The organism is Amycolatopsis sp. NPDC005232 (assembly GCF_040607795.1).
In the GTDB taxonomy this organism is placed as follows: domain Bacteria; phylum Actinomycetota; class Actinomycetes; order Mycobacteriales; family Pseudonocardiaceae; genus Amycolatopsis.
Window position 1 is genome coordinate 1 of sequence record NZ_JBEXHL010000024.1, and the last position, 57,671, is coordinate 57,671.

Consider the following 57,671-nt stretch of genomic DNA (forward strand, 5'->3'; position numbering starts at 1 on the left):
GGATTGGGGCGGTCGGATCGGCCGGGGGCCGATCGCACCGCCCCAATCCGGAAGCCGGCGCGATCTCGCGTCGTGGTCGGGTTCAGGTCGCGAACCACGGTGGGCGAGCTCGCCCACCGTGGTGGCACTGGGGCCTGAGGACCTCGTTGCCGGGCAGCCGAGGCAAACAACTCAGTGGCGCGTCAGGTGGTCCAAGATCCGCGGCAGGATGAACTCTCCGGCCTCTTCGGGTAGCCAGTGGCTGGCGCCCTCGACGACCTCGAACTCGTACTCGCCATCGACATAAGAGCGGGTCAGCTCGGCAGCCGTGCGGCCCAGGTACGGGTCCTCGCTGCCCCACAGGTACAGCGTCGGCACGGAGATGCGGCCGGCGGGGATGTCGAACTCGCTGGCGGCCGGGCCGCGGTACCAGTTCAACGTGGCGGTCAGCGCGCCCGGCTCGGTCAGGCGCGTGATGTTGCGTTCGACCAGCTCGGCGGGCACGCGGTCGCCGTACGCGGCGCGCAGTTCGGCGGCGTCGTCGGCGAGCAGGGAGGCCTCGGCGCGGCCGTCGAGGTGGCGGAAGAAGCGGACGTAGCCGAGGTCACGGAACTGGCGGGTGTCGTCGGTGGCGGCGCGGTGCAGGGCGGCGGGGTGCGGGGTGGTGAGGATGGTCAGGGATCGCAACTGGTCGGGGTGGGCGCTGGCGAACGCCCAGCCGACCATGCCGCCCCAGTCGTGCGCGACGAGGTGGAAGCGGTCCGACCCCAGCGCCGCGGCGAAGGCGATCACGTCGGTGATGAGGTGGCGCACCGAGTACTGGTCGACGTCCAGCGGCCGCGCGCCCGAGGCGTAGCCGCGCTGGTCGACCGCGACGGCGCGGTAGCCGGCCGCGCCCAGCGCCGCGAGTTCCGTGGTCCACGAGTCGGCGAACTCCGCCCATCCGTGCAGCAGCAGGACGAGCTCCCCGGACTCGGGGCCGGCGGCGAGCGCGCTGTGGTGGTGGGTGCCGACGGTGATCGTCAGCTGCTCGGTGCCCGGGACCATGATCACCAGGCTAGGAAGCCGAAGCTTCCGGCCACCACAGGAAAAAGTGCACTCTTGCCGCCTGTTCGTACGTGCCGGCCACCACCGTCCACAGTGTCCACCACGCGCGAAGGCCCCGCCAGCCGAAACGGCGGGCGGGGCCCCGGAAAACGACCTCAGGCAGGCAGGTCCACGAGATCCGCCAGCCGTGCGCGGTGCCGGCCCGGTGTGCCGAACGCGAGCTCGTCGCTCTTGGCGCGCTTGAGGAACAGGTGCGCGGGGTGTTCCCACGTCATGCCGATCCCGCCGTGCAGCTGGATTGCCTCCTCCACGGCGTGCACCGCGATCGGCGCGACGCGCGCCTGCGCCACGGCCACCGCGATCGGCACGTCGAAGCCGCCGGCGAGCGCGTCGGCCGCGTACCGCGCCGTCGCGCGCGCGTTCACCAGGTCCGTGTACAGGTTCGCCAGCCGGTGCTTGAGCGACTGGAATCCGCCGACCGGGCGGCCGAACTGGTAGCGGGCCTTGAGGTAGGTGACGGTGGTCGTCAGCGCCCACTCCGTGAGCCCCGTCTGCTCCGACGCGAGCAGCCCCGCCGCCGTGGTCAGCGCGGTGTCCAGCGCCGCCTCGGCGGCGGCGCCGCTCGCGACGAGGCGCGCCGCGGCGTGGTCCAGCTCGACGTCGGCCACGCGCCGCGTGAGGTCCAGAGACACCAGCTCGGTCACCTGGTCCGCCGAAGCCTCCACCGCGTACAGCCCCGGCCCGTCCGGCCCGGTCGCGGGCACCACGAGCAGCTCGGCCACGGACGCGTCGACGACCGTGCCGGCCCGCCCGCTCAGCGTCCCGTCACCGTTCACGGACACCGTCGCCGGGAAAGCCGCACCCGGCGCGGTCGACAGCGGCACCGCCAGCGCACCCGTCAGCTCGCCCGCGGCGAGCCGGGGGAGCAGCTCGGCCGCGACCGAGCCGCCAGCCGCCAGCAGCGCCGACGTCGCCAGCACCGCACTGCCGAGGAACGGCACCGGCGCCACGCTGCGGCCCAGCTCTTCGAGCACCACGGCCGTCTCGCGCGCCGAAGCGCCGTGCCCGCCGAGCTCCTCGGGCACCATCAGCCCGGCCGCGCCGAGGTCGGCGGCGAGCGTCTTCCACAGCTTCAGGTCGTACGGCTCGGCCGTCTCGACGCGCGCCAGCAGCGCGGCCGGCGAGGCCTGGTCGGTGAGCAGGTCCCGCACCGACGCGCGCAGGTCCTCCTCGACGTCGGAGTACAGCAGGTCCGGGGTGGGCAGCTCGCTCATCGCGGCAGGTCCTTCCAGGCGACGTCCTTGTCCACCCGCGGCTCGGACGGCAGCCCCAGCACGCGTTCGGAGATGATGTTGCGCAGGACCTCCGAGGTCCCGCCCTCGATCGAGTTGCCCTTCGCGCGCAGGTAGCGGTAACCCGCCTCGCGCCCGAGGAAGTCGACCTTCTCCGGCCGCCGCAGCGTCCAGTCGTCGTAGCGCAGGCCTTCTTCGCCGAGCAGCTCGATCTCCAGCCCGGTGAGCTTCTGGTTCAACTCCGAGAAGGCCACCTTCATCGCGGAGCCCTCCGGCCCCGGGGCACCGGCCGTGAGCTGCTGGCGCAGCCGGGAAGCGGCCAGCCGCAGCGACTCGGCCTCCACCCAGTGCTGCACGAGCCGGTCGCGCAGCTCCGGCGTGCGCAGCTCGGGCCGCTCGCGCCAGGTCTTCGCGACCATGCCGATCAGGCCGCCCTCACGCGGCAGAGCGTTGCCGCCGATGGCCACGCGCTCGTTCATCAGCGTGGTCTGCGCGACCTTCCAGCCCTCGCCGACGGCACCGAGCCGCTGCGAGTCCGGGATGCGCACGCCGGTGAGGAACACTTCGTTGAACTCGGCCTCGCCGGTGATCTGGCGCAACGGCCGGACCTCGACGCCCGGCGCGGTCATGTCGCACATGAAGTACGTCATGCCCTGGTGCTTCGGCACGTCCGGGTCGGTGCGGGTGACGAGGATGGCCCACTGCGAGTTGTGCGCGCCCGAGGTCCACACCTTCTGCCCGGTCACGACCCAGTCGTCGCCGTCGCGCACCGCGCGCGTGGCCAGCGCGGCGAGGTCGGAGCCCGCGCCGGGTTCGCTGAACAGCTGGCACCACACCTCCTCGCCCGTCCACAGTGGACGCAGGAAGCGCGTGCGCTGCTCGTCGGTGCCGAAGGCGAGGATCGTCGGCGCGGCCATGCCGAGGCCGATGCCGATGCGGCGCGGGTCGTTGTCCGGCGCGCCGGCCGCGGCGAACGCGCGGTCGACCACCGGCTGCAGCGCGCGCGGCGCGCCCTGGCCGCCCAGGCCCTCGGGGAAGTGCACCCACGCCAGGCCGGCGTCGTAGCGGGCGCGCAAGAACTCCAGTCGTTCGGTGGTCTTCGGGTCGTGCGCGGCCAGGAACCCGGCCACCTGGGCCCGGAGGTCGTCGGGGGTCATCGGCCGGCCTCCGCCCGGTACTTCTTGAGCTCACGACGCGCCAGCGAGCGCTTGTGCACCTCGTCCGGTCCGTCTGCCAGCCGCAGCGTGCGCACGCCCGCCCACAGCTCGGCCAGCGGGAAGTCCTGGCTCACGCCACCGGCGCCGTGGGCCTGCACGGCCTTGTCGAGGATCCACTCCACCGTGATCGGGGTGGAGATCTTGATGGCCTGGATCTCGGTGTGCGCGCCCTGGTTGCCCACGGTGTCCATCAGCCACGCGGTCTTGAGCACCAGCAGCCGCTGCTGCTCGATCTTCACGCGCGACTCGGCGATCCAGTCCTGCACCACGCCCGACTCGGCGATCGGCTTGCCGAACGTCTCGCGCGAGAGCGTGCGGCGGCACATCAGCTCCAGCGCCCGCTCGGCCATGCCGATCGCGCGCATGCAGTGGTGGATGCGGCCGGGGCCCAGGCGGGCCTGGGCGATCGCGAACCCGGCGCCCTCGTTGGCGATGAGGTTCTCGGCCGGCACGCGCACGTCCTCGAACAGCACCTCGGCGTGGCCGCCGTGGTCGCCGTCGGTGTAGCCGAACACGTGCATGCCGCGCTTGATGGTCACGCCCGCGGCGTCGCGCGGCACCAGGATCATGCTCTGCTGCTGGTGCGCGGGCGCGTCCGGATCGGTCTTGCCCATCACGATCATGATCTTGCAGTTCGGGTTCATCGCGCCCGAGATGAACCACTTGCGGCCGTTGACCACGTACTCGTCGCCGTCACGGCGGATGCTGGTGGCGATGTTGTGCGCGTCGGACGAGGCCACGTCGGGCTCGGTCATCGCGAACGCGGAGCGGATCTCGCCGTCGAGCAGCGGCTGCAGCCACTGCTTTTTCTGCTGCTCGCTGCCGAACATGTGCAGCACTTCCATGTTCCCGGTGTCCGGCGCGGCGCAGTTGACCGCGGTCGGCGCGAGCCGGGGGCTGCGGCCGGTGATCTCGGCCAGCGGCGCGTACTGCAGGTTGGTCAGGCCCGCGCCGTCCGCACCGGGCAGGAAGAAGTTCCACAGGCCGCGCTTGCGCGCCTCGGCCTTGAGCTCCTCGACGACCGGCACCGACGACCAGGGGTTCTCGCGCTCGGCGAGCTGCTCTTCGAAGACCGGTTCGGCGGGGTAGACGTGCGAATCCATGAAGTCGAGCAGCTGCCCGCGCAGCTCCTCGGTGCGCGCGTCGAACGCGAAATCCATGACTACTTCTCCTCTTTGAGCGTCTCGTAGCCGTGCGAGACGAGCGGGGCCACGGCGTCGCCGATGCCCTCGAACCCGGACCCGACGGTCTGGCCCTTGCTGTAGCGGAAGTAGATGCCTTCCAGGATCACTGCGAGCTTGAAGAACGCGAAGCTCACGTACCAGTTGAGCGCCGACACGTCACGGCCGGAGCGCTCGGCGTAGCGGGCGACGACCTCGTCGGGGCTCGGGTAGCCCGGCGCCGAGCTGGCATTGGACACCATCTGCAGCGACACCTTGTCGCGCTCGGCGTAAGCCACCATCAGCGCGAGGTCGGTGAGCGGATCGCCGAGCGTGGACATCTCCCAGTCGAGCACCGCGGTGATGCGGTCGTCGCCGTCCACGAGCACGTTGTCGAGCCGGTAGTCGCCGTGCACGATCGTGGCCGGTCCGGAGGTCGGCAGCTTCGCGGCGAGGCTGTCGTGCAGCTCGTCGGCGCCGGGCAGGTCGCGGCTGCGGGAGCCGTCGAGCTGCTTCTTCCAGCGCCGCAGCTGGCGTTCGAGGAAGCCGTCGGGCCGGCCGAAGTCGCCGAGCCCCACCGCTTCCGGGTCCACGGCGTGCAGGTCGACGAGCGTGTCCACGAGCCGGAACCCGATCTCGCGAGTGCGCTCGGTGCCCAGCTTCTCGAGCTCGGAGTCGGTCCGGTACGGAGTGCCGGCCACGAACTCCATCACGTAGAACTGCGCGCCGAGTACGTCGGCGTCCTGGCACAGCACGACGGTGCGCGGCACCGGGACCGCCGTGCCGGCCAGGCCGGAGATCACCGTGAACTCGCGCGCCATGTCGTGCGCCGTCGGCAGCACGTGCCCGAGCGGTGGCCGCCGGACGACCCAGCGGTGCGTGCCGTCGCCCACGATGTAGGTGAGGTTCGAGCGCCCGCCCTGCACCACCTCGGCGGTCAGCTCGCCCGCGACCAGGCCGGGCCGCTGCTCGTCGAGGTAGGCGCGCAGGCGGGCCAGGTCGAGTCCTGGCGGGTCGGACGGGGTCATCGGGCCTCCTCGGGGGTCACCGGGCCACGCTACCGACTAGTCGGTATGTCGTACAGCCGCCGGCCCGGGTGTCCCCGGGCCGGGTGCCTCTCGCGTGGTCAGGCGGGTTGTCGGGCAGTTCCGTCAGGCGGGTCGGGCGGGTCAGGCGATCATGCGGGCGACGAACTCGGCGACGCAGGCCGGCTTGGCCTCGCCGTCGATCTCGACGGTCCACCGCACCACAGCCTGCTTGCCACCGGGCACGTCTGTCACCTCGAGCAGGTCCGCGCTGCCGCGCACCTTCGCCCCGACCTTCACCGGCTGCGGGAACCGCACCTTGTTGAGGCCGTAGTTGATGCCCATCTTCAGGCCGTCGACGCGGTAGACCTGCGAGCCGAAGTGCGGCAGCAGTGACAGCGTGAGGAATCCGTGGGCGATCGTGGTGCCGAACGGTCCCGCCTCGGCCTTCTCGGTGTCGAGGTGGATCCACTGGTGGTCGTCGGTGGCGTCGGCGAACTGCTGCACCCGCTCCTGCGTGACGGTGAGCCACTCGCTCTCGCCGAGGTGCTCGCCCGCCGCGGCGGCGAATTCGTCGACGTTCGTGAACACGCGCATGGCCATCAGTCCTTCGGTCCGCCGGCGACGTAGATGACCTGACCCGAGACGAAGCCCGCGCCTTCGCTCACGAGGAACGAGGTCAGGTGGGCGATGTCGTCGGGCGTGCCCACCCGCTGCACCGGGATCTGCGAGGCGGCCGCCTTCTTGAAGTCCTCGAAGTCCATGCCGAGGCGCTCGGCGGTGGCCGCGGTCATGTCCGTGGCGATGAAGCCGGGCGCGATCGCGTTGGCGGTGACGCCGAACTTGCCCAGTTCGATGGCGAGGGTCTTCGTGAAGCCCTGCATGCCGGCCTTGGCGGCGGAGTAGTTGACCTGGCCGCGGTTGCCCAGCGCCGAAGTGCTGGACAGGTTCACGATCCGGCCCCACTTCTCCTGCGTCTGGTACTTCTGCACCGCGCGCGTCATGAGGAACGAGCCCTTGAGGTGCACGCCGAGCACGGAGTCCCAGTCGTTCTCGGTCATCTTGAACAGCAGGTTGTCACGCGTGATGCCGGCGTTGTTGACCAGCACGGTCGGCGCGCCGAGCTCCTCGGCGACGCGGGTGACGGCGGCCTCGACCTGGTCGGCGTCGCTGACGTCCAACGAGACACCGACGGCCCGGCCACCCTCGGCCACGATCGCCTCGGCGCCCTGGGCCACCGCGGACTCGTCGAGGTCCAGCAGGCCGACGGCGAACCCGTCGGCGGCGAGGCGACGGGCGACAGCGGCACCGATGCCGCGGCCGGCTCCCGTCACGATGGCAACCCGGGCGGGGGAATCGGTCACGAGGACCCTCCTCAACGTTGAGAAACAGCGATCGGGCACGCAGTCTGCGCGCTAAGCATCCGCTTAGGGAACATACCCGGGGGGCTCCCGGCGGGCCACTGTGACCGGCCTCATGTTCGCCCGGACGAGCGCCGGTCGGGCCGAGAAGGCGCCGCGAGCTGCTCGGTCGTCGCTGGATCGTCGGTGAGGAGGTGCGGGTCAGGACCGGAACCGGGTGATCTTCGCAAGGTGGCGTTCGCGGGTCTCGTGGTCCTCGACGCCCTGGTCGGTGCCCGGGGCGAGGCACAGCACGCCGACCTTGCCGTTGTGCTGGTTGGTGTGGACTTCCTGGACCGCCTGGCCGATCCGGTCGAGCGGGTACACCGTGGACAGCGTCGGGTGGATCATGCCCCGGGTGATGAGGCGGTTCGCTTCCCAGGCTTCGCGGTAGTTGGCGAAGTGGGTGCCGACGATGCGCTTGAGGCGCATCCAGAGGTGCCGGTTGTCGTAGACGTGTTCGTAGCCCGAGGTGGAAGCGCAGGTGACGATCGTGCCGCCGCGACGAGCGACGTAGACGCTGGCACCGAAGGTTTCGCGACCGGGGTGCTCGAAGACGATGTCGGGGTCGGTGCCGCGGGTGAGGTCGCGGACCAGGGTGCCGAACCGCTTCCACTCGCGGGGGTCCTGCACGTTTTCCTCCGGCCAGAAGCGGAATCCTTCGGCCTTGCGGTCGATCACCAGCTCGGCACCCATGGCGCGGACGAGCTCCGCCTTGCGGGGGCTGGACACGACGCACACCGGGATGCCGCCGCCGTTGAGCACGAGCTGGGTGGCGTAGGAGCCGAGGCCGCCGGCCGCGCCCCAGATCAGGACGACGTCGCCCTGTTTCATGGTGGCGCCGTTGCGGGAGACGAGCTGCCGGTAGGCCGTCGAGTGCACCAGGCCGGAGGCGGCGGCCTCCTCCCAGGTCAGGTGGCCGGGCTTCGGCATGAGCTGGTTCGCCTTCACCAGCGCGAGTTCGCCGAGGCCACCGTAGTTGGTTTCGAACCCCCAGATGCGCTGCTCCGGGTCGAGCATCGAGTCGTCGTGCCCGTCGGGGTCCGTGAGCTCGACGTTCAGGCAGTGCGCGACGACGCGGTCGCCGGGCTTGACCGAGCGGACCGCCGCCCCGATGCGCAGGACCACGCCGGACAGGTCGGAACCCACGACGTGGAACGGCTGGTCGTGCTTGCCGGCGCCGGGCACGGTCCTGGCGTAGCGCTGGAGGAAACCGAACGTGGGCAACGGCTCGAACAGCGCGGTCCACACCGTGTTGTAGTTGACGCTGCTGGCCATCACAGCCACCAGGACCTCGTCGGGCCCGACCTCGGGGGTGGCGACCTGCTGGACGTGCAGCGCCTTGGCCGGGTCCTTGTCCGCGGTGGCCATGCCCTCGAACATGTCCGACTCCGCGGCGAGAACCACGGCGGCGCGGTAGCTCTCCGGCACGGGCACCGAACCGATCTCGTCGGCGGAAATGTTCTCGGCCGTGACGGCCGCGACGATCTGTTTCACCGTGTTCCTCCGGGTCCTTCGCCGTGGACGATCTGCTCGCGCAGGGCAGCCAGCACCTCGCGCAGCCGCTGGGCGGTCTGGTGGTCGATGAGGTGCCCGCCGCGGTCGAAGCGGTCGTGCGCGGCCGACACGAGCAGTTCCGGCCCGCGCAGCACCCGGTGGCCGTACCCGGCCAGCAGCTGCCGCAGCGCGACCTGCCCTCGTACGGTGCCGAAACCACCGGGTGAAACGCCGATGACGGCGACATCCTTGCAAAGCAGCGGAGCGCTCATCGCCGGACGGACGAGCCAGGCGAGCGCGGTGCGCACGACCTCAGGCACCGCGAACGCGAGTTCCCCGGTCGCGATCAGGAGCCCGTCGGCCTTCGCCACCGCCGCGCGCAGATCGCGCGCGGCCGGCGGAAGCCGGCTCTCGGTGTCCTCGTCGCGGTCGTAGCGCGGCACCTGCGTGAGTCCTTCGTGGATCTCGATCGTGACGCCGGCGGGCGCGAGCTCACGCGCCGCGTGCAGCAGCGCGGTGTTCGGCGAACCGGCCCGCCCGCTGCCCGACATCGCGAGGATGCTGACGTCGTCCTCGGAACCCGTGGTGCTCATCTCGGCAACGCGTCCGAGATCGCCCGGATCAGCTGGGGCGCCCGGTCGTTGAGGTAGAAGTGCCCGCCCGGGTGGGTGGTCACGGTGGTGCCGCCGGTGGTGTGGACCTGCCACGACTCGGCCTCCGCGAACGAGACCTTCGGGTCGGTTTCCCCGACGTGCACGTGGATCGGTGCCGCGATCGGCCCGGTTCCCGCCCAGCGGTAGGTTTCCGCGGCGCGGTAGTCGCTGCGGATGGCCGGGAGGATCATGCGCAGCATCTCCTCGTTGCCGAGGATCTGCGCGTCGGTGCCGCTGAGGCTGCGGATCTCCGCGAGCAGCCCGTCGTCGTCCCGCTGGTGGACGGTTTCGTCGCGGCGGCGCGACGGCGCCCGCCTGCCGCTCGCGAACACCACGATCGGGACCACGTCGCGGGCTTCCAGCCGGCACGCGACCTCGAACGCCACCGACGCACCCATGCTGTGCCCGAAGAAGGCCATGGGCCGGTCACGGTAGCGCAGCAGCGGGGCCACGAGCGCGTCGGCGAGCTCACTCACGCTGTCCAGGCACGGTTCGGAGCGCCGGTCCTGGCGGCCCGGGTACTGCACGGCGATCACGTCGACGCCGGGCGAGAGCGCCTTCGACACGGGGAAGTAGAAGCTCGCCGAACCGCCGGCGTGCGGGAAACAGACCAGTTGAACCGCGGCTTCCGGAGCGGGGTGGTACCTGCGCGTCCAGAGTTCGATGTCCACGTCGGGAGACACGACAGGCTCCTTCGATCCGGCCGGGGCGTCCGCCACCGGGTCCGGAGCCGATCGTCGGACGGCGCCGACAGCCTGGGCAACCCCTATCCGCAGGACGGCCTTTCCGTCCGCCGAGCGGCGGAATCCGGCGCCGCGACTTGGGCAACTGCGGGGCGCGTTAGGGGTGTGCGACGTGGTGGGCCGGGAGCACGCTGGACTCGGGTACCGGTCTGGATGTTCCGAGCGGGCTCGACGCGCGTCGGCGTGATCGACGGCGACCAGGCGACGCAGCCGGCAGGTCGCCTAGACGCGCCGGCGGGAAACCGTCGCGCGCGCCCGTTCGCGGTCGTCGGGTGGAGGGGATGACGCGTGAACGCGTTCAATGCGAATCCGGTGTTCGCCGCAGTGGCGCCTCGTGCGGGCCGGGGGTGGTCGGCACCGCGGTGCCGGGCCCGGCCGGAAGGGCGCGAAGGCCGGACAGGCCGGTCGTGCTGAACCTTCCGGAGTCGGCCTTCGTGTCGGATCTGCCGGTGCGGGCCACGGAGACCTTTCCCGAGGCGTTGCGCCGTCTGCGAAAACGGGCCGGCATGACCCAGCAGGAGCTGGCCGACTTCGCCACGTTGAGCGTGCGCGCCATTCGCAACCTCGAACAGGACCGGGTGCGTCGGCCGCGCGCGGAGACGGTGAAGCTCCTGGCGGACGCGCTGCGGCTGCCGGCGGAGGACCGGCGGCTCCTGGAAACCCTGGCGCGGGGCGGCGATGTCGTGGCCGAGCCGCCGCCGTACCGGCCGTTGCGGCTGGCCGAGCTGCGCCCGCGCGACGGCGAGATCCACTTCCTGGCCCGGTTGCTCGTCGAGGCGCGGCGCCGCAAGCTCGTGTCGACCGAGTGCGGCGGTGCCGAATCCCGCGGCGAGACCGTGATAGCCGCGACGCGGGGCGACGGGACCGACGGCGAGTGGCGGGTGCTGTGGGTGGTCTCCGCCCCGGATCCCGGCCCGGACGACGGCACCGGGACGTCACGATGACGGACGCCGGCGCGGCCGAACTTCCGCGCCTTGTGCCCGCTCAACTGCCGGTCCGGCCGAATCGCCGTCGCTACGTTGAAAACAGCGGCCGATCGCGGGCTGGATCCCTCGGCGCGGCCGACGCGGCAGGAGCCTCGTGTGCCCGGCTGCCGACCAAAGTGGGTCCGCGGGGCCGGATCGGCGCGCGGACGCGCCTGACCACTCGACCTCTGAGGTGTGATCATGGTGGTGCCGACAGCCGGGCTGGCCGACGTCTCGCTCCGAGAGGTCTGGACCAGCATGGCGGTGGTCAGCGAAGCCCAGGAGTTCCGCCGGGTGCCGAAGGTGGGCGAAGGCTTCGCCCGGGCGTTGCGGATCGTGCACGACGCACTGCTCGGACCGAGCGGCGGGGCCGGCCGGCCGGTCCCGTCGGCCGGCGCGATCTTCCCGTACGACGTCCTGGTGCTGACCGACGAGCCGGGTTCCGCTCCGGGTCTTTTCCGCGTTGACGCGGTGCGCCGCGCCTGTGTGCGGCTGCTTCTGCCGGCCCCGGCCCTGCGCGCAGTGGTCCAGGCCATGCCGCGGGCGGCCGGTGTGACCCGTGACGTGTGGGCGATCCTGCTGTCCCGGCCGTGGCTTTCGGTGCGCAAGTACGGGCCGCGCGGGTACCTCTACGCGCAGCTCGACACCGGGCACGCCGCGACCAGCCTGCTGGGCGGCGCACTGGCGACCGGCCCCGCGGAGCTGCACCTCAAACTCGCGCGCCGGCAGATCCAGAAGGCGTTGTGGGGACTGCTGCCGTTTCGCGAGCCGCACTCGGTGCTGGCCATCGGCCCGGCGCCGGTCGAGGCCGGACCCGACCCGCTTCCGGTGGTCGAACCACTGCACGCGGTGCGGACCGACTCCCACGGCGATCTCGAGCGCTTCGGCTGGGCGATGCTGCCGGACGGACTGGCCACCGGTGCCGACACTCGCGGCACCTCGGCGGCGGCCCCGACGTCCGTGGTCCCGGGCGCCGAGCCGGGGATCCCGGCAGGGGACTGGCTGAGGTGGACCCGCGCGAGGCGGTCCTGCAACCAGTTCCGGGCCCGGCCCGTCGCCGGCTCCGCCCTGTCCGACGCGCTCGGCGCGCTCGGCACCAGGCTGGTCACCGACCTCGACGACGCGCCGTCGGAGCTGCGCTTGACCCTCGTGGTCACCACCGACGAGGTCGCCGCCGCGTGTCGCGCGGCCTGGCGCGGAACGGGGGTGGACGTCGTGGTGTCGGCGCCGGCCGACGACCCCGACCACATCCGCCGGCTGTGCATGGGGCAGCGCCACCTCGGTGGCGCGAAGGCGTTCCTGGTGTGCCATGTGGACGGACGAACCACCCTCGGCCTTGGCAGCACCCAGGTTTTCCGCGAAGCGCTCTTCCGCGCCGCCGCGGCGGCGCACCTCGTCTACCTCGGCGCCGCACGGGCCGGGGTGGCGGTGACCTCCGTCGGCGGCTACGACATCGACGGCTGGCGGCTCCTGGCGGGCCTGGGACCGGACGACGAACCGGTGTACCTGATGGCACTCGGCGAGGACGGTGCCGGTCGCATCAAGCAGGACCGCGCCGCGATTGCCTACGCCCACGGTGAATGAGACGAGAGGAGCCGAGGACATGACCGTGCTCGACCAGGTGCTCACCGAGCACTTCGCCCGCCACCGTGACGCCGCCCTGGTCGCGGACACGCGGGGCGTGCTCACCGGGGCCGAGCTGGCCGGCGCTGCCGGGCGCTTCGCGGCGGAAGCCGCCGCCTGGTGGAACGGCACCGGTGCCACCCGCCGTGACGGTAGGGTCCGGGTGCTCGTGTCGGCCGCGAACTCCGCGGCCTACGTCGCCGCCTACGCCGGGATCCTGGACGCCGGCGCGGTTCCGTTCCTGATCGACCCGGCGCTGGGCGGCGACGAGTTCAGCAGCGTGGTCGAAAGCTGCGGGATCGACGTCGTGCTGCACGACCGCGATCTGCCCGCGACAGCGCGACCGGGCGCCCGCACGGAGCTCGGCGGCTTCCGGCTCACCGAGGTCGCCGGCGGTCCGCGGCCGCAGCTGCTCGCCGGCACCGAGGTCTGCCGGTTCACCTCCGGCACCAGCGGGACACCGAACTGCATCGAGTTCTCCGGCACCGCGGTCCGCAACGCCGCCGTCGCCTGGAAGGAGGCGACGGCACTGGAACCCGCCGACCGGGTGCTGTGCTTCGCCGGCCTGTTCAACGGGTTGGCCTACAACACTTCTCTGCTCGCCTCGATCCTCGCCGGTGCCTGCCTGTGGCTGCCGTCGGGGCTGCCCAGCGCCGGGCACGTGACCAGGTTCCTCCGCGAGCTCGCCCCGACCCGGCTGGTGGGGTTCCCGGCTCTGTACGAAGCGTTGCTGCGCAAGGAAGGCGAGGTGCCCGAGCTCGCCGGGGTCCGGGTGGCGCTGTCCTCGGCCGCGCCGCTGAGCGAGCAGACCGCCCAGGACCTGCTGCGGCGCCACGGCCTGGCCGTCTCGAACTACTACGGGATCGCCGAGGCCGGGCCGCTGACCTTCGACCCGGCACCCACCCCGGAGGGCGGGCTCGGCCTGCCTCTGCCCGGCGTGCGGTTCCGGCTCGACGACGGCGAGATCAAGGTGCGCAGTGAGTCGATGGGGTCGCGGTACCTCAACGTGCCCGGCGCGTTCGAACGCAAGGTGGGCGCCGACGGGTTCTACGCCACCGCGGACGAGGGCTTCTTCGACGACCAGGGGAGCCTGCACCTGCGCGGCCGGGTCGGCAAGGCGCTGAACATCGCCGGGCGCAAGCTCGACGGCGAGGAGATCCGCCGGGTAGTCCTCGACGCGGGGTGCGCCGACGCCGTCGTCTTCGCCGACCGCAAGAACAACGGCGACCCCGTTCTCGTGGCGGTGGTCGCCGGTGCCGGGGCGCCGGACGAACGCGCGCTGCGCTCGTGGTGCCACGCGCGGCTGGCCGCGCACAAGGTGCCCGAGCGGTTCGTGCGCGTCGAGGCGATTCCCCGCACCAGCCTCGGGAAGCTGCGGATGGCCGCGGTCCAGGAGTTGTTCCACGAGGCCATCGCGACCTCGCCAGCACGGTGACAAGGAGAAAGACACGATGCCGGACGCCCAGGAGATGTACACCAGCGTCGCGAACCTCGTCGCGGAGTCGAGCGACGGCGTGATGACGGCGGCCGACGCCACGCGCCCGGGCCACACCCTGGTCGAGCTCGGCCTCAGCTCGCTCGCGTACCTGCGCCTGATCGACGCGATCGAAAACCGCTACGGGGTCTACATCGACCTCGAGGAGGCGGCCGGGAAACTGGGCACCGTCGAGCAGATCGTCGACTACATGGTGAGTCAGGGCGCGGTCAGTGGCGCTTGAACCGGCCGGCGACCTGACGGTCGGCATCGTCGGCGTGACGGGCCGGCTCGGTTCGCGGATCGCGAGCGAGTGCGCCGCGCAAGGCATCCCGGTGGTGCTGCGGGCCACCCGCGGCGGCTGGAGCCAGGACGCCGTGCCGTCGGTGGTGATCGACGCCGGTACCGCCGAGGCGCTGCCCGAGACCACACGGTTCTGCGCGCGCCACGGTGCCGCGCTGGTCGAATGCGTGTCGGCACTGGGCCAGGACGGCCCGGCGCTGCTCGACCGGCTGGCCGAGCGGGTCGCCGTGGTGCGCGCCGTCAACCTCTCCGTGGGGCACTGGCTCCAGCGCCACCTCGTCGCCACCGTCGCGCGGATCGCCGGCGCGCTGCCCGCGACGCCGCGCGCGGCCGTGCTGGAACGGCACACGCCAACCAAACGCGACCGGCCGAGCGCGTCGGCGCTCGCCCTGGCCGGGGTCTGGCGCGACGGCGGGCAGCCGCCGGTCGACGAAGTCGTGTCGCTGAGGGCCGGGCACCCCGTCAGCGAGCACACCGTCCGGCTCGACCTGGAGGACGAGTCACTCGAGCTGCGTCACGACGTTCGCGATCTGCGCGCGGCCGCGTTCGGCGCCGTGACCGCGGCCCGCTGGGCGCACACCGCGGAACCGGGACTGGTTCCGCTCCAGCACCTGTTCGATCGGCTGTTCCTCGAGGAGACAACGTGACCACCACCGACAAACCCGCACTCTCGCGTGAGCTCCGCCCGGTCGACCTGCGGATGCGTGTCCTGGTGTCCCTGGCGGCGCGGTCGCTGTCGCTCGGCGGTCACGACGACTTCAACCAGGGGCAGGTTTCGGCGCGCCTGCCCGGCGCGGACTACATGCTGATCAAAGGCGCCGTGCGCGGTTTCGACGAGTGCTGCCCCGACGACGTCATCGTCGCCCCGATCGACCACCGGATCCCCGCGCACCCGATGGCGCCGCCGGAGCTGCCGCTGCACCAGGCCGTGTACTCGGCCCGGCCGGACGTCAACGCGGTCGTGCACAGCCATGCGCCGCACACGCTGGTGTTCGGGGCCACGGACCTCGAGATGCGCCCGGTTTCCCATGACGGCGCCTACTTCGAGCACCGGTTGCCGAGGTTCACGATGGTCACCAACACCATCCTCGACATCGAAACCGGGCTCGGTGTCGCCGAGGCACTGGGCGACGCCCCGGCGGTGCTGCTACGCAACCACGGTGGTGTCGTCGTGGGCGAGTCGATCAAACACGCGACCGTGCACGCGCAGACGCTGGAGCGCGCGTGCGGGCTCCAGCTGATCGCCGAGCAGCAGCCGGGCGGTTACCACTGGTCCCCGCCGAAGGACGTCGAGGCGAAGCGCGAGTACATCTACGCGGATCTGTCCGTGCGGTCGTACTGGGACTACTGCGTGAGCAAGGTGAAGCGCACCTGGCCGGAGGCCCGGACATGGTCGTGACCCCCTGCTTCGCGACCGAGGAGCAGGCCGAGCTCCACGCGGTGGTGGCGAAGTTCGCCCGCGACGAGCTGCCGGCGCGGGCCGGCGAGGCGGAGGAAGCGGCGCGCTTCCCGCGGGAGCTCGTCCGGCACGCGCTCGGCCTCGGCGTCGCGGCGGTGCCGTTCGACGCGCGGTGGGGCGGCGGCGGGCAGCCGTACGTCTTTTTCCTCCAGCTGCTGGAAGAACTGGCCCACGGCTGGTTCGCCGTGGCCGAATCCGTGCACCTTCAGGTGCTCGCCTCTCACGGCCTCGCCGCGTTCGGCACCGACGAGCAACGCGAGAGCGTGCTCACCCGGTTGCTGACCGGCGAGCTGCTGGGCGCCACCTGCATGTCCGAGGCTGCGGCCGGCTCGGACCTCGGCGCCGTCGCCACCCGCGCCGAGCTCGCCGGCGAGGCGTACACCTTGTCGGGCACCAAGTCCTGGGTGAGCCACGGCGGGGTCGCCGACGTCTACAACGTCTACTGCCGCACCGGCTCGGGAACCGGGCTGGCCGGGCTTTCGTGCCTGCTGGTGGACGCGACGGCCGACGGGGTGCACCCCCAGCGGCACGAACGCAAGATGGCGGTGAACACCGTGCCCACGGCGCAGATCGTGTTCGACGACGTCCGGGTGCCGGCGGGCCGGCTCGTCGGGCGGCGCGGCCGCGGCATGCTGGTCGCGGCCCACGTGTTCGACCACGGCCGGCTCGGCATCTCGGCGTGCGCGGTCGGCCTCGCGCAGGCCGCGCTCGACGAGGCCGTGGCGTACGCGAAGCAGCGCACCGAGTCCGGCCGGCCCTTGATCGCCGCCCAGGGCACCGCGTTCCTGCTCGCCGACCTGGCCACGCAGGTCGCCGCCGCGCGGGCCCTGCTGCACACCACCGCCCGCCTCAAGGACACCGGACGGCCGTTCTCCACCGAGGCGGCCAAGTCCAAGCTCTTCGCCACCGACACCGCCGTGCGGGTGACCACCGACGCGCTGCAGGTCCTCGGCGACGACGGCTACACCCGCGACTTCCCGCTCGAGCGGTACCTGCGGGAGGCCAAGCTGCTCCAGATCATCGAAGGCACCAACCAGATCCAGCGCAACGCCGTCGCGGCGAGCCTGTGACCCGCCCGTACCCCGAGAGGAAAGCCATGTCTTCGTTGCGTTTCGGTGCCTTCATGTCGCCCCTGCACCCCGTCGGGGAGGATCCCACTCTGCTGCTGCAGAGAGATCTCGAGCTCGTCCAGCGGCTGGACGAGCTGAACTACGACGAGGTCTGGATCGGTGAGCACCACTCGTCCGGCTGGGGATCCATTTCCTGCCCGGAGGTCGTCCTCGCCGCCGCCGCCGAGCGCACCCGCCGGATCCGCGTGGCCACCGGGGTCACGGCGCTGCCGTACCACCACCCGTTCATGGTGGCCGAGCGGGCGGTGCAGCTGGACCACCTGACGCGGGGCCGGTTCATGCTCGGGGTGGGAGCCGGTTCGGTCATCGGTGACATGCACATGATGGGCGTCGCGCCGGCCGACACCCGCCGCCGCACGGAACAGTCCCTCGAAGTGATCGTGCGGCTGCTGCGCGGGCACGTCGTCACCCACTCCACCGACTGGTTCGCCCTGGCGGACGGCCGGCTGCAGCTGCAGCCGTTCACCCCGGGCGGGTTCGAGATCGCCGTGGCGAGCGCCGCGTCGCCGTTCGGCATGCGCCTGGCCGGGCGGCTCGGTGTCTCGGCCCTCTCGCACGCGGCGCCGCCGTGGGGCGCGATGCGCGCGGGCCACGGAATCGGTGTGGAGAAGTTGGCGGGGCAGTGGCAGCACCTCGCCGAAGCGGCGGACGCGGCGGGCCACGAGGCGTCGCGTTCGAGATGGCGGCTCGCCGTCCCGGTCCATGTCGCGCACTCCCGCGACGAAGCCATCGAGCAGGTGTACGGCGGCTGGCTGCGCCAGCGCGTGGAGCTGTGGACGGAAACGATGGGCATGCCCATGGGGAGCGGGGATGCCGCGGCCCGCAAGGCATTCGAATCCACGGTCGACGCCGGCGGTATCATCCTCGGCGACGTGGACGACTGTGTCGCAGGTGTCCAGAAGCTGCAGGAAGCCAGTGGGGGATTCGGGACTTTGCTGCTGTCGATCCAGCATTGGGCCCGCCACGAGCACACTGTGGAAAGCCTCGACCTCTTCGCCCGCCACGTCGCTCCCCGCTTCACCGGTTCCGCCGAGGGCCTGCGCGCCTCGCAGAGCTGGGCGGCGGCCAGCAAGGCGATTTTCCAGCGAGAGAACCACGAAGCCCGCACCCAGGTGAGCAGCGGACAGGAGACCGCCCGATGACGCAGGTCGAACCGAAGGCCCCCGGCCGCACCCGGATCGGGCGTGACCTCTGGATCCTCACGTTCTGCCAGTTCCTCTACTACGGCGGCACGAGCGTCGACCTGACCCTCACGGCCGTCGTGGGCCTGCACCTGGCCCCCACTCCGGCACTGGCGACGGCGCCGCTGACCGCGATGACGACCGTCGCGGTGATCGCCTCGTACGGGACCGGTGTGCTGGCCGCCCGGTTCGGCCACCGGCAGGTGCTCGCCGTCGGCGCGTTCCTCGCCGTGGTCGGCGGGCTCGTCTCGGTCTACGCCACCATCACCGGGTCCTTCTGGGTGCTCTGCGCCGGCACCGCGATCGTCGGCCTGTACAAGGCGACGGGCGGCTACTTCCGGTACCTGGCCACGGATCTCGCACCCGAGCACCAGCGGGAGCGGGCGCTGAGCATCGTGCTGACCGGCGGCGTGCTGGCGGCGATCATCGGCCCGCTCGCGGCCACCTGGGCCAGTGACCTGTTCCGGGCCGAGTTCGCGGGGTCCTACCTCCTGGTGGCCATCCTCGGTGCCGTGACGGTGCCACTGGTGATGGCGGTCCGCAGCCCCGCGCGGCGGCGCGCGGCCACCGCCGTGGCCGCTGCCGCCACCACGGCCGCGGCCGTGGTGCAGGTTCGCGTGCGCGACGTGGTCCGCACCAGCAACTTCGTCGTCGCGTTCGCGCTGCTGGCGGTGTCGGGCGGGGTGATGACGCTGCTGATGGCCGTCGGGCCGATCGGCAGCGAGCACGCCGGGCACACCCTCGGCGAGGGCGCCATGGTGATCCAGTGGCACCTGATCGGCATGTTCGCGCCGTCACTGATCAGCGGCAAGCTCGTGTCCCGCTGGGGCGCCGACCGCACCGGCCTCATCGGCGCCGCGGTGCTGCTCGCGGGTGCGGTCGTCGGCGCGTCCGGCCTCGGCCTGACCGCCTTCACGGTGTCGCTCGGCCTCGTCGGCGTGGGCTGGAACCTGCTCTACGTCGCGGGAACCGCGTTCGTGATCCGCACCTACCCGGCCGGCGGCGGCGGGCGGGTGCAGGGGGTCATGGAGGCGACGACCGCCGTCGTGTCGGGTGCGGCTTCCTTCTCCGCCAGCCCGATCTTCCTGTCGCTGGGCTGGCAGGGCACCAACGTCGCCGCGGGCCTGTTCCCGCTGGTGCTCGTGATCGCCATGGTTTTCGTGTACCGCAACGGTCGCCGGCAGAAGGCGCTCGAACCGCAACTCGGCTGACGGGAAGCGAAAAGGGGGCTCGCGGAGGTTCCGCGAGCCCCGTTCGCCGTTCGGCCGTCAGGCCGGGAAACGCCGGCCGTGCAAGAGCGCGTGCATGCCGAGCAGCACACCGCGGACGTGCTCGGCCGTGGTGTCCCTGGCTCGCAGGCGGAACGTGACACCCGCCTTGCCGTGGTCGATGGCGCGCAGGTAGAAACGCGGGCCGATCGCGTGGAACGGCTCGGCCCAGGTGATCCGCGGCTCCGTGTCGTCGAACGGGTCGATGGCGGCATCGGTGGTGAAGAAGTTGAACGACCACACGGATTCCGGTGCCGAGCCGGCCGCGGTGACGCGCGTCCGCAGCTCGGCGACCCGGTCGAGGTCGTAGACGCCGAGGCGGTAGGCCTGGAGGCCGAGCTGGTTGACGCGGACGACCACGTCGTCGAACGGTTCGCCCGGCTCCGCGTCGATCTGGGTCGGCGCCCAGGAGTTCAGCGACGTGACGTACTGCTGCAGACGCGCGGAGAAACGGTTGGAGGAGATCAGCCGGACCGGCAGCGACCACGTGTCGTGGACGTGGCCGGCAGCGACCAGGTACGCGCTCAGCAGCACCGAAGAGAGCGACACGCGCAACCGGTCGGCCGTCTCCTGTGCGGCCACCCGGGCGGTCTCCGAGCTGAGCGCGGCGAGCAGCACGGGGGAGTCGTGCTCGGCGAACGGCCCGCCGCCGGCGCCGGCCGGCGCCGGGGTGGCGTAGGTGGCCGTGAGCATGCGTTCCCAGTGCCGCAGCGCGGCGTCGTGCTTGGCGCGGAACTTCTCGGAGCGCTGCTCGTTCGCGAGGTCCACGAGGTGGTAGGCGGCCTCGGCCGGCGCGGGTGCTCCCGGGCCGGTGAGCTCGGCCAGCACCTCCTCGCACAGCAGCCGGCGGCTGAAGGCGTCGGCGGTGATGTGATGGTTGGCGAAGACGATGTGGCCGGCACGGAACCCGTCGGTCACGATCCGCGCCCGCCAGCTGAAGTCGCTGCGCAGGTCGAACGGTTCGCGCGCCGCCTCGTCGGCCACCTCGCCCAGCTCGGCCCGTTCGGCGGTGACGACCTCGACGTCGAGCGGCCCGCCCGGTGCGTGCACGGTCTGCGTGGGGTTCTTCTTGTCGGTGAGGTCGTAGGTGGTCCGCAACGAGTCGTGCCGCGCGGCGACGACGTCGAGCGCGGCGCGGACCCGGTCGGTGCTCACCGGGACCGGAACCGGCCACAGCTCGGCGCCGTTCGGCTCGTGCCACCGGTGTCTCGGGTGGAATTCGACGTCACGCCAGCAGGAAAGCTGTCCGAACGTCAAGGGCCCGGTCAGGGTTCCGGATGGTTTCATGGTGTCCTCGTGGTCGTCGAATCTCCCTCGCCTGTTCATTGATAGCGCGGCAGCCGGGTCCCGGGCGGCAGCTTGGCGCACGGATAACTGCCGCCGGAGTGCCCGCCTTGCTGCCGGATGGCGCGGCGGCGCCGAACCTAGATTTTTCAGGGTGCGTAGCTCATCCGGTGCCGACGAGTTCGAGCCCGCTCTCGTCGGCGAAGGCGCCCCGGGCGCCGAATGGCAGTCGATCGCGCTGGCCACCCGGCTCCCGTGCGGGGTGCCGGGCGAAAGAGCGTGGCTGGGCGCTTGGGCGATCGCACTGGGCGCCACCCTGGGCCGCACCGAGGTCTGCTTCGGCGCCGGCGAGGACACCGTGTTCGCCCACCTCGATCCCGACCGCACGGTGGCCGAGCTGCTCACCGGTCTGGACCACCGCAGTGGACACAGGAAAGGGCGCTACGACACGGCTTTCGGGGAGAGCGGCGACAAGGACGTGGTCGTGGTCGTCGACCGGGGTGTGCTGCGCCACCGCACGGACGCCGCCCGGGCCCGGTCGCTGGCCGTGCGTCTCGAACTCGCACTGGCGGCCGTCGTCACCACCCCCGGCGCCCGCCTGCGGGAGCTAGACCTGCTCACCCGGCAGGAACGCGAAGATGCGCTCGTGGGCTGGCAGGGCGAGGTCGTCGAGCTGCCGGCCACGACGCTGCCGGACCTGATCACCGAGACCGTCCGGCGCGTGCCCGCCGCGACCGCGCTGCGTTTCGAGGGTGCCTCGGTCACCTACGCCGAGCTGGCGGCGCGCGCCAACCGGCTGGCTCACCACCTGAGTGCGCTCGGCGCCGGCCCGCGAAGCGTGGTGGCGGTGGCCGTCCCGCGGTCGGTGGAGCTGGTCGTCGCCCTGCTGGCGGTGCACAAACTGGCCGCCGCCTACCTGCCGCTCGACCGGGACCACCCGCGCGAGCGGCTGGCGACGGTGCTCGAGGAGGCGCGGCCCGCAGTGGTCCTGACCACCGGTCCGGAGGCCGATCTGCCGGACGGTCACCCGGTGCTGGCGCTGGACGACCCCGCCGTGGTGGCCGCGCTCGAGGCCGAACCCGAGACACCGCCGTCGATCCGCGTGGCCGGGGACGACCCGGCCTACGTCATCTACACCTCCGGGTCGACCGGGCGGCCCAAGGGTGTCGTGGTCACCCACGCGGCGATCGTGAACCGGCTGCTGTGGATGCAGTCGCGCTACCCGCTCACCGAGTCGGACCGGATCGTGCAGAAGACCCCGATCACCTTCGATGTGTCGGTGCCGGAACTGTTCGGCCCGCTGATCGCCGGCGCGGTGCTCGTGCTCGCGCGTCCGGGTGGGCACCGGGATCCGGCCTACCTCGCCGGGCTTTTCGCCGGTGAAGGTGTGACGTGCGCACATTTCGTGCCGTCGATGCTCCAGGTCTTCCTGCAGGGCCCGGCAGCCGCGCGCTGCGCCTCGCTGCGCCGGATCTCCTGCAGCGGCGAAGCGCTGTCCCCGCAGACCCGGGACCGGTGCCTGGCGCTGCTCGACGTGCAATTGCTGAACCTTTACGGGCCGACGGAGGCCGCGGTCGAGGTGACCTACTGGGACTGCGGCGGCGACGAGCCCGGCGCACCGGTGCCGATCGGGCTGCCGGTCTGGAACACGAGGCTGTACGTGCTGGACGCGGTGTCGCGGCCCGTCCCGGTGGGAGTTCCCGGCGAGCTGTACCTCGCGGGCGCCCAGCTCGCCATCGGGTACCTCAACCGCCCGGACCTGACCGAGGAACGGTTCGGCTCCGATCCGTTCGGTCCGCCGGGCAGCCGCATGTACCGGACCGGTGACGTGGTCCGCCGGCGCGCCGACGGAGTGGTCGAGTACCTCGGGAGGGCCGACGACCAGGTGAAGATCCGCGGCTTCCGCGTGGAGCTCGGCGAGGTCGAGTCCGTGGTGCGGCGGGCGCCGGGGGTGGTTCACGCCGCCGTCGTCGTACGCCTGGACCGGTTCGGTGAGCCGCGGATCGTGGCCTACCCGGTATCCGCCAGTGGTGTCCTCGACGTGGCGGCGCTGCGCGCGTTCGTCGCGGGCGTGCTGCCCGACTACATGGTGCCCGCTGCGTTCGTCCAGCTCGACGAATTGCCGGTGACCGCCAACGGCAAGCTGGACCGCAAGCGGCTGCCCGAACCGGCCGCCGTGGCGACGGGCGCCGGCGGCAGTGCGCGGACCGAACGCGAGGCACAGCTGTGCCGGCTGTTCTCCGACGTGCTCGAACTGCCGGGGATCGGTGTGGGGGACGACTTTTTCGCGCTCGGCGGGCAGTCCCTGCTTGCCGTGCGGCTGCTGAGCCGGATCCGGACCGTGCTGGGCGCCGACCTCGACCTGGCCACGGTGTTCGACGCGCCGACCCCGGCGGAGCTCGCAGGTGCCCTCGATACCGCGGCCTCCCGGCCGGAGCGCCGTGCGTTGCTGGCGGCCTCCCGACCGGAGCGTGTTCCCCTTTCCGCGGCCCAGCGGGGGATGTGGTTGCTGAACCGGTTGGAGGGCCCCAGCGCCACCTACAACATCCCGCTGTCGCTGACCCTGCGCGGCCCGCTCGACGTGACGGCGCTCGGGGCGGCGCTGCGGGAACTGGTGACCCGGCACGAGATCCTGCGCACCGGCTACCGCGAGATCGACGGCGCGCCGGTCCAGGTCGTGGGGGAGCCCCGGATTCCGCTCGACGTCGTGCGCGCCGGGCCGGCGGGGCTGGCCGACCAGGTGCGCGTCGAAGCGCGGCGGCCGTTCGATCTCACACGCGACCCGGTCGTCCGGGCGACCTTGTTCGCGGTCACCGAGGAGCACCACGTGCTGCTGCTCGTCGTGCACCACATCGCCGGCGATGGCTGGTCGATCCGCCCGATCGCCGACGATCTCGCCGCCGCGTACCTGTCCGAAGTGGATGGAGTACCCGGGTCGCGGCCACCGCTTCCGATTCAATACGCGGATTACGCGCGCTGGCAGGCGGAAACGCTCGAACCGGTGCTGGCGGAGCAGCTGTCCTATTGGGAACGCCGGCTCGCCGGAGCGCCGGCCGAACTCGCCTTGCCTGCCGACCGGCCGCGGCCGGCGGGAGGGGAGGGCTCGGCCCACCGGGGTGGCCTGGTCGAGTTCACCGTGGACGCCACCGTCACCGGCCGGCTGCGCGAGCTTGCAACCCGGCATCGGGTCACGCTGTTCATGGTCCTGCACGCGGGCCTCGCCGCGCTGCTCACCCGGCTCGGCGCGGGCGAAGACCTGCCGATCGGCTCGGTGGTCGCGGGCCGGCCGGACGAGGCGCTGGAGGAGCTGGTCGGCTTCTTCGTCAACACCCTCGTGCTGCGAACCGACACCAGTGGGAACCCGGGGTTCGGGGAGCTGCTCGACCGGGTCCGGGAGGTGGACCTGGCCGCGTTCCGCTACCAGGACGCGCCGTTCGACCTCGTCGTCGAACGGCTCAACCCGCCGCGCCCGCCGGGCCGACACCCGCTGTTCCAGACGATGCTCGTGCTCCAGAACACCGCGACGGCCGGGTTCAGCGCGGGCGCGCTGACCGGCGAGGTCGAGGAACTCCCGGTCGGCGAGGCGAAGTTCGACCTGTGCGTCACCTTCACCGAGCACCCGACCGGGCTGGCGGCGGTGCTCGAATACGCCGAGGACCTGTTCGACGAGGAGACCGCGGACCTGCTCGCGACCGCCCTGCGGGACGTGCAGGCCGAGCTGGCCACCGCTCCGGACACCCGGGTCGGCGAACTGGCCGTGCCCGAGGAACTCGTCGGCCGCGGCACGCCGCAGGTCGCGGAACCGGCCGGCCCTGCGGCGGTCGTCACGGGACCGCCACGCACCGCCCAGGAGGAGCTCCTGCTGGCCGCGTTCCGGGACCTGCTCGGCCGGCCCGACATCGACCTGGGCGGCAACTTCTTCGAGTTCGGCGGGTACTCGCTGCTCGCCGTCCGCCTGGCCAGCCGGGTGCGCGCCTTGCTCGGCGTCGACCTGACGGTGCGGCAGCTGTTCGAGACTCCGACTGTCGCGGGCCTCGCGGGCTACCTGCGGGGCGCGACCGGGCCCAGCCGGCCCGCACTCACCCGGCAGCCGGCCGAGCCGGAGCAGGTCCCGCTTTCCCACGCACAGCAACGGCTTTGGTTCCTCAACCACGTGAGCGGGCCGACCGGCACGTACAACGTGCCCTGGGCGTTCCGCGCCCGCGGCCCGCTCGACCTGGCCGCCCTGCGCGCCGCGATCCGCGACGTGGTCACACGGCACGAGCCGCTGCGCACGGTGTTCCCCGACGCGGCCGGCGTGCCTGCGCAACGGCTGCTCGATCCCGGTGAAATCACCGTGTCGGTGGTCGACGGCGACACCGACCAGGTCTTCCGGCAGCACGCAGCGCGCGGGTTCGACCTCGCTGTGGACGCCCCGCTGCGGGTGACGGTGATCGTGGTGGCGCCGGACGAGCACGTCGTGCTGTTCGTGATGCACCACATCGCGGTCGACGGCTGGTCGTTGAACGTGCTCGCGCGTGACTTCGCCACCGCGTACCGGGCCCGGGTCGGCGGCCACGGGCCGGGCTGGCCCGAGCTGCCGGTGCGATACGTCGACTACACCGCCTGGCAGGACCGGCTCGACACCACCGAGAGGCTCGCCTACTGGCGGCGCGCGCTGGCCGGGTTACCGGACACGATCGCGCTGCCCACGTCCGGGGACCGGCCGGACGCGCCGGCCGGGGAGGTCCGCTTCGCGCTCGGCACCGGTGCCCACGCCGGTCTGCAGGAGCTGGCCCGGGCGCACGGCGTGACGCTGTTCATGGTGCTGCAGGCCGCGGTCGCCGTGGTGCTCACCCGGACCGGGTCGGGCACGGACCTCCCGATCGGCACCGCCGTCGCGGGCCGTGCCGACGACGCGCTGGCCGACCTCGTCGGCTTCTTCGTCAACACCCTCGTGCTGCGCGTGGACACCTCGGGCGAGCCGTCGTTCGCCGGGTTGCTCGAGCGGGTGCGCGAGGTCGACCTCGCCGCCTATGCCCACGAGGATCTTCCGTTCGACCGGCTCGTCGAGGCGCTCAACCCGGCCCGGTCGGGCACGAACCAGGCGTTGTTCCAGGTCAGCGTGGTGCTCAACGAGGGCGAGCCGCTGCCCCCGCGGCTGCCCGGACTCGTCGTGACGCCCGGGCCCGAGGCGGGCCCGACGGCGAAGTTCGACCTGGCCTTCACCTTCACCGAGCGGGACGGCTTGGCGGGCCTCGTGGAGTACAGCACGGGCCGCTTCGACGCCGCGACCGTCACGGTGCTGGCCGAGTGCGTGAGCGCCGTGCTCGAAGCGGTGCTGCGCGCACCGGACGTGCCGATCGGCGAGGTCGACCTGCCGCGGCTGCCGGAGCGGGCCGCCGGACCTTTGACCCAGCCGGCGGCCGAGCCGGAGGCGACCGGTGATCCCGAGGTGACCGAGGCGCTGCGCCGCCTGTTCGCCGACGTGCTGGAGCGACCGGACGTGGACGCGGACGACAACTTCTTCGAGCTGGGCGGCTATTCGCTCACCGCCGCCCGGCTGGTGGGCACGATCCGCCGGGCCCTGGGCACGGACGTCGCCGTGCGAACCCTCTTCGAGGCGCCGACTCCGGCCGCGCTGGCCGCGCGGCTCGGTGCCGACCGCCGGGCCGGCCGGTCGAGTTCGCTCGAGCCCGTGCTTGCCTTGCGGGCCACCGGATCCGGAACCCCGCTCTTCTGCGTGGCCCCGGCGGCGGGCATCGGCTGGGTCTACTCCGGACTGCTGGGGTGGCTCGGGGCCGGCAATCCGGTGTTCGCGCTGCAGTCGCGAGCGCTCGGGGAACCCGCGGCTCTGGGCGAGAGCGCCGAGGAGATCGTGGCCGGTCACCTGGCGCGGATCCGGGCGGTGCGGCCGCACGGGCCATACGCCTTGCTCGGCTGGTCGTTCGGCGGCGCGGTCGCGCACCGGCTGGCGGCCCGGCTGCAGGCCGAGGGCGAGGTGGTCGAACTTGTGTTTATTATGGACGGTTACCCGGCGCGTACTGGCCGGCCGCGGGATCCGCAAGACCCCGAGCTGATCCGCGAGCTGCTGGCCTCATTGGGGCTCGACGAGGGCTTACCGGGACAGGATTTCATGAAGATCGTGTCCCATGAGGACAGTCCGCTCGCCGGGCTGCCCGAGGACGTCGCGCGCCGCCTGCCGGCCGTCTTCGCAGGCAACGTCGCGGTGGCGGGCCTGCCTGACGACGCGCCGGTCTACACGGGCCCGGTGCTGTTCTTCCTGGCCACCGAGGGCCGCGACGAGACGTTCCCCGGCCCGGCGGACTGGGCGCCGTACGTGGCCGGCGAGTTCGAGGTGTGCGAGGTACCGGTGGCCCACGGTGAGCTGACGTCCCCCGCCGCGCTCGCCGTGGTCGGCCCGGAACTCGCGCGGCGGCTGCGCTGACGGCGAAGGGCGCGGGGGCGGTTCGCCGTCCCCGCGCCCTCGAAACGGGTCAGGACACGTCCACCGGCGCGCGGACGCACCGGTCCAGCTCGGCGATGAGGTCACCGGGATTCTCGGTGAAGTACATGTGCGCACCTGGCAGCGCCACGAAGTCCACCCCGGACCCGCCGACCTCGGCCCAGCCCGCGGCGTCGGCTGCGGACACCAGCTCGTCGTGCTCACCACGCAGCACCGTGATCGGCACGGGCAGCGGGAGCCGGGAGCTCGGCTCGTACTCGTCGGCGATGGTCATGTCCGCCCGCAGGGCGGGCAGGACGACCTCGCGCAGGTCCGGGTCGGCGAGGGCGGCGTGGCGATAGCCGACGAGGTCGGCGAGCCGCGACACGAACTCGTCGTCGGACAGGGCGGCGGTGCCCAGCCGCACCCGGGGTGCCCAGGGCGAGGCGATGCCGCTCACCAAGAGCCGCCGCGGGAGCGGCAGCGCCCGGGTGACGAGCGCCTGCGCCGTCTCGTAGGCCGCCAGTGCCCCGAAGCTGTGTCCGAAGAGGACGAACGGGCCGCCGGCCGCGGCCTCGGCGGCCTTCGCGGCCACCACGTCGACCACCTCGGCCATGGTGGTCAGCGGCGGGTCGAGGAACTGTTCCTCGCGCCCGGGCAGCTGCACTGGCACGAGCGACAGGCGATCGCCGGCGTGCTCGCGCCACTGCCGGAACAGGCTCGCACCGGCGCCGGCGAACGGCACACACACCAGGCTGGTCGTCGTCATGGGGTCGCCTCCTGCTTGGTTCGGACGAGTTCGGTCATCGCGGTCAGGGAGGAATGGGCGTACAGCTCCCGCATCGAGACCGGCGGCAGGCCGGCGCCCGCGAGCTCGTTGCCCAGCCGGGCGGCCAGCAGCGAGTTCCCGCCGAGCTCGAAGAAGTTGTCCCCGACCGCGACCGGGCCGCCGAGCAGTCCTTCCCACAGCCGGGCGATCCGCTCGGTCAACGGGTCGTCGTGCGGGCCCGGTCCGGACGCGCCGGACGAGGGAGCGGGCGCGGGCAAGCGCGTGGTGTCGACCTTGCCGTTGGCGTTGAGCGGAAGCGCGGGAACGGCGGTCAGCGTGTCGGGGACCAGGTGCGCGGGCATTCGCGTGGCCAGCCGCCGGCGCAGCTCCGCCAGCCCGTCCGGCGCGGTGGTCACCACGTACGCGTCGAGGCCCGTGGAACCCCGGGGGACGACGGCCGCCGCCGTGACCGCGGGATCGTCGGTCAGGGCCCGGCGGACCTCGCCGAGCTCGATCCGGTGACCGCGGATCTTGACCTGGTCGTCGAGGCGCCCGAGGTGCTCCAGCTCGCCGTCGGGCAGCTCCCGCCCGCGATCGCCGCTGCGGTACAGCGTGCCGGGGCCTTCCGGGTCGGGGAGGAACCGCTCGGCGGTCAGCTCGGGCCGGTCGAGGTAGCCCAGGGCCACGCCGGCGCCCCCGACGTGGATCTCGCCGGGCTGCCCGGCCGGCACCCGGGCGCCGTGCTCGTCGAGCAGCCGCACGGTCCAGCCCGGCAGCGAGCGGCCGACCGAGCGGGTGCCGAGCGCGACGTCGGCGGCGGTCAGCGTGCGCGCCGTGACGTGCACCGTGGTTTCGGTGATGCCGTACATGTTCTCCACGCGTGCATGCGGGTACCGGTCGAACCAGGGGCCGAGCGTGCGGACGTCGAGCGGTTCACCGCCGAACACCAGCAAGCGGACGGAAAGCCCGTCGCCGGCGAAGGCCGGGGTGGCGAGCAGCGGGGCGAACGCCGACGGCGTCTGGTTCAGCACCGTCACGTGCTCGCGCTCCAGCAGGGCGTGGAACTCGGCGGGATCGCGGGCGGTCCAATGGGGGACGACCACCAGCCGGCCGCCGGTCATCAGGCACACCCACATCTCCCACACCGAGAAGTCGAAGGCGAAGGAGTGGAACAGGGTCCACACATCGCTCCCGGACAACTCGAACTCCGCCGCGGTGGCGTCGAGCAGTGCGACGACCGTCCGATGGGGAACGAGCACGCCCTTGGGTCGCCCGGTGGAGCCGGAGGTGTGGATGACGTACGCGACATCGCCCGCGGCCGGTTCGGCCGGGGCGGGCCGGTCATCCGCGGCAGGCGACGCCACGTCCACGACCCGCGCGCCTTCGACGGCGGTGGCGGAATTCCCCACCACCACGTCGATTCCGGTGTCCGCGGCGATGAACGCGAGCCGCTCGGCGGGGTAGTCCGGATCGAGCGGCACGTACGCCGCGCCGGCCTTCAGCACGGCGAGCAGCGCGACGACCAGCTCCGTGCCGCGGGGCAGCCCGACCCCGACCCGGTCGCCGGGCGACACTCCGGCCGCGGCCAGGGTCCGGGCGAGGTCCGAGGAGCGCCGGTGCAGCTGCGCGTAGGTGAGCGTGGTGCCGTCGGACGTCACGGCCGGGAGGTCCGGTGCGGCCGCGGCCTGACGGGCGAACAGGGACACGATCGTGCGCTCGGGGAGGGTGCCGGACTTCGCGGGTGACGACTTCACGATGGGTCTGGTCCATTCGTCCGAAGTGGATCGTGCGGCGCGGCCGCGCCGCGAGCTCAACGGTATCCGTGCAGGCTCGGACTTCCGGGGAAGAACAACGGCATTTGGGCCGGGCCGCCCCGCGCGCGCAACTGCCGGTCGGGTTGCCGGGCGCGGGCGGGTGGTGCTGGTAGAAACCGCGGCAGCGCCTGCCGCAGCACGGAAATCCGGGCGGGGGCACGCGTTCGACCACGAGGTCCGGATCGGGCCTCGTGGTCGGACGTGGGCGGCGCGGCGCCGGAAAACTCAGGAGGGGACGACGTCCAGCGGTAGCCGCCGCACGCCGATGAGGCTCTTCGGGTGGTGGAACAGGGTCGGCTCGTCGGTGGCGACGGCGAACGACTGGTACCGCTCCAGCAGGTGCTCGAGCGCGATGCGCGTTTCCAGCCGCGCCAGCGGGGCACCGAGGCAGAAGTGCATGCCCTGCCCGAAACCGAGGTGCCGGTTCGGGCTGCGGTGCGGGTCGAACCGGTCCGGGTCGGGGTAGGCCGCTTCGTCCCGGTTGGCCGAAGCCACCCAGAGCGTGAGCATCTGGCCCGCCGGAATGGTCCGGCCGCCCACCTCGGACTCGCGCTTGGTGATCCGGGCGAGGCGGGAGAACGCCGGGCGCATCCGGACGACCTCTTCGACGACGTCGGGGATCAGGTCGGGGTTCGCACGCAGTTCCGCCACGGCGCCGGGGTTCTCGTCGAGAGCCAGCACGGTGTTGCCCAGGACGGCGGTCGTGGTGATGTGGCCGGCGAGCAGCAGCAGGGCGACGAACCCGCACACCTCGTCGTCCGACAGCCGTTCCCCGTCCAGCTCGACCTGTACCAGCTGGCTCAGCAGATCGTCGCCGGGCGCGGAGCGGATCTTCGCGACGTGGTCGGTCAGGTAGGCGTGCATCTCGGCCGCGGTCGTGGCGAACCCGATCACCTCGGCCTCGGTCGGCAGCGCGTTCTCCGACCCGCCGTTGGCGAGGATGAACGCGTCGGCCCAGCGCTGGAAATGCGGCCGGTCCTCGCTCGGCACCCCGACCACCTCGGCGATCACGGTCACCGGCAGCGGGTGGCTGAGGTGCCCGACCAGGTCGATCCGCTCCTGCCCGGCGACCTCGTCGAGCAGGGCGCGGGTCAGCTCGTGGATGCGGGGCGCGAGCTCGTTGACGAACCGGGGCGTGAACGCCTTGCTGACCAGGCTGCGCAGCTTGCGGTGCAGCGGCGCGTCCATGCCGACGATGTTGCTCCGGTTGATCCACTCCATGCCCGGAAACGACGGGATGAGCGCGCTCATGTCACTCGAGTATGTCTCGGGGTCGGCGAGCACGCGGGTGATGTCGGCGTGCCGGAACACGTGCCAGACGCCGGGGGTTTCGTCCTGGCTCACCGGTTCCGTCGCGCGCATCTCGGTGAACCAGGCGAACAGCGAACTCAAGGACTCCGGGGTGATCTGCTCGGCATCCGCTCCGGCGGTGGTCATCTGCTGAACTCCTGTCGTACGGGACGGTTGCGCGGCGAACTCGACGCCTGGACCTTCTGCGGCCGGCGGCGCTGTTTTGCCTGGTCAGGGTGGTCAACGGGGTGAACGCTAGGGGTAGGCTCACTCCCGCGCCTACCCCTAGCGGACCCCATGCCCGCCCGTGCGCCGCGCTGATCCCCTAACCTCCGCGCGGCGTGGTTGTCGGTGCTGGTTCGTGATCCTTAGGTTCGGTGCCGAGGCCTGGCGGTGGTGTGCGCACCGAAGACGCCGCGTGGTCCGCGAACCCGAGGAGACGACTCATGAGCACGCAAGATGTGGCCGCGCCCGACTCCGCCGAAAGCGCGAACGGCGAGGTGGAGTTCCCGGCTCGCCCGCCGGCGCCCGTGCAGATGCACGAACTGGACTTCCTGCTCGGCGAGTTCCGGTGCGAATACACCAATCTCACCACGGACCCGGTGAGTTCGGGCGTGGCCACCTGGACAACGGTGCCGATTCTGGGCGGGCATTACTACGAGATGACGCAGACGGTGCCGGTTCCGGGCGTCAGCAGCCGCTGGGTGTTCGGCTGGAATCAGGCTGACTCCACATTCTTCACAAGTTATTACGACGATTGGGGTAACCACGGGGCAACCAAATGCGAGGGGTGGCAAGACGGCGAGCTCAAATGCACCGGTGACTACTTCGCGTTCGGGCAGCCCTTCGTGTTCCAGGAGGTCTTCGCCCAGGTCGACGACGACCACTACACCAAGCACGGCTTCGTGCGCCAGGCGGACGCCTGGGTGCCGGTCGACGTGATCCACTGTCACCGCGTCTGACTGCCGGCGGGTCCGGCAGGCCGGCTCCCCCGGGCGACGTCCCGGTGTCCGGGGACCGGTTTGCCTGATCGGGCAGTGGCGGCCAGGAGTTCGGGCAGACTTCGGCCTCCGTGGGACTGCCTGGTTCGTCGTGTAAGCCTCGCCTGCTCCGGTGCGCGGCCGGGTGCGCGGGGGATCGGGTCACCTGCGCGGCTGGCCACCGCGCGGGAACACGATCACCGGCGGATCACGGCACGTGGGCGAACGAACACGCCGTCGTGGCGCCCAGGGCAACGTTCGCCGGGCGCCTTGACAGGAGCGACGGTGATCGTATCCTCAGAGTTATGAGCGTTATCGAGGGAATCGATATCGAATCGGCGACGGCGCTGCGCATTATGGTCTTCTGGTGAACACTCGATTGAACCAATCGAGTGTTCACGCATTTTTTATGTGACTTCGAAGCAGGACGAGAAGTACTGTCCGGTGTGCTCAATGACGAGTTCCGGAATTCCCGGATGATTTCCGGGTGCGTCTCGGAAAGCGAACTGCTTTCGCCCGCCGTCGGCGCGGCCGTGCCACTTCGCCCGCCGATGGCTCGACGGGAATCGACGCAGGACGGGCTCGACGCCGCTTGTCTTGAGCAACCCTGGCCGGCGGCCGGATTTTCGCACACGGCGGGGAGACACCGGTGGACTTGGTTGAGCGTGAGCAAACGCTTGCGTTGCTCGAAGCCCTCTTCGAAGAGGTCGAGGCGGGCGAGGGACGTTCGGCGCTGATCAGCGGTCCGGTCGGGACCGGCAAGACCGCCTTGCTCGGCCGGGCGGTGACCGCCGTGGCCGGGCCGGCGCTGGTGCTCTCCGCGCGGTGCTCGCGCGCGGAGCAGTCGCTGGCGATGGGCGTGATCGACCAGCTGCTGCACTCCCCGGCGTGGCCGGCGGAGGTGCGAGCGCCGCTGCTGCAGCAGTTCGGCCAGGCCGGTCTGCCCTGCGCGGCGGCGGATCTGCCGCACTCCAGCGTGACGTCGACGGCGGTCACCGTGTCCAACGCGATGCTGTCGCTGGCTCTGCGGCGTCCGCTGGTGGTGGTCGTCGACGACATCCAGTGGGCCGACCGGACCTCGCTGGCGGTGCTCGCGATCTTCCTGCGCCGTATCAGTTCGTCGCGGATCCTGGTGCTGCTCACGGAATCGACCTCGCGGTTCGGCGTCGACTGGGAGTTCCGGGCGGAGCTGCACGCGCAGCCGGGGTTCCTGTGGTTGCGGCTGCGCCGGCTCTCCGCGGCCGGGACCGGCGAGCTGGTCCGGCGGCGGGCCGGGGCCGAGGTCGCTGCGAGATCGGCGACCGCGTACCACGACGCGTCCGGCGGAAACCCGTTGCTGCTGAACGCGTTGCTGCGTGATCACCTGTCCGGCGGAACCGGTGCGGCCGGTGCGACCAGTGCGGCCGAAGCGGACGAGCCGATCGTGGCGGGGGAGTCGTTCGCCAGAGCGGTGCAGGCCTGTCTGCATCGGTGCGAGCCGGCCGTGCGCGAGATCGCCCAGGCGCTGGCGGTGCTGCCCGACGACAACGTTGTCGGCAGATCGAGGCGCCTTCTCGACCTGAACACGCACGACGTCGTCAGCGGTGTGTCGACGCTTGCGGAGATCGGGTTGGTCGAGAACGGCGCTTTCCGGCACCCCGCGGCGCGCCGCGGGGTGCTCGATTCGCTCTCGCTCGAGGAGTGGGCGCGCCACCACGCGCGCGCCGCGCGGCTGATGTACCTGGAGTCCGCGCCGGCGCCGCTGGTCGCGTCGCTGCTGTTGCTCGCGGGTGAGACCGAGGAACCGTGGGCTCCGGGGGTCTTGCTCGAAGCGGCGCTGGAGGAGGACGAGCCCGCCCGCGCGCTGGAGATGATCGACCTCGCCGCTCGGAGCACGTCGGACGAGCGCGAGCGCGCGCTTGTCGTCAGCGCCCGGGTCCGAATCGAATGGCGGGCCAACCCGGCGGCCGCGCAGCGCGGCCTGCCCGCGTTGCAGGACGCGATGCGCCAGGGCCACCTCACGGACTGGAGCGCCAGCGCGCTGATCCTGTACTTGCTCTGGCACGGCAAGGCCGACGAGGTGAGCACGACCTGGAACCTGCTGAAGGAGCTGCCGCCGAGTGCCGAGCCTCCGGAAGACTCGGAACTGCGCGCGATGCACCTGTGGACGCAGTACCTGCACCCGGAATCGCGCTCGCAGCTGGACACCCTTGCGCCGCCGGTGCCGGAGGACGCGGGGCCGGCCCAGGAGATGAGCGTTCTCGCGGCGAGCGCGCTCACCGCCGTGCTGACCGAGGGGCCGGACGAAGAGCGGGTGGTGGACGCCGAGTACGTGCTGAGTACCTGCCGGCTCGGCGACACGACCGTCGAATGGCTGCTCGTCGCCTTGCTCACGCTGATCTACGCCGGCCGGCTGGACCGCGCGTCGACGTGGTGCGACTCGTTGCTGGCCGAGGCGAATGTGCGTGGGGTGGTGACCTGGCAGGCGATCCTGTCGGCCGCGTCGGCCGACATCGCCCTGCGGACGGGGGAAACCGAGACCGCGCTGGAGCTGGCGACGGCCGCGCTCGACCTCGTGCCGCTGGAGGGCTGGGGCGTGGTCGTCGGCTATCCGCTGGGGTGCCTGCTCACGGCGGCGCTCGTCACCGGCCGGCTCGACGACATCGGCGACGAGGTCTGGGATGCCGTGCCGGACAAGATGTTCGCGAGCGGCTTCGGGGTGCAGTACCTCCACGCCCGCGCCTACCACCTGCTCATCACCTCCCGGCCGAGGGCGGCGGTCGACGAGTTCCGCCGCTGCGGTGAGGTCATGCGCGACTGGGGTCTGGACAACCCGCTGCTGGCCGCGTGGCGCCACGGTGCCGCGGAGGCGTACCTGGTGCTCGGTGAGGTCGACGAGGCGCGGGAACTGCTCGCGGAGGAGGCCGGTCTGCCCGGCGCCGGCGACGCGGTCGTGCGCGGTGGCTGGCTGCGGTTGCGCGCGGCCACGGAGGAGCAGGCGCCGGCGCGGGTTTCCCTGCTGCGCCAGTCGGTCGAGCTCCTGGAGGCCGGCGCGAACCGGATCGAGCTGATGCTCGCACTGGCGAGCCTGGCGAACGCCCACAGCGAGCTGGGCGAGTTCGGGCGCGCCAAACTGGTCGCGCGACGGGCCAGGCAGATGGCGAAGCTGTCCGGGGCCGCCGCGCTGTGTGACGAGATCCTTTCCGTCGCCCTGACGCGCCGCCGGCAGACCTCGCCCCAGGACACTGTCGAGCAGGTTGCCCGGGCCGCGCTGTCCGACGCCGAGTTCCGGGTCGCCAACCTGGTTTCCCGCGGGATGACCAACCGGGAGATCAGCGCGGAGCTGTTCCTCACCGTGAGCACGATCGAACAGCACCTCACGCGGATCTACCGGAAGCTGGACGTCAAGGGTCGCCCGGAGATGGTTTCGTTGCTGCAGTGGGGAATCGGGGCTTCGCGCTCGCGCGATACAGGGGTCTCCTAGGGGTAGGGGGTGCGATTCCCGACGGCGAAGATCGGTAGCGGGCCACCGGCCGCCGTCGGCCGTAAGCACCGTTCGGGAGTTGATCCCGAGCACGTTGCCGACCGGTGATCATCCCGGCGTGAGCCCACGTCGTCACCGTCGGCGGATGTGCGGCCGTCGCGCTGACTCCCCACTGCGAAGAGGTAGGCGCCATGCCGGAATCCCTGCCGGGTCACTCCTCGACCGAGTCCGAGGAGCCGGCCGAGCCGATCGCCGTGGTCGGGATTTCGTGCCGGTTGCCCGGTGCGCCGAACCCCGCGCGGTTCGCCGAATTGCTGAGCACCGGACGCGACCACGTCACCGAGGTACCGCCGGGCCGCGCCGCTGCCGACGCGTTCGCGATGTTCCCGGAACTGGCGGCCCGGGGCGGGTTCCTCGACGACGTCGCCGGCTTCGACGCCGCGTTTTTCGGGATCTCGCCACGGGAAGCGGCGTCGATGGACCCGCAGCAGCGGCTGATGCTAGAGCTGGCGTGGGAGGCGTTCGAAGACGCCGCGATCGTGCCCGAGCGGCTGCGGAAGACGGCGACGGGCGTGTTCGTCGGCGCCATCGCCGACGACTATGCGGCGCTGGTGCACGAGCGGGGCGCGGCGGGCGTGTCCGCCCACACGCTCACCGGGCTCAACCGGGCGATGATCCCCAACCGGATCTCCTACACGCTGGGGCTGCGGGGGCCGAGCCTCGCGGTGGACACCGGTCAGTCCTCGTCGCTCGTCGCGGTGCACCTCGCCGCGGAGAGCGTGCGCCGCGGCGAATGCTCGATCGCCGTCGCGGGCGGGGTGAACCTGAACCTCGCGGCGGCGAGCACGGTCGCGGTCGCGCGGATGGGCGCGTTGTCCCGCAGCGGCCGGTGCCACACCTTCGACGCCCGCGCCGACGGCTACGTTCGCGGCGAGGGCGGCGGGGCCGTTGTCCTCAAACGACTCTCGGCCGCGGTGGCCGACGGCGATCGGGTCTACTGCGTGCTGCGCGGCGGCGCCGTCAACAACGACGGCGGCGGCGCGGGGTTCACCGTGCCCGAGCAACAGGCACAGGAGGAGCTCCTGCGTGCCGCGTACCGGCGGGCCGGGGTCACCCTCGCCGAGGTCGGATACGTGGAGCTGCACGGGACCGGGACCCCGGTCGGTGACCGGGTGGAAGCCGCGGCACTCGGCGCCGTCCTGGGTCCGGCCCGCGCGGTGGGCGCACCGCTTCCCGTGGGCTCGGTCAAGACGAACGTCGGTCATCTCGAAGGCGCCGCGGGGATCACCGGCCTGCTCAAGGTCGCACTCGGACTGGCACACGGCACGCTGTACCCGACGCTCGGGTTCCGTTCCGCGCCACCGGAGATCCCGCTCGAGACGTTGCGGCTGAGGATGACCACCGAGTCCGCGCCCTGGCCGGGCACCGCGGCGGTCGCCGGCGTGAGCTCGTTCGGGATCGGCGGCACCAACTGCCATCTCGTCCTTTCCGGACCCCCGGTGACCGAGGCCGAGTCCGAAGTGGACTCGCCGGTGGCGGGTTCGTGGGTTCCGCTGGCGGTGAGCGGACGTGACGTCGCCGCTGTGCGGGCGCAGGCCGGCGCCGTGCTCGCGCACTGGGACGACCGCCCCGCCACGACCCCGGCCGAGCTGGGCCACGCCCTCGTCGCGACGCGATCGCACTTCGCCGCTCGCGCCGTGGTGCTCGGCCGTGATCGAGCCGAGCTGCGCGCGGGCCTGACCGCCCTCGCCGCGGGAGAAGCGGCTCCGCAGGTGGTGCGTGGTTCGGTGGTGCGCGCGCAGTCCGCGGCGTTCGTGTTCCCGGGCCAGGGCTCGCAGTGGCCCGGCATGGCGACCGAGCTGGCGGCGGCGTACCCGGTGTTCGCGCGGAGCCTGGCCGAGTGCGCCGGGCACCTCGCCGACGTGGTGGGCTGGAACCTCCTGGACGCGCTGGCCGACGCCGACCCAGCGGCGCTGGACCAGGTCGACGTGGTGCAGCCGGCGCTGTTCTCGGTGATGGTGAGCCTGGCCGAGCTGTGGCGCTCGTTCGGGGTCCGGCCGGCGGCCGTCGCCGGGCACAGCCAGGGCGAGATCGCCGCCGCGGTGGTGGCCGGTGGGCTGAGCCTGGCCGACGGCGTGCGAGTCGTGGCGCTGCGCAGCCGAGCGTTGCGGGCGCTGGCGGGCGCGGGCGGCATGCTTTCCGTGGCGCTGCCGGCGCACGAGGTCGAGCGAATGCTGGAGCGCCGGGGCGCCGGGTTGTCGCTCGCCGCGGTCAACGGGCCGCGGGCGACGGTCGTCTCGGGCGAACCGGGCCTGCTCGACGAGCTCGCCGCGGAAATGGCCGAGGCCGGTGCGCGGGCCCGGCGGGTGGCCGTGGACTACGCGTCCCACTCGGCTCAGGTCGAGCAGATCGAAGACCGCCTGCTGCGTGATCTCGCCGGGCTCGAGCCGCGCTCGTCGGAAGTGCCCTTCTACTCGGCGGTGACCGGCGAGCCGATCGACACCGCGGGCCTGGACGCAACCTACTGGTACCGCAACCTCCGTCGGCCGGTGCAGTTCGAGCGCACGGTGCGCGCCCTGCTGCGGGACGGGCACGGGGTCGCCCTCGAGTGCAGCCCGCACCCCGTGCTCACGGTGGGTGTCGCCGAGACGGCGGAGGCGGCCGGGCACGACGTCGCCGTGATCGGTTCCCTGCGCCGCGGTGAAGGCGGCCCTCGCCGGATGCTCGCGGCCGTGACCGAGGCGCACGCCCGCGGGCTCGAGGTCGACTGGCGGCCGGTGTTCGGCGAACCCGCACCTCGCCGTGTTTCCCTTCCGACGTACGCGTTCCAGCGTCGAGTGCATTGGCTTCCGGTCGCCGGTGAGTCCACAGTGGAATCGCGCTCGCCCGCGGTGAAGATCGGTCCGGTGGAGATCGGACCCGTGGAGATCGAACCCGCGCGCCGGGCCTCTGCCGGCGATGTCCGCGATCTGGTCCGGCTGGTGCGGGGCGAAACCGCGGCGGTCCTGGCGCACGACGACATCGCCGAGGTCGCGGCCGAGGTGCCGTTCCGGGAACTCGGCGTCGACTCCGTGCTCGGGGTCGAGCTGCGGGGCCGGCTGGCCGCGTCACTCGGGGTGGCGCTGCCGAGCACGCTGCTGTTCGACCATCCGACGCCCGCGGCGGTGGCCGCCTTCCTGACCGGGCACGACGACGTCGAGGCGGCCGGCCCGGGTGCCGCGGCGGGCGCGCAGGACCCGGTCGCCATCGTCGCGATGTCCTGCCGGCTGCCCGGCGGGATCGGGTCGGCGGACGAGCTGTGGCAGGCCGTCGTGGACCGGGTGGACACGGTGTCCGGGTTCCCCGACGACCGCGGCTGGGACCGGGACGGCGACTACCCGCGGTTCGGTGGTTTCCTCACCGGGGCGCAGGACTTCGATGCCGGGTTCTTCGGCATCTCCCCGCGCGAGGCGCTGGCGATGGACCCGCAGCAGCGGTTGCTGCTGGAGGTCTCGTGGGAGGCGCTCGAACAAGGGGGGATCGACCCGGCGTCGCTGCGGGGCAGCCGCGGCGGGGTGTTCGTGGGCGCGATGCCGCAGGACTACGGCCCCCGGCTGCACCGGTCGGCCCCCGGAACCCGCGGGCACCTGCTCACCGGAACCACGACCAGTGTCCTTTCCGGACGCTTGGCGTACTTCCTCGGGTTGCGCGGACCGGCGATCACGGTGGACACGGCGTGTTCGTCGTCGTTGGTGGGGTTGCACCTGGCGGCGCAGGCGTTGCGCGGTGGTGAGTGTGACCTGGCGTTGGCCGGTGGGGTCACGGTGATGTCCACTCCGGGCATCTTTCTGGAGTTCTCGCGCCAGGGTGGGCTCGCGGCCGACGGGCGGTGCAAGGCGTTCTCCGCTGACGCCGATGGCACGGGGTGGGCCGAAGGGGTCGGCATCGTCGTGCTGGAACGGCTGTCGGACGCCCGCCGCAACGGACACCGGGTGCTGGCGGTGGTGCGGGGTTCGGCAGTCAACCAGGACGGTGCGTCCAACGGACTGACGGCGCCCAACGGCCCTTCGCAGGAACGCGTGATCCGTGACGCGCTGGCGGCCGCGGGGCTTGATCAGTCCGAAGTGGACGCCGTCGAGGCGCACGGCACCGGTACCCGGCTCGGCGACCCCATCGAGGCCCACGCTTTGCTCGCCACCTACGGTCGCCACCGCGACACCCCGCTTCTGCTGGGATCGTTGAAGTCCAACATCGGCCACACGCAGGCCGCGGCCGGAGTGGCCGGCCTGATCAAGATGGTGCAGTCGATGCGGCATGGTGTGTTGCCGGCGACGTTGCACGCGGACGAACCTTCGCGTGAGGTGGACTGGTCCTCGGGTGCGGTGGAGTTGCTGACCGAGAACCGGCAGTGGCCGGAGACGGACCGGCCGCGGCGGGCCGGGGTGTCGTCGTTCGGGATCAGTGGGACGAACGCCCACGTCATCGTCGAACAGGCGCCTGCCGGTGAGCCGGTGATCGCCGCGCCGCGGCCGGGCCCGGCGGTGCTGCCGCTCTCCGCGGCCGAGGGACCCGCCGTGGCCGATCAGGCGCGGCGCCTGCGCGACCACCTCGCGGCGGATCCGGAAGCCGGCCTCGCGGACGTCGCCGCTTCGCTGGCCACCGGCCGCGCCGGGCTGGCCGAACGGGCCGCGGTCGTCACCGACGAGCGGCCGCAGGCACTGGCCGCGCTCGAGGCGCTGGCCGCGGGGGAACCCGGAATCGGCCTGGTCCGCGACACCGTCTCCGACGGTGACTTCGCGATGTTGTTCTCCGGGCAGGGCTCGCAGCGGGCCGGCATGGGACGTGAGCTCGCCGAGCGGTTCCCCGCGTTCGCCGCCGCCTTCGACGAGGTGTGCGACACGCTGGCCGGGGAGCTCGGCCTAGACCTGCGTGAGGCGATCTTCGAGAACCCGGCCGCGGCGCTCGACCGGACGGTGTTCACCCAGCCGGCCCTCTTCGCTTTCCACGTGGCGGTTTTCCGGCTGCTGGAATCCTGGGGGGTCCGCCCGGACGTGCTGGCCGGTCATTCGATCGGCGAGCTCGCCGCCGCCCACGTCGCGGGGTTGTGGTCGCTGCGGGACGCCTGCCGGGTGGTAGCCGCCCGGGCCCGCCTGATGCAGGACCTGTCGGCCGGGGGCGCGATGGTGTCCGTGCGCGCGGACGCGTCGCAGGTGCTGGCCCTGATCGGCGATCAGGGTGGGCAGGTCTGTCTCGCCGCAGTCAACGGCCCGGACGCGGTCGTCGTTTCCGGCGCCGGCGACGCCGTGGCGGACCTCGAGGCGCGATGTGCGGCCGGTGGCCTGAAGACCCGGCGGCTGGCGGTCAGCCACGCCTTCCACTCGCCGTTGATGGAGCCGATGCTCGCCGAGTTCCGCGCGGTGCTGGCGGACGTGCGGTTCACGCCGGCGGCGATTCCTTTCGTGTCCACGGTGACCGGCGGTGGCGTGACCACCGAGTGGCTGGAGCTGGACTACTGGGTGCGCCACGCCCGCGACACCGTGCGCTTCGCCGATGCCGTGGCCGCTTTGCACGAGGCCGGCGTCCGCACGTTCCTGGAAATCGGCCCGGCCGCCGTGCTCAGCGCGATGGTGCCGGCGTGTCTCCCCGCCGCTTCGGAATGCGCGGCGGTGCCGGTGGCCCGCGCGGACCAGGGCGAGGTGCGCACCCTGCTGACCGCGCTCGCCGCGGTGTGGTGCCGGGGGGTGCGAGTCGACTGGCGGCGGTTCCACGGACCGGGTCCGCGGCCGGTCCAGCTGCCCACTTACCCCTTCCAGCGTGAGAGGTTCTGGCTCGGCGCCGACGAGCCGGCCGCGGCGCCCGGCAACGACGACGTCCAGGCGCTCCTGCGTCGGGCGGACGTCGCCGAAGTCGGTGCGGAGCTCGGTCTCGACGAGGACGCCTCGTTCGCCGACGGCTGGGCCGCGCTGGCCCGCCGGGCCGAGGCCGCCGACCGCGACGCCGCCGTCGACGGCCTGCGCTACACCGTCGAATGGGTGCCGGTGAGCGAACCGCCGATCACCCGGATGAGCGGGACCTGGCTCGTGGTCGCCGCCGAGGCGGGGGCCGACCTCGAGCTGCTGAGCGGTGCGTTGCGCCGGGCCGGCGCCACCGTGGTCGCCGCCGTCGTGCCGGACCACGGCGACTTCGGCGAGGCGATGCGCCTGAACATCCACAATGGACTGTTCGCCGGCGTCGTCGCGCTGCCGGGGCTCGGTGGCGATGAACCCGTTGCGGCTCTGCTGCTGACTCAGGTGCTGGGTGAACTGGGCGTCACCGCGCCGCTGTGGTGGCTGACGCGGGGCGCGCTGTCGACCGGACCACGCGACGAGCAGCTCGCGCGTGATCCGGGTGGCCTCGGCGGAGCCGCGCTGTGGGGGCTCGGCCGCGTCGCGGCGCTGGAGCACCCTCGGCGCTGGGGCGGGCTGATCGACCTGCCCGAAACCCTCGACGACCGTGGTGTGCAACGGCTTCTCGCCGTACTCGGCGGGGAAACCGGCGAGGACCAGGTCGCAGTGCGGGGCGCCGGCGTCCTCGCCCGGCGCCTGGTCCCGGCCGCCCGGCCGGCCCGCCGGGAACCCGGCTGGCGGCCGGACGGAACCGTGCTCGTCACCGGCGGAACCGGCGCGCTCGGTGCCCGGGTCGCGCGCTGGCTCGCGCAGCTGGGGGCGCCGCACCTCGTGCTCGCGAGCCGGGGCGGGTCGGCGGCCGACGGCGGTGCCGACCTCGCCGACGAGCTGCGGGCGCTCGGCGCCGAGGTCACCCTCGCCGCCTGTGATCTCACGGATCCGGCGGCCGTGACGCGGCTGGTCGCCGGCATGCCTTCCCTGCGAGGGGTGTTCCATCTGGCCGGGGCTCTCGATGACGGGGTGCTGGACGGGCTGACCCCGGCGCGGCTCGCGGGCGTGTTCGCCGCGAAGGCCGGCGGTGCCTGGGCGCTGCACGAGGCGACGCGCGAGCTGGACCTGTCCGCGTTCGTGGTCTTCTCGTCGTTCACCGGTGTTCTCGGCAATGCCGGGCAGGCCGCGTACTCGGCGGCCAACGCCTACCTGGACCGGCTCGCCGAACACCGCCGAGCACTCGGCCTGCCCGCGACCGCGGTCGCGTGGGGCTCCTGGGGTGAGGGCATGGCCGACGGCGCCGGTGCGGCCGGCCGGTCGCTGGCCCGCCTCGGGCTGCGGCCGTTGCTGTCGGACCACGCGTTCGCGGCCCTGCACCGGCTGATCGACGACGGCGGGTCCGCGCTGGTCGCCGACGTCGACTGGCCCCGGCTGGCGGCTTCGTTCGGTGCCGCCCGACGCAGCCCCTTGATCAGCGCGATGCTCGCGGGCAGCGGTGAACGGCCGGCCACCACCACGCCGGCCGGCACGGCACCGGGCACGGCGCCCGCCGCGCTGGATCGCCAGGCGCTGGTGCACCTCGTCCGCACCCACGTGGCCGACGTCCTCGGCTACTCGTCGATCGGCGACGTGGCCGAAGACCGCGCGTTCGCCTCGCTCGGGTTCGACTCGATGGCCATGGTGGACCTGCGCAACCGGCTCGGCGCGGCGCTGGGGACCGACCTGCCCAGCACGGTCGTGTTCGACCACCCGTCCGCCGGGCGGCTGGCCGGGCACTTGCACGACCTGGTGTCCGGCCGCGCCCCGGAAGCCGATGGCCGAGCTGCGAACCGGTCCGTTGCCGACGAGCTGGTGGCGGTGGTGGGGATGGGGTGCCGGCTGCCGGGTGGGGTGAGTTCGCCGGAGGATCTGTGGCGGGTGGTGTCGGACGGGGTCGACGCGGTGTCGGGGTTTCCGGTGGGTCGCGGTTGGGAGTTGTGGCCAGGTTCTGCCGGTGGGCGTGGTGGGTTCGTTGCCGATGTGGGTGGGTTCGACGCGGGGTTTTTCGGGGTGTCGCCGCGGGAGGCGTTGGCGATGGATCCGCAGCAGCGGTTGTTGCTGGAGGTGTCGTGGGAGGCGGTGGAGCGGGCGGGGATCGATCCGTTGTCGTTGCACGGCAGCCGCACCGGTGTCTACGTGGGAACCAACGGCCAGGACTACAGCCGGCTGCTGGACCGCTCCGGTGAGGAGCACGTCGGCCACGGCATCACGGGCGCGGCCGGGAGTGTCCTTTCTGGACGGTTGTCGTACTTCCTTGGTCTGGAGGGCCCGGCGGTCTCGGTGGACACGGCGTGTTCGTCGTCGTTGGTCGGGCTGCACCTCGCGCTGCAGGCGTTGCGGGGTGGCGAGTGCGACCTGGCTCTGGCCGGTGGGGTCACGGTGATGTCCACGCCGGGCAACTTCGTCGAGTTCTCCCGGCAGGGCGGGCTTTCGGCCGACGGGCGGTGCAAGGCGTTTTCGGCTGAGGCCGACGGCACGGGCTGGGCCGAGGGCGTCGGTGTGGTGGTATTGGAGCGGCTTTCGGATGCCCGCCGTAACGGGCACCGGGTGCTGGCGGTGGTGCGGGGTTCGGCGATTAACCAGGATGGCGCGTCCAACGGGCTCACGGCACCGAACGGTCCTTCGCAGGAACGCGTGATCCGTGCCGCGCTGGCCGTCGCGGGGCTTGATCCGTCCGAAGTGGACGCGGTCGAAGCCCACGGGACGGGGACGAAGCTGGGCGATCCGATCGAGGCGCATGCGTTGCTGGCGACGTACGGGCGCGACCGGCTCGCTGGCGAGCCGCTGTGGCTGGGTTCGCTCAAGTCGAACCTCGGCCACACCCAGGCCGCGTCCGGTGTGGCGGGTGTGATCAAGATGGTCGAGTCGTTGCGGCACGGCGTGTTGCCGGCGACGTTGCACGCGGACGAACCGTCGCGTGAGATCGAGTGGTCCTCGGGTGCGGTGGAGTTGCTGACCGAGAACCGGCAGTGGCCGGAGACGAACCACCCGCGGCGGGCCGGGGTTTCGTCGTTCGGAGTGAGTGGCACCAACGCGCACGTCATTCTGGAGCAGGCACCCGAGGAAGAGTCGGTGGTGTCCGAGCCGTCGGACGGTGCAGTGCTCCTGCCGTTGTCCGGGGCGACGGGTACGGCGTTGGCAGCGCAGGCCGGGCGCTTGAGCGCGTATCTGGCTTCGCATCAGGATGTGTCGGCGGCGGAGGTCGCACACACGCTCGCGATTGGACGGTCACGGTTCGAGCACCGTGCCGTGGTGATCGGTGACCGGGCGCCGGCGCTGGGCGGTTTGGCGGCGGTGGCCGAGGGCGTCGAGTCTCCGGATGTGGTGCGGGGGGTGGTGTCGGGTTCGGGTGGTGTTGCTGGTGTTTTTGCTGGGCAGGGTGGTCAGTGGGTTGGCATGGGCCGGGCGTTGTGGGTGTCGTCTGCGGTGTTTGCGGAGTCGATGACTGCGTGTGAGCGGGCTTTGTCGCCGTGGGTCGACTGGTCGTTGTCGGCGGTGCTCGATGATCCGGTGGCGATGGAGCGGGTGTCGGTGGTGCAGCCGGTGTCGTGGGCTGTTGCTGTGTCGTTGGCGGCGTTGTGGGCTGAGGCCGGTGTGGTTCCGGCTGTGGTGGTTGGGCATTCGCAGGGTGAGATCGCGGCCGCGTGTGTTGCTGGTGCGTTGTCTCTGGAGGACGGGGCGCGGGTTGTGGCGCAACGGTCGGCGTTGATCGAACGCTCTCTTTCCGGTCTTGGGACGATGGGGTCGATTGCGTGGCCGGCGGAGCGGGTCGAAAAGGCCATCACCACGCTGGGACTCGACGGTGTCGGCGTGGCGGCGGTGAACAGTCCGGGTGCGGTGATCGTGTCGGGCGCGATCGGCGACGTCGAAACGCTGGTCGGGCATTGCGCGAATGAGGGTGCTCGGGCGCGTCGGATTCCGGTGGACTACGCCTCGCACTCGGCGCAGGTGGAGATCATCGCCGACGAACTACGTGCCGCTCTGGGTGAGGTAAGCCCGCAGGCTTCTGCCATTCCCATGGTTTCCACTGTCACCGGGCAGCGGATCGATACCACGACCCTCGATGCGGACTACTGGGTTCGGAATCTGCGTTCGACGGTGCGGTTCGCCGACGCGATCACCGCGATCGCCGAGAGCGGTTTCAGCCGCTTCCTGGAAATCAGCGCCCACCCCGTACTGGCCACACCGGTCGACGAGATCACCGGTGGCACTGTCCTGCGCACGTTGACTCGTAACGACGGCACTCACCGGCAGTGGCTCACTGCCCTGGCCACCGCGCACGTCAAGGGAATCGATCTCACCCTCCCGCAACCCACCCCCCGTCCCGCCTACCTCGCCGACCTGCCGACGTATCCCTTTCAGCACCAGCACTTCTGGCTCACCCCGGACACGCCCGAACCGCTCGACGACGAGTTCTGGTCCATTGTGGAGAAGAAAGATCCGGCGGCCTTCGCTCAGGCGGTCGGTGGCGACGTCCCGGCCGAGTTCTGGGAACAGGCACTGCCCGCGCTGAACCAGTGGCGCGACCGCCGCCGCCACACCCTCGACGACTGGTGCTACGACGTGGCCTGGAGCCGTGTCGACGAGCCCGCGCCCACCCCCCTGCGCGGCCGGTGGGCGCTCGTCGCCGAGCCGGATGACGCGGTTGCCGAAACGGTGGCCGGCGGGCTGATCGCGCGCGGCGCCGAGGTCGACCGCCTGAGTGTGGCCGACCTGCCGTCGGATCTGTCCGAAGTGGATGGGGTGATCGCTGTGCTGGGCCGGGCCGGGGAGACCGTGGACGCCCTGGTGCGCAAGGGGATCGAGCTGCTGACCGCGGCGCGCCGCGGGCCGGTCCCGATGTGGTGGGTGACCGCCGGTGCCGTGGGCATCGACGACACCGAAGCCCCGCGCGCCGTCGACGCGGCGGCGCTCTGGGGACTCGGCCGGGTCGCGGGCCTCGAGCACCCGCAGATCTGGGGCGGTCTTGCCGACCTGCCCCCGGTCGTGGACGACGTCATGGCCGGCCGGCTGTGCGCGATCCTCGCGGCCGGCGGCGACGAGCAGGAGTTCGCGATCCGCCCGTCGGGCACCTTCGTCAGGCGGCTGGTGCGCCGTCCCCTCGGGACCGCGGCGCCGGGCCGGTCCTGGGCCGTGCGCGGGACCGCGCTCGTGACCGGCGGAACCGGCGCGCTCGGTGCCCGGGTCGCCCGTGAGCTCGCCGTACGCGGTGCCGAGCACCTCGTGCTGACCAGCCGGCGCGGGCCTGCCGCGCCGGGCGCCGCTGAACTTGTCGCCGAGCTGGGCGAGCTGGGCTGCACCGTCACCATCGCCGCCTGCGACGTGGCCGATCGTGCCGCATTGGCGGCGGTTCTCGCGGAGATCCCGGAGGACAACCCGCTGCGGGTTGTCGTGCACGCCGCCGGCGTCGGCGGGCGGGGTTTGCTGAAGGACGCGTCACCCACCGCGGCCCTGCCGGAACTCACGGCCAAAGTGGACGGTGCCCGCCACCTCGACGAGCTGACCACCAGCCTGGATCTGGACGCGTTCGTCCTGTTCTCCTCCGGCGCCGCGGTGTGGGGGAGCGCCGGATCCGGTGCCTACGCGGCCGGCAACGCCTTCCTCGACAGCCTCGCCCAGCACCGCCGCGCCCGCGGCCTGCCTGCCACCTCGATCGCCTGGGGCAGCTGGGCTGGTGGCGGCATGGTCGACGACGAGACCGCGGCGGCGTTCGCTCGCACCGGCCTGCGGTCGATGCCGCCGGAGTCCGCCCTCGCCGTGCTGGGCCGGGCGGTCGAGCTGGACCTCAGCGGGCTGACCGTGGCCGACATCGACTGGGAGCTCTTCGCCCGGACGTACTCGCTCGCCCGGCGCCGCCCGCTGATCGCCGCGGTGCCGGAGGCGGCGGCCGCGCTCCGCGCGCAGCCGGTCGCGGACCCCGCACCCGGCGGTGAACTGCGCGAGAGCCTGGCCGGGCTGGCGCCGGGCGAACGGCACCGGCGGCTGGTGGAGCTGGTGCGGTCGCAGGCGGCTCTCGCCCTCGGGCACGCGGCCGCGGCGGACATCGCCGTCGACCGCTCGTTCCGGGACCTCGGTGTCGATTCGCTGACCGCCGTGGATCTGCGCAACCGCCTCGCCGCCGCGACGGGGCTGACCCTGCCGGTGACCGTGGTGTTCGACCACCCGACCGTCGCCGCCGTTGCGGAGTTGCTGCGGGACGCGCTGTTCGGCGCGCGGGACACCGCCGCGCCGGTCGCCGCCCGGGCCGAGGAGGACCGGGGCGAGGAGGACCGGGGCGAAGGGGTCGACGAGGTGGTCGTGGTCGGGATGGCCTGCCGGTTCCCCGGCGATGTCGACTCGCCGGACTCCTTGTGGCAGCTGCTGCTCGCCGGCCGGGACGGGATCCGCGACTTTCCGGACGACCGGGGCTGGGACCTCGGCGCGTTGCGCGCCGGAGCGTCCGGCGGGTTCGCCCTGCGCGGCGGTTTCCTGGCCGCACCGGCCGACTTCGACGCTGCCTTCTTCGGCATCTCCCCGCGTGAGGCGACGGCGATGGACCCGCAGCAGCGGTTGCTGCTGGAGACGTCGTGGGAGGCGCTCGAACGCGCGGGGATCGACCCGCGAGCGCTGCAGGGCAGCCGGACCGGGGTTTTCGTCGGCTCCTCGGCCCACGACTACGCGGCGGTGGTCGCCGCGGCCGACGACGGCGACGCCGCTCACGACTACGCGCTGACCGGCGCGGTGGGCAGCGTGATGTCCGGTCGCATCGCCTACGTGCTCGGCCTGGAAGGACCGGCGGTCACGATCGACACCGCGTGCTCGTCTTCGCTGGTGAGCGTGCACAACGCGGCGCAGGCGCTGCGCGGCGGCGAATGCGATCTCGCCCTGGCGGGCGGTGCGTCGGTGATGGCCACGCCGAACGCCTTCGTCGCGTTCGCCCGGCAGGGCGGGCTCTCGCCGGACGGCCGCTGCCGTGCCTTCGCCGACGACGCCGACGGCACGGGGTGGGGTGAGGGCGCGGGAATGCTCGTGCTCGCCCGCCGCTCGGACGCGGAACGGCTCGGCCGCCCGATCCTCGCCGTCGTGAAGGGGTCCGCGGTCAACTCGGACGGGGCCTCGAACGGGCTCACCGCGCCCAACGGCCGGGCCCAGCAACGGGTGATCCGGCAGGCGCTGGCGGCCGCCGGGCTCGGGCCGGAAGCCGTCGACGCGGTGGAAGCGCACGGCACGGCCACCCGCCTCGGCGACCCGATCGAAGCGGAGGCACTGCTCGCCACCTACGGCGAGCGGGGACCTGACGCCCCTCCGCTGTGGCTCGGCTCCGTGAAGTCCAACCTGGGCCACACGCAGGCGGCCGCGGGGGTCGCGGGCCTGATCAAGGCCGTGCTGAGCCTGCGCCACGGGATCCTGCCGGCGACCCTGCACGCTTCGGTGCCCTCCTCGCGAGTGGAGTGGTCGGGCGGCCGGGTCGAGGTCCTCACCCGGCAGCGGCCGTGGCCGGAGACGGGACACGCGCGCCGGGTCGGGGTGTCCGCGTTCGGCATCAGCGGCACCAACGCCCACGTGATCCTCGAGCAGGGTCCGGAGCCCGTCGCAAATCCCGTCGCCGCGGCCGGGGGGTTCGTGCCGTGGGCCGTCTCGGCTCGCAGCGCCGCGGCGTTGTCCGCGCAGGCTCGCAGGCTGCGCCTGTTCGCAGGCGCGCATCCGGCTGACACCGCCCGGTCGCTGGCGTCCGGGCGGGCCGCGCTCGACCACCGCGCGGTGATCGTCGGCGACACTCCGGACCGGATCGAGGCGGCACTGGCCGCCCTCGCCGAGGACCGCCCGGCCCCCGGTCTCGTCCGGGGCGTCGCGGGCGGGGCACCGTCCGCGGTCCTGTTCTCGGGTCAGGGTTCGCAACGCCCGGGGATGGGCCACGAGCTGTACCGCGCGTTCCCGGTGTTCGCGGAGACGTTCGACGCCGCGTGCGCCGAGCTTCAGCGTGACCTCGACGAGGACCTGCGGGACATCGTCTTCGGCCAGTCCGAACCGGGTCTGCTGGACCGGACCCGCTACACGCAGGCCGGGTTGTTCGCGCTGCAGGTCGCGTTGTTCCGGCTCGTCGAGCGCGCGGGACTGCGGCCGGACTTCCTGGCCGGGCATTCGATCGGCGAGCTCGCCGCGGCGCACGTGGCCGGGGTGTGGTCGCTGGCGGACGCCTGCACGGTGGTCTCCGCCCGTGGCCGACTGATGCAGGCGTTGCCGGCCGGCGGCGCGATGCTCGCCGTCCGCGCGACCGAGGACGAGGTGCGCGCCGGGCTCGGCGGACGGTCCGATGTGGACATCGCGGCCGTGAACGGTCCGGCGGCCGTGGTCATTTCGGGCGAGAGCGACGCCGTCGCCCGGCTGGGTGCCGAGTTCGCGGAGCTCGGCCGCAAGACCACGGCCCTGACGGTCTCGCACGCGTTCCACTCGCCCCTCATGGAGCCGATGCTCGGCCGGTTCCGGGAAGTCCTCGCCGGCATCGGGTTCGAGCGGCCCGCCCTGACGATCGTCTCCACCCTCACCGGCCGGCCCGCCGGACCGGAGCTGTGCACCCCGGACTACTGGGTCCGCCAGGTGCGAGAGACGGTCCGCTTCGCCGACGCGGTGCGGACGATGCACACCGAAGGCGTGCGGAGCTTCCTCGAGATCGGCCCGAGCGGCGCCCTTTCCGCACTGGTGTCCGACGTCGCCGACGAGGTGACAGGCAGCGCCGCGAGCCCGGCCGTGGCGTCGGCCACCGTCCTGCGGACGAACCGGCCGGAGACGGAGTCGTTGCTGCTCGGCCTCGCCGAGATGCACGTGACGGGCGCCGCCCTCGACTGGTCCGCGCTCGTCGAGGGCGGCACCGGCGGGCACGTCGAGCTCCCCACGTACCCGTTCGAACACCGCCGGTTCTGGCCGGAGCCGGGCACGGCACCCGCGAACCTGGCGAGCGCCGGGCTCGCCGGAGCGGAGCACCCGTTGCTGCGGGCCGCCCTGACCCCGGCCGGGCGCGACGAGCGCGTGTTCACCGGGACAGTGAGCCACTGCGACCAGCGCTGGCTCGCGGACCACACCGTGCTCGGCTCCGTGCTCGTGCCGGGCACGGCGATCCTCGACGTCGTCGCCTGGGCAGGCCTGCAGGCCGGCTGCGCCGAAGTCCGCGAACTGGCGCTGCCGGTGCCGCTGCGGGTCCCCGACGACCGCGCGGTGGCGATCCAGGTCCTCGTCGGGGCGCCCGACGACAGTGGTGCCCGGGCGGTGACCGTCCACTCGCGACCCGACGGCGACGAGGAAGCGCCGTGGACCTGTCACGCCGAGGGCACCGTGGCCGAACCGGCCGGGCCGTCGTCCACCATGGACTGGGCCACCACCTGGCCACCGGCCGACGCGGACCCGGTTGATCTGGACGGCTTCTACCCGGGCCTCATCGCCGCAGGGTTCGATTACGGCCCGGCGTTCCGCGGCCTGCGCACCGCGTGGCGGGTGGGTGCCGACGTCTACGCCGACGTCGTGACCGAGACCGAGCCCCGCGCCGGGCACGCGGTCGACCCGGCCCTGCTCGATGCCGCGATGCACGCGCTCGGGCCGGCTCGCCGGCCCGACGACGCCCCGGGCTCCGCGCGCCTGCCGTTCGTGTGGTCCGGCGTGCGGGTGGCCGGCCCGGGCCGCACCCCGAGCCGGGTGCGGCTCACCCGGGCCGGCGACGGCACCGTGCGGGTCGAGGTCGCGGACGGCACCGGCCGCCCGGTGCTCGAGGTCGGCTCGCTCGTGCTGCGCCCGGTGACCGCGGCCGCGCTGGCGGACGTCCCCGGCGCCGAGCCGGACCCCCTTTACCGCGTCACGCAGGTCCCGCACCCCGAGCCGGCCCCGATCTGTCCGGAGTGGACGGTCGTGTCCGTCGCGGCCGGGGCCGTGTCCGACCTGCCCGCGGTTCCGCCGGTCGTGCTCGCCCAGTGCCCGCCGCCCGGCCCGGATCCGCGCACGGCCGCGCACCGCATCACCGCCGACGTGCTCGCCCTCATGCAAGCCTTCCTGGCCGATCCGCGGGCCATGGACGCGGTGTTCGCGGTGGTGACACGCGACGCCCGCACCGAACCCGCGCACGCCGCCGTCGCCGGCCTCGTGCGCACCGCGCACACCGAACACCCCGGCCGCTTCGTCCTGCTCGACACCGAGGAGGACGTGGAGCCCGCTGTGCTGGCCGGCCTGGCGAGCAGCGGTGAACCGGAACTCACGGTCACCGCGGCCGGCGTCACGGTGCCGAGGCTGCTCCCCGCCGGGAACCCGGCGCGCCTGGTCCCGCCCGCGGGCGCGGAGTCTTGGCGCCTCGACCGGACGAACGGGGACTCACCCGACGACGTCGCCCTGGTCCCGGCACCGGAGGCCCTGCGGCCGCTCGCGCCCGGCGAGGTGCGGATCGCGGTGCGGGCGGCGGGCGTGAACTTCCGCGACGTCCTCATCACGCTCGGCATGTACCCGGGGGACGCCCGCCCCGGCACCGAGGCGGCCGGGATCGTCGTCGAGACCGGCCCCGGGGTCGACCGCGTCGCCGTCGGCGACCGGGTGATGGGCCTCGTGCCCGACGCGTTCGCGCCGATCGCGGTCACGGGACAGCACGCGGTCGTCCGGCTGCCCCAGACCTGGAGCTTCGTCCAGGGTGCCTCGGCGACCGTCGCCTTCCTCACCGCCTCCTACGGCCTGCGCGACCTGGCCGGGCTGCGCGCGGGCGAGTCGGTCCTCGTGCACGCCGCAGCGGGCGGGGTCGGCGGCGCGGCCGTGCAGCTGGCCCGCTCGTGGGGCGCGGAGGTCTTCGCCACCGCGAGCGAAGGCAAGCAGAACGCGTTGCGGGCCATCGGTTTGCCCGGCGACCACGTGGCGTCGTCGCGGACCACCGAGTTCGGCGCGGCGTTTCGCGCCGCCACCGGCGGGCGCGGGGTGGACGTGGTGCTGAACTCGCTGACCGGACCCGTCGCCGACACGTCTCTGGACCTCGTCGCCGACGGCGGGCGGTTCGTGGAGATCGGCAAGCTGGAAGTCCGGGACCCGGCGCGGCTGCGTTTTCCGTACCACACCTACGACCTCGGCGACATCCCGCCGGCGCGCACGGCGGAGATCCTCGACGAGCTGGCCGAGGGATTTGCCGGCGGAACTCTGGTCGCGCCCCCGGTCACGTGCTGGCCGGTCACCGAAGCGCCTGCGGCGTTGCGCGCGCTGAGCCAGGCCGCGCTCGTCGGCAAGGCGGTGCTGACGTTCGGCCCCGGGTTCGCCCCCGGCGACACCGTGCTCGTCACCGGCGGCGCGGGTTCGCTGGGCCGCGTCGTCGCGAAACACCTCGCCGTCGAGCACGGGGTGCGGCACCTCGTGCTCACCGGGCGCCGTGAGCGCCCGGAGGTCGCGCGGCTGCGGACCGAGCTCGGTGAGCTCGGGGTGACGGTCGAGTTCGCGGCGTGCGACGTCGCGGACGAGGCCGCGATGTCCGCGCTGCTGGCGTCGATCACCGAGCGCGGGCGGCTGGCCGGGGTGGTGCACACCGCGGGCGTCACCGACGACGGCGTGCTCACCGCGCTTGGCCCCGATCGGCTCGCGTCCGTGCTCAGGTCCAAAGTGGACGGGGGCTGGCTGCTGCACCGGCTCACGGAAGGGCTCGGCCTCGACGTCTTCGCACTCTTCTCGTCGGCCTCGGCTGCGTTCGGCGCCGCCGGACAGGGAAACTACGCCGCGGCCAACGGTTTCCTCGACACGCTCGCCCGCTACCGCCACGAGCGCGGCCTGCCGGGCACGGCGCTGGCCTGGGGACCGTGGGAACAGGCCGACGGGCTCACCGCGGACCTGACCGAGCGTGACCGCGCCAGGATGGCCACGCTCGGGGTCGGCCCGATCACCACCGGGCAAGGACTCGACCTGTTCGACCTGGCACTCGCCGAGACGGCACCGGACTTCGTCACCGCGCGGATTTCCGTGGCGGGCCTGCGATCCCGGGCCGATTCGGTGCCGGCACTGCTCACGGAGCTGGTCCCGGCCCGGCGCCCCGACGCGTCGCCGCGCCCGCAGCCCGGCCCGGCGCTCGACCTGCGGACGCTGCCCGAGGCCGACCGCGCACAGGCGGTGCTGGCGCTCGTGCGTGAGCAGGCGGCTCTCGTGCTCGGCCACGGTGAGGCCGGGGAGGTCGATCCCGGCCAGGCGTTCCGGGAGCTCGGGTTCGACTCGCTGACCGCGGTCGAACTGCGCAACCACCTGCAACGGGCGACGGGCCTGGTGCTGCCGGCGACGCTGGTGTTCGACCACCCGACGCCCCGGACCCTGAGCGAGCACCTGCTCGGCCTGCTCGTGCCCGAGCCGCGTGACCCCCACGAAACCGTGGTGCACCAGCTGGACCGACTCGAACCGGCCATCGAGGCGCTCGAGGCGGCCGCCGGCGGAACCGACGAGATCGCCGGCCGCCTGCGGCGCCTGCTGCGCCGGCTGGAGCGCGTCGGCGGGCCTGCTCCCGCGAGCGCCGGGCCTGGGCAGGTCGATCCGCTCGAGGTGCTGGCCTTCATCGACAAGGAGTTCGGCGACGTGAGCTGACCCGGCCCGGCCCCGACCACCGTCCCGCCCATCCCGGCCCAGGAGCGAATCGCATGGCGAACACCGAGCAACTCGTCGCTTATCTGAAGCAGGTCACCGGCGACCTGCAGGAGGCCCGCCGCCGCGTCGCCGAACTGGAGGACGCGGCCGACGGCCCGATCGCCGTGGTCGGGATGAGCTGCCGGTTCCCCGGCGGGGCCGACTCCCCGGAGCGGCTCTGGGACCTCGTCGACACCGGTGTCGACGCGATCTCCGACTTCCCCGCCGACCGGGGCTGGCAGACGGCGCACCTGGGCGACGGGGTCCGCAAGCAAGGCGGGTTTCTCTACGACGCGGCCGAGTTCGACCCTGCGTTCTTCGGGATCTCGCCGCACGAGGCCCTCGCGATGGACCCGCAGCAGCGGCTGGTGCTGGAGACGGCGTGGGAGGCCCTCGAAAACGCGGGGATCGACCCGGAGACCCTGCGCGGCACCGCCACGGGAGTGTTCGTAGGTGCCGCCAACCAGCACTACGGCCCGGCCGACGCCGAGGCGATGCAGTTGGTGCGAGGTCACGTGCTGACGGGCGGCACGACGAGCGTCGCGTCGGGCCGGCTGGCCTACGTCCTCGGTCTCGAGGGGCCGGCGGTCACGGTGGATACGGCTTGCTCGTCCGCCCTGGTCGCGCTGCACCTCGCGGTGCGCTCGCTGCGCGCGGGGGAGAGCACGTTCGCCTTCGCCGCGGGCGCGGCCGTGATGGCCGACCCCGGGCTGTTCGCCGAGTTCGCCCAGCAGGGCGGGCTCGCCGGCGACGGGCGCTGCAAGTCCTTCGCCGCGAACGCCGACGGCACCGGCTGGAGCGAAGGGGCCGGCGTGCTCGCGCTCTGCCGCCTTGAGGACGCCCAGCGGCTCGGGCACCCCGTGCTCGCCGTGATCGCCGGCAGCGCGGTGAACTCCGACGGCGCCTCCAACGGCCTGACCGCGCCCAACGGCCCTTCGCAGCAGCGCGTGATCCGCGCGGCGCTGCAGGACGCCGGGCTCGGCCCCGGGCAGATCGACGTCGTCGAGGCCCACGGGACCGGCACGCGCCTCGGGGACCCCGTGGAGGCGCAGGCGCTGATCGCGACCTACGGCGCCGCGCGGACCGCCGCGGAACCGCTGTGGCTCGGGTCGGTCAAATCGAACATCGGGCACAGCCAGGCGGCCGCCGGCATGGCGGGTGTCATCAAGATGGTCCAGGCGATGCGGCACGGCACCCTGCCCCGGACCCTGCACGCCGACGAGCCCACCACGCAGGTGGACTGGACCACTGGCACGGTGCGGCTGCTGACCGAGGCCCGCCCGTGGCCGCGGACCGGCCGGCCACGCCGCGCGGCGGTGTCCGCGTTCGGCATCAGCGGCACCAACGCCCACGTCGTTCTGGAGCAAGCGCCGGATTCGGCCGGCGCGGGCGCGGCGCCTTCGGCGCGGCTTTTCGAGGATCGGCAGGCGGTGCCGACTCGTGGCGATGAAGTGGCTGGTTCGGTCTCGCAGGCGTCGGATTCGGCCGGTGCCAGTGTCGTGTCCACGACCCTGCGTTCCATCGAGGGGCAGGCGCCGGCCAGGGGCGATGAAGAGGCTGCCGCCCAGGCGCCGACAGGGCTACCGGAGGGGAACCGGCTGCCGTTCGTCTTCTCCGCACGGGGTGAGGACGCGCTGAGGGGGCAGGCCCGCCGCCTGGCCGCACTGCTCGACCAGCGCCCTGGCACCGGGCTCGCCGACCTGGCCACCTCGCTCGTGACGACCCGTGGGCGGCTCACCGATCGGGCGGTCGTGGTGGCGGGGGACGCCGCGGGCCTCCGCGCGGCGCTGGCGTCGGTCGCCGAAGGCCGGCCCGACCCGCGGGTCCGGCGAGGCCGGGCGGGTTCGCCCGGTGGGCTCGCGTTCCTCTTCACGGGCCAGGGTTCGCAGCGCGCCGGAACCGGCGCCGAGCTGGCGGAACTCGACCCGGTGTTCGCCGCGGCGTTCGACGAGGTGTGCGCGGCGTTCGGCGACGAGCTTCGTGAACCGCTGCGGCCGCTGGCTTTCGGCAGTCCCGGGGCCGGCCCGCTCGACGACACCCGGTACGCGCAGCCCGTGTTGTTCGCCCTGGAGGTGGCGCTGTTCCGGGTGCTGGAGCACTCGGGTGTGCACCCGGATTTCCTGCTGGGGCACTCGATCGGCGAGCTGAGCGCCGCGCACGTGGCCGGGGTGCTGTCCCTGCCCGACGCGGCCCGGCTCGTCGCCGCCCGCGGCCGGCTCATGAGCGCGCTGCCCGCGGGCGGCGCGATGGTCGCCGTCGAGGCCGCCGAGGCGCGGATGGTCGAGCTGCTGGCCGCCGAGGGCGGCGGTGAGCCGGTGTCGATCGCCGCGGTGAACGGTCCCGAATCCGTGGTCCTGTCCGGCGCCGAGGACGCCGTGCTGCGCCTGGCCGGCCTCGCCGCGGCTGAGGGGCTGCGCACCCGGCGGCTGAGGGTGAGCCACGCGTTCCACTCGCCCCTGATGGAGCCGATGCTGGCCGAGTTCCGGGCCGTCGCGGAAACGCTTGAGTTCCGGCCGCCACGGATCCCGATCGTGTCCGGCGTGACGGGCCGGCCCCTGACGGACGAGCTCTGCCGGGCGGACTATTGGGTCACCCACGCCCGTGAGGCGGTCCGGTTCCACGACGGCGTGCGGTTCCTCGCCGAAGCCGGGGTGAGCGCCTTCCTGGAACTCGGCCCCGGCGGGGTGCTCAGCGCGATGGCCCGCGACTGCCTCGGCGACTCCGCCGCGCTGACCGAGGCCACGCTCGTGCGCGACCAGCCCGAGCAGGCGTCGCTGCTCTCGGCCGTCGCGGGTCTGCACGTCCGCGGGTCCGAAGTGGACTGGTCCACTGTGGTCGGTCGGGCCGGCGGGCGGCGCGTGGCCCTGCCCACGTACGCGTTCCAGCGTCGGCGGTACTGGCTGCCCGCGCACCAGCCCGAAGTCCCGGGCGCACCGCCGGCCGGCCGCGGAATCCGCTACCGCGAGGCGTGGGTGCCGATCACCCGGGACGGCGGCCACCTGGCCGGAACGTGGGTGGCCGTGGTGCCCCGCGACGGCCGCGACCTCCCCGCTGTCACCGCGGTTCTCGACGCCTTGGATCGCCGAGCCGAACGGCTGATCACGGTCGACGGGGCCGACGGGCTGACCGAGGCGCTCCGGACCCCGGCGGCCGGGGTTCTCTCGCTGCTCGCACTCGCGCCGGACACCGAGCCGCTCGGGCCGACGTCGGCCCTTCTCGAAGCGCTCGGCGCGACGGGCACTGACATTCCACTGTGGAGCGTCACCACCTCGGCCGTGGTGGCCACCGCCGCCGACGCGGCCGTCGAGCTCGCGCAGGCGCGTCTCACCGGCCTGCTGCGCGGCCGCGGCGCCCTCGCCGACCTGCCGTCGGTCACCGGCCGGCGCGACGCCGAACTGCTCGTCTCGCTGCTCGCCGACCCACGCGGCGAGGACGAGGTCGCGGTGCGCGCGGCCGGTCTCTTCGGCCGGCGCCTGCTGCCGGCCGGGTCACCTTCCGGCGCGGATCCGTTCGGCCGGGCCGGCGGCACCGTGCTCGTGACCGGCGACCTGGGCGGGTTCACCCCCGACGTGCTGGGCCGGCTGCGCGCCGACGGCCCCCGCCGGGTGGTCCTCGCGGTCCGGCCCGGCGCCGAGGTCCCCGCCCGCCTTCCCGCAGACGTCGAGGTCGTGCCCTGGCCGACCGGCGCCCCACGCCCTCCGGCGCTGCACACCGACCCCGTGCACGTGGTGCTGCACCTGGAAAAC

The 57,671-nt window shown here is 72.9% G+C and carries 28 protein-coding genes (1 of these 28 running past the window's edge); 14 read left to right on the forward strand and 14 right to left on the reverse strand.

All coding sequences use genetic code 11. The features are described 5' to 3' along the window. Positions 1 to 171: 171 nt before the first annotated feature. From ABZU76_RS35030 to ABZU76_RS35075, 10 genes are all read right to left on the reverse strand, one after another. A complete protein-coding gene (locus ABZU76_RS35030; RefSeq protein ID WP_354877394.1) occupies positions 172 to 1,026 on the reverse strand; it encodes an alpha/beta hydrolase in 855 nt (284 codons plus the stop codon). A gap of 155 nt (positions 1,027 to 1,181) precedes the next feature. Further along, positions 1,182 to 2,300: an acyl-CoA dehydrogenase family protein gene (locus tag ABZU76_RS35035; protein ID WP_354877397.1), complete on the reverse strand. Its 1,119-nt coding sequence runs from the start codon at positions 2,298 to 2,300 to the stop codon at positions 1,182 to 1,184. Beyond that, positions 2,297 to 3,475 (reverse strand): acyl-CoA dehydrogenase family protein, encoded by a 1,179-nt coding sequence (locus ABZU76_RS35040; protein ID WP_354877400.1) that lies wholly within the window; start codon positions 3,473 to 3,475, stop codon positions 2,297 to 2,299. The genes ABZU76_RS35035 and ABZU76_RS35040 overlap by 4 nt, the downstream gene beginning before the upstream one ends. Continuing rightward, on the reverse strand, positions 3,472 to 4,695 hold the full coding sequence (locus ABZU76_RS35045) for an acyl-CoA dehydrogenase family protein (RefSeq protein ID WP_354877403.1): 1,224 nt from the start codon (positions 4,693 to 4,695) through the stop codon (positions 3,472 to 3,474). Before ABZU76_RS35045 ends, ABZU76_RS35040 begins: the two co-directional genes overlap by 4 nt. 2 nt (positions 4,696 to 4,697) lie before the next feature. Next, entirely contained in the window at positions 4,698 to 5,723 is a 1,026-nt protein-coding gene (locus ABZU76_RS35050; RefSeq protein ID WP_354877406.1) for a phosphotransferase family protein, read from the reverse strand. Positions 5,724 to 5,864: 141 nt separating this feature from the next. Next, on the reverse strand, positions 5,865 to 6,317 hold the full coding sequence (locus tag ABZU76_RS35055) for a MaoC family dehydratase (RefSeq protein ID WP_354877409.1): 453 nt from the start codon (positions 6,315 to 6,317) through the stop codon (positions 5,865 to 5,867). A 5-nt stretch (positions 6,318 to 6,322) separates the two neighbouring features. Next, on the reverse strand, positions 6,323 to 7,084 hold the full coding sequence (fabG, locus tag ABZU76_RS35060) for a 3-oxoacyl-ACP reductase FabG (protein ID WP_354877412.1): 762 nt from the start codon (positions 7,082 to 7,084) through the stop codon (positions 6,323 to 6,325). 198 nt (positions 7,085 to 7,282) lie between these two features. Further along, on the reverse strand, positions 7,283 to 8,617 hold the full coding sequence (gene ccrA, locus ABZU76_RS35065; RefSeq protein ID WP_354877415.1) for a crotonyl-CoA carboxylase/reductase: 1,335 nt from the start codon (positions 8,615 to 8,617) through the stop codon (positions 7,283 to 7,285). Continuing rightward, on the reverse strand, positions 8,614 to 9,210 hold the full coding sequence (locus ABZU76_RS35070; RefSeq protein ID WP_354877418.1) for an NADPH-dependent FMN reductase: 597 nt from the start codon (positions 9,208 to 9,210) through the stop codon (positions 8,614 to 8,616). Before ABZU76_RS35070 ends, ccrA begins: the two co-directional genes overlap by 4 nt. Then, the gene (locus tag ABZU76_RS35075; RefSeq protein WP_354877421.1) at positions 9,207 to 9,953 is read right to left on the reverse strand and encodes an alpha/beta fold hydrolase; all 747 of its coding nucleotides are present in this window, start codon (positions 9,951 to 9,953) and stop codon (positions 9,207 to 9,209) included. Before ABZU76_RS35075 ends, ABZU76_RS35070 begins: the two co-directional genes overlap by 4 nt. A 467-nt stretch (positions 9,954 to 10,420) precedes the next feature. Between ABZU76_RS35075 and ABZU76_RS35080 the strand changes: the two genes are divergently transcribed. The 9 genes from ABZU76_RS35080 to ABZU76_RS35120 all read left to right on the forward strand — a co-directional run bounded on the left by ABZU76_RS35080 (position 10,421) and on the right by ABZU76_RS35120 (position 19,359). Beyond that, complete coding sequence (locus ABZU76_RS35080) at positions 10,421 to 10,957, forward strand: helix-turn-helix transcriptional regulator (RefSeq protein ID WP_354877424.1); 537 nt, start codon at positions 10,421 to 10,423, stop codon at positions 10,955 to 10,957. 222 nt (positions 10,958 to 11,179) lie between these two features. Continuing rightward, positions 11,180 to 12,562, forward strand: coding sequence for a nitroreductase family protein (locus ABZU76_RS35085; protein WP_354877427.1), 1,383 nt, complete (start codon positions 11,180 to 11,182; stop codon positions 12,560 to 12,562). A 19-nt stretch (positions 12,563 to 12,581) separates the two neighbouring features. Further along, positions 12,582 to 14,036: a class I adenylate-forming enzyme family protein gene (locus ABZU76_RS35090; RefSeq protein WP_354877430.1), complete on the forward strand. Its 1,455-nt coding sequence runs from the start codon at positions 12,582 to 12,584 to the stop codon at positions 14,034 to 14,036. Positions 14,037 to 14,052: 16 nt separating this feature from the next. Then, positions 14,053 to 14,319, forward strand: a complete 267-nt coding sequence (locus tag ABZU76_RS35095; RefSeq protein WP_220238823.1) for an acyl carrier protein — start codon at positions 14,053 to 14,055, stop codon at positions 14,317 to 14,319. After that, positions 14,309 to 15,025, forward strand: coding sequence for a dihydrodipicolinate reductase C-terminal domain-containing protein (locus ABZU76_RS35100; RefSeq protein WP_354877434.1), 717 nt, complete (start codon positions 14,309 to 14,311; stop codon positions 15,023 to 15,025). The genes ABZU76_RS35095 and ABZU76_RS35100 overlap by 11 nt, the downstream gene beginning before the upstream one ends. Beyond that, positions 15,022 to 15,777 (forward strand): class II aldolase/adducin family protein, encoded by a 756-nt coding sequence (locus ABZU76_RS35105; protein WP_354877436.1) that lies wholly within the window; start codon positions 15,022 to 15,024, stop codon positions 15,775 to 15,777. The genes ABZU76_RS35100 and ABZU76_RS35105 overlap by 4 nt, the downstream gene beginning before the upstream one ends. Beyond that, positions 15,768 to 16,907: an acyl-CoA dehydrogenase family protein gene (locus tag ABZU76_RS35110; protein WP_354877438.1), complete on the forward strand. Its 1,140-nt coding sequence runs from the start codon at positions 15,768 to 15,770 to the stop codon at positions 16,905 to 16,907. The genes ABZU76_RS35105 and ABZU76_RS35110 overlap by 10 nt, the downstream gene beginning before the upstream one ends. A 26-nt stretch (positions 16,908 to 16,933) precedes the next feature. Beyond that, entirely contained in the window at positions 16,934 to 18,109 is a 1,176-nt protein-coding gene (locus ABZU76_RS35115; RefSeq protein WP_354877441.1) for an LLM class flavin-dependent oxidoreductase, read from the forward strand. Further along, the gene (locus tag ABZU76_RS35120) at positions 18,106 to 19,359 is read left to right on the forward strand and encodes an MFS transporter (protein WP_354877444.1); all 1,254 of its coding nucleotides are present in this window, start codon (positions 18,106 to 18,108) and stop codon (positions 19,357 to 19,359) included. Before ABZU76_RS35115 ends, ABZU76_RS35120 begins: the two co-directional genes overlap by 4 nt. A 57-nt stretch (positions 19,360 to 19,416) precedes the next feature. Here ABZU76_RS35120 and ABZU76_RS35125 read toward each other — a convergent pair whose 3' ends face one another. Beyond that, the gene (locus ABZU76_RS35125) at positions 19,417 to 20,571 is read right to left on the reverse strand and encodes a condensation domain-containing protein (RefSeq protein ID WP_354877447.1); all 1,155 of its coding nucleotides are present in this window, start codon (positions 20,569 to 20,571) and stop codon (positions 19,417 to 19,419) included. A 283-nt stretch (positions 20,572 to 20,854) separates the two neighbouring features. On the opposite strand from ABZU76_RS35125, the gene ABZU76_RS35130 reads away from it, so the two are divergent. Then, entirely contained in the window at positions 20,855 to 27,127 is a 6,273-nt protein-coding gene (locus tag ABZU76_RS35130) for an amino acid adenylation domain-containing protein (protein WP_354877450.1), read from the forward strand. A gap of 49 nt (positions 27,128 to 27,176) precedes the next feature. On the opposite strand, the gene ABZU76_RS35135 is transcribed toward ABZU76_RS35130, so the two are convergent. The 3 genes from ABZU76_RS35135 to ABZU76_RS35145 all read right to left on the reverse strand — a co-directional run bounded on the left by ABZU76_RS35135 (position 27,177) and on the right by ABZU76_RS35145 (position 31,144). Beyond that, positions 27,177 to 27,893: an alpha/beta fold hydrolase gene (locus ABZU76_RS35135; protein ID WP_354877453.1), complete on the reverse strand. Its 717-nt coding sequence runs from the start codon at positions 27,891 to 27,893 to the stop codon at positions 27,177 to 27,179. After that, positions 27,890 to 29,647: an amino acid adenylation domain-containing protein gene (locus ABZU76_RS35140; RefSeq protein ID WP_354877456.1), complete on the reverse strand. Its 1,758-nt coding sequence runs from the start codon at positions 29,645 to 29,647 to the stop codon at positions 27,890 to 27,892. Before ABZU76_RS35140 ends, ABZU76_RS35135 begins: the two co-directional genes overlap by 4 nt. Positions 29,648 to 29,932: 285 nt before the next feature. Further along, positions 29,933 to 31,144, reverse strand: coding sequence for a cytochrome P450 (locus ABZU76_RS35145; protein WP_354877458.1), 1,212 nt, complete (start codon positions 31,142 to 31,144; stop codon positions 29,933 to 29,935). A 251-nt stretch (positions 31,145 to 31,395) separates the two neighbouring features. Between ABZU76_RS35145 and ABZU76_RS35150 the strand changes: the two genes are divergently transcribed. From ABZU76_RS35150 to ABZU76_RS35165, 4 genes are all read left to right on the forward strand, one after another. Next, positions 31,396 to 31,959, forward strand: coding sequence for a DUF1579 family protein (locus tag ABZU76_RS35150; RefSeq protein ID WP_354877460.1), 564 nt, complete (start codon positions 31,396 to 31,398; stop codon positions 31,957 to 31,959). A gap of 667 nt (positions 31,960 to 32,626) precedes the next feature. Further along, positions 32,627 to 35,440: an AAA family ATPase gene (locus tag ABZU76_RS35155; protein WP_354877463.1), complete on the forward strand. Its 2,814-nt coding sequence runs from the start codon at positions 32,627 to 32,629 to the stop codon at positions 35,438 to 35,440. A 191-nt stretch (positions 35,441 to 35,631) separates the two neighbouring features. Beyond that, positions 35,632 to 53,886 (forward strand): type I polyketide synthase, encoded by an 18,255-nt coding sequence (locus tag ABZU76_RS35160; protein ID WP_354877466.1) that lies wholly within the window; start codon positions 35,632 to 35,634, stop codon positions 53,884 to 53,886. Between the two features lie 53 nt (positions 53,887 to 53,939). Beyond that, on the forward strand, positions 53,940 to 57,671 hold the 5' portion of the coding sequence (locus tag ABZU76_RS35165; protein ID WP_354877469.1) for a type I polyketide synthase. Its footprint extends 10,746 nt past the window's final position; only the first 3,732 of its 14,478 coding nucleotides appear in the window; it begins with the start codon at positions 53,940 to 53,942; its stop codon lies off the right edge, out of view.

What these genes read in the sequence shown, in the direction of transcription:
- ABZU76_RS35030 (WP_354877394.1), bottom strand. Translation starts at nt 1,026, where the DNA reads ATGGTCCCGGGCACCGAGCAGCTGACGATCACCGTCGGCACCCACCAC.
- ABZU76_RS35035 (WP_354877397.1), bottom strand. Translation starts at nt 2,300, where the DNA reads ATGAGCGAGCTGCCCACCCCGGACCTGCTGTACTCCGACGTCGAGGAG.
- ABZU76_RS35040 (WP_354877400.1), bottom strand. Translation starts at nt 3,475, where the DNA reads ATGACCCCCGACGACCTCCGGGCCCAGGTGGCCGGGTTCCTGGCCGCG.
- ABZU76_RS35045 (WP_354877403.1), bottom strand. Translation starts at nt 4,695, where the DNA reads ATGGATTTCGCGTTCGACGCGCGCACCGAGGAGCTGCGCGGGCAGCTG.
- ABZU76_RS35050 (WP_354877406.1), bottom strand. Translation starts at nt 5,723, where the DNA reads ATGACCCCGTCCGACCCGCCAGGACTCGACCTGGCCCGCCTGCGCGCC.
- ABZU76_RS35055 (WP_354877409.1), bottom strand. Translation starts at nt 6,317, where the DNA reads ATGCGCGTGTTCACGAACGTCGACGAATTCGCCGCCGCGGCGGGCGAG.
- ABZU76_RS35070 (WP_354877418.1), bottom strand. Translation starts at nt 9,210, where the DNA reads ATGAGCACCACGGGTTCCGAGGACGACGTCAGCATCCTCGCGATGTCG.
- ABZU76_RS35085 (WP_354877427.1), top strand. Translation starts at nt 11,180, where the DNA reads ATGGTGGTGCCGACAGCCGGGCTGGCCGACGTCTCGCTCCGAGAGGTC.
- ABZU76_RS35090 (WP_354877430.1), top strand. Translation starts at nt 12,582, where the DNA reads ATGACCGTGCTCGACCAGGTGCTCACCGAGCACTTCGCCCGCCACCGT.
- ABZU76_RS35095 (WP_220238823.1), top strand. Translation starts at nt 14,053, where the DNA reads ATGCCGGACGCCCAGGAGATGTACACCAGCGTCGCGAACCTCGTCGCG.
- ABZU76_RS35110 (WP_354877438.1), top strand. Translation starts at nt 15,768, where the DNA reads ATGGTCGTGACCCCCTGCTTCGCGACCGAGGAGCAGGCCGAGCTCCAC.
- ABZU76_RS35115 (WP_354877441.1), top strand. Translation starts at nt 16,934, where the DNA reads ATGTCTTCGTTGCGTTTCGGTGCCTTCATGTCGCCCCTGCACCCCGTC.
- ABZU76_RS35120 (WP_354877444.1), top strand. Translation starts at nt 18,106, where the DNA reads ATGACGCAGGTCGAACCGAAGGCCCCCGGCCGCACCCGGATCGGGCGT.
- ABZU76_RS35135 (WP_354877453.1), bottom strand. Translation starts at nt 27,893, where the DNA reads ATGACGACGACCAGCCTGGTGTGTGTGCCGTTCGCCGGCGCCGGTGCG.
- ABZU76_RS35145 (WP_354877458.1), bottom strand. Translation starts at nt 31,144, where the DNA reads ATGACCACCGCCGGAGCGGATGCCGAGCAGATCACCCCGGAGTCCTTG.
- ABZU76_RS35160 (WP_354877466.1), top strand. Translation starts at nt 35,632, where the DNA reads ATGCCGGAATCCCTGCCGGGTCACTCCTCGACCGAGTCCGAGGAGCCG.